The sequence below is a fragment of the Pseudomonas putida genome, assembly GCF_028682635.1.
In the GTDB taxonomy this organism is placed as follows: Bacteria; Pseudomonadota; Gammaproteobacteria; order Pseudomonadales; family Pseudomonadaceae; genus Aquipseudomonas; species Aquipseudomonas putida_AE.
Map to the genome: position 1 here is coordinate 1 of NZ_JANHLK010000039.1, position 42,295 is coordinate 42,295.

The window sequence follows — 42,295 nt, forward strand, 5'->3', positions numbered from 1 at the left end:
AGCTTCAGATCTCTCGTCAGCGGGAGGCGAATTCTACAGCGTTACACGCTGCTGTCAACACCTCTTTTTCAACTTCCTCTTGGCCTCGATGAACTGAAGCAACGTGCTGTCAAAACTACGTAACTCATTGTTTACCAAGGAGTTTTCCGTTTCGACTGCGCCGGAAGTGGGGGGAATTATAGGCTTCCAGAATCTGCCGTCAACCTCTATTTTCACAAAACTGTCATATAGCTAAAAAGCACCAGAAACAAAAAGGCCGACCCGTTGGGTCGGCCGTCTTTACCCTTCTACTTACAAACTAGGGAAAGCGAACTGCGAAGCTTCATGGCTCGCACGTTGCGGCCAGCGCTGGGTGATGGCTTTGCGGCGGGTGTAGAAACGCACACCATCCGGGCCGTAGGCATGCAGGTCGCCGAACAGCGAACGTTTCCAGCCACCAAAGCTGTGGTAGGCCACTGGCACCGGTAACGGTACGTTAACGCCGACCATGCCGACTTCGATCTCGTCGCAGAACAGGCGCGCCGCTTCCCCGTCACGGGTGAAGATGCAGGTGCCGTTGCCGTACTCGTGATCGTTGATCAGTTGCATCGCCTCTTCCAGGCTGTTCACACGGACGACGCACAGCACCGGCCCGAAGATCTCTTCTTTATAGATGCGCATTTCTGGCGTGACGTTGTCGAACAGGCAGCCACCCAGGAAGAAGCCTTCCTCATGACCGGCCACGGTCAGACCACGACCGTCCACGACCAGTGTCGCACCGGCTGCTACGCCGTCTTCCACGTAACCGCTGACCTTGTCCCGCGCTTGACCCGTGACCAGAGGCCCCATGTCCAGACCGCAGGAAGTGCCAGCACCGATTTTCAGCGCCTGGATTTGTGGAACCAGTTTGGCCACGAGAGCATCTGCAACCTGGTCGCCGACACACACGGCTACCGAGATTGCCATGCAGCGCTCGCCGCAGGAACCGTAAGCCGCGCCCATCAGTGCGCTGACCGCGTTGTCCAGATCGGCATCCGGCATCAGCACTGCGTGGTTCTTCGCACCACCCAGGGCCTGGACGCGTTTGCCGCGCTTGGTGCCTTCGCTATAGATGTACTCGGCAATCGGGGTCGAACCGACGAAGCTCAGTGCCTTGACTTCCGGCGCTTCGATCAGCGCGTCCACCGCAGCCTTGTCGCCGTGCACCACGCTCAATACGCCTTTCGGCAAACCAGCTTCCAGCAGCAACTGGGCAATCAGCAGCGTCGAGCTCGGATCACGCTCGGATGGCTTGAGGATGAAGCAGTTGCCGCAGACGATGGCCAGCGGGTACATCCACAGCGGCACCATGGCCGGGAAGTTGAACGGGGTGATACCGGCCACTACGCCCAGTGGCTGGAAGTCGGACCATGCATCGATGTTCGGGCCGACGTTGCGGCTGTATTCGCCCTTGAGGATTTCCGGCGCCGCGCAAGCGAACTCGACGTTCTCGATACCGCGCTTCAGTTCACCGGCGGCGTCTTCCAGGGTCTTGCCGTGTTCTTCGCTGATCAGTTGGGCGATACGTCCTTCGTTCTGCTCCAGCAGTTGCTTGAAGCGGAACATGACCTGGGCACGCTTGGCCGGTGGCGTATTGCGCCAGGCCGGGAATGCAGCCTTGGCCGCGTCGATAGCGCTCTGGATGGTTTCGCGAGTCGCCAGCGGCAACTTGTGGATAGCCTGGCCGGTAGACGGGTTGAACACATCAACCGCGCGACCGTTCTCGGTCACCAGTTCGCCATTGATCAAATGCGGAATAACGCTCATGGAAGCTCCTGAAAAGTTGTCCACAGGCGCGCCCGAATCGGCGCGCCCGTTGTTTGTAGGTATGTAAGGAGAAATCAGTCGATCTTGCCGAGCACTTCGCCGACCGCGTCGAATAGACGATCCAGGTCCTGCGGCTTGCTGTTGAACGTTGGGCCGAACTGCAGGGTGTCGCCGCCGAAGCGCACGTAGAACCCGGCTTTCCACAAGGCCATGCCCGCTTCGAACGGACGCACGATGGCGTCGCCGTCACGTGGCGCGATCTGGATCGCACCCGCCAGGCCATAGTTACGAATGTCGATGACGTTCTTGGTGCCCTTGAGGCCATGCAGCGCGTTTTCGAAATGCGGTGCGACTTCGGCGACGCTCTGTACCAGGTTTTCCTTCTGCAGCAGATCCAGTGCTGCCAGGCCGGCGGCGCACGCCACCGGGTGTGCGGAATAGGTGTAGCCGTGGGGGAATTCCACCGCGTATTCAGGCGTCGGCTGATTCATGAACGTCTGGTAGATCTCGGAGCTGGCAATGACCGCGCCCATCGGGATCGCACCGTTGGTGACTTGCTTGGCGATGCACATCAGGTCCGGGGTCACGCCAAAGGTGTCGGCACCGAACATGTTGCCGGTACGGCCGAAACCGGTGATCACTTCGTCGAACACCAGCAGGATGTTGTGCTGATCGCAGATCTCGCGCAGACGTTTCAGGTAACCCTGCGGCGGAACCAGTACGCCAGCGGAACCGGCCAGAGGCTCAACGAATACCGCCGCGATGTTCGAGGCATCGTGCAGCTCGATCAGCTTGAGCAGTTCGTCAGCCAGGGCGATACCGCCCTGCTCCGGCATGCCACGGGAGAACGCATTGCTTGCCAGCAAGGTGTGCGGCAGGTGATCGACGTCCATCATCGCCTGGCCGAACAACTTGCGGTTGCCGTTGACGCCACCCAGGCTGGTGCCGGCGATGTTCACGCCGTGGTAGCCACGGGCACGACCGATCATCTTGGTCTTGGTCGACTGGCCTTTCAGGCGCCAGTAGGCACGCACCATTTTCACGGCGGTGTCGGCGCACTCGGAACCCGAGTCGGTGAAAAACACGTGGTTCAGGTTGCCCGGGGTCAGGTCGGTGATTTTCTCTGCCAGCTGGAACGACAGCGGGTGACCGTACTGGAAGCCTGGCGAGTAATCGAGGGTGCCCAGTTGCTTGGCGACCGCTTCCTGGATTTCCTTGCGAGTGTGCCCTGCGCCGCAGGTCCACAGACCCGACAGCGAGTCATAGACCTTGCGACCCTTGTCGTCGATCAGCCAGCTGCCCTCGGCACCCACGATCAGGCGCGGATCGCGCTGAAAGTTACGGTTGGCGGTGTACGGCATCCAGTGAGCATCGAGCTTGAGCTGGCTGGCCAGGGATGTCGGGGCGTTTTCAGGCAAGTTCATGGGTAAAACCTCGCAAGGCAATAAGCGCGTAAGGATTGAAACCGCTGTTGCAGCTAAATTGCCACGGGGATAAAGTCGGTGAAATGCAACTTTTCTAACCTTCAGTCAGCCCCTCACTAAACTATCGAGTAAACGCATGTCCAGCCGTCGCCCCGATCCACTGGCGCAAGTCAGCGACTTTGATATTCGCCTGCTGCGGATCTTTCGCAGCGTGGTCGAAAGTGGCGGCTTCTCTGCGGCTGAAAGCGTTCTCGGTATCGGCCGCTCGGCCATCAGCCAGCAGATGAGCGATCTGGAGCAGCGCCTGGGTTTGCGCCTGTGCCAACGTGGCCGTGCCGGTTTTTCCCTGACCGAAGAAGGTCGTGAGGTTTATCAATCGGCGTTGCAGCTGCTAAATGCCCTGGAAAGTTTCCGCACCGAGGTCAACGGCCTGCACCAGCACTTGCGCGGCGAATTGACCATCGGCCTGACCGACAACCTGGTCACCCTGCCCCACATGCGCATCACCCACGCCCTGTCGCAATTGAAGGAACGCGGCCCGGACGTGCAGATCCAGATCCGCATGATCGCGCCCAACGAAGTGGAACAAGGCGTGCTCGACGGGCGCCTGCATGTCGGCGTAGTGCCGCAGGCCAGTGCGCTGTCGGGGCTGGAGTATCAGCCGCTGTATAGCGAACGCTCGCTGCTGTACTGCGCGGTTGGCCACCCACTGTTTTATGTCGATGACAAGCAACTGGACGACGGGCGTTTGAACAGCCAGGACGCCATCGCCCCGACCTTCCGTTTGCCAGCGGATATCCAGGCGCATTATCAGGCGCTCAATTGCACCGCCAGCGCATCGGACCGCGAGGGCATGGCGTTCCTGATCCTGACCGGGCGCTACATCGGCTACCTGCCGGACCATTACGCCAGCCTTTGGGTGCAGCAAGGCCGGTTGCGCGCATTGAAATCAAAAACCCGTTTCTATGATCTCAGCCTGGCTTCGGTGACCCGCAAGGGGCGTCGTCCGCACCTGGTTCTGGAAAGTTTTCTCGAAAGCCTGGCCGCAACACGCTGAACATCCGGTTGTGGTGTATTCGGTTTTACGCTATCAACGCACTGGATGCACCCACCCCCTTGTCCGGAAGTGCCTATGACCTTTGAAGTCCCAGCCCACAGCGGCAAACCCGCCAGCCGCATTCGTCAGAAGAACGAAGAGACCATCATCAAAGCAGCCGAAGACGAGTTCGCCCGTCACGGGTTCAAGGGCACCAGCATGAACACCATCGCCCTGAATGCCGGCTTGCCGAAGGCGAACCTGCATTACTACTTCACCAACAAACTCGGTTTGTACGTGGCGGTGCTGAGCAACATCATCGAGTTGTGGGACAGCACCTTCAATACCCTGACCGCGCAAGACGACCCGGCCGAAGCCCTGACCCGCTATATCCGCGCCAAAATGGAGTTTTCCCGGCGCCAGCCGCAAGCCTCCCGAATCTTCGCCATGGAGGTCATCAGTGGCGGCGAATGCCTGACCGAATATTTCAACCAGGACTATCGCACCTGGTTCCAGGGCCGTGCCGCGGTGTTCCAGGCGTGGATCGACGCTGGCAAAATGGACCCGGTCGACCCGGTGCACCTGATTTTCCTGTTGTGGGGCAGCACCCAGCATTACGCCGACTTCGCCACTCAGATCTGCCGGGTCAGCGGGCGCAGCAAGCTGACCAAGCAAGACATGGAAGACGCCGGCAACAACCTGATCCGTATCATTCTCAAAGGCTGCGGCCTGACACCCTCTCTCTAAGACCCCTATGCCTTTTACCCTCAGCGACTTCTGCGAATACCGCGAAGAGATTCGCAAAAGCCGCTTCATCACCTTCGCCGCGCCGATCGGCAGCCCCGCCGAAGCCCAAGCTTTCATAGCCCAGCACAGCGATCCGAACGCGACGCACAATTGCTGGGCGTGGAAGCTCGGCGATCAATACCGCAGCACTGACGATGGCGAACCCGGCGGCACGGCTGGGCGGCCGATCCTGGCGGCCATCGAGGCACAGGATTGTGATCAGGTCGTCGTACTGGTGATTCGCTGGTATGGCGGCATTCAACTGGGCACCGGTGGACTGGCCCGGGCTTACGGCGGCGGTGCCAATAAGTGCCTGCAAACGGCGCCGAAGATTGAGTTGATCAGTCGGGTGCCGGTGCGCTGTGCCTGTGCGTTTGGTGAGTTGGCGTTGGTCAAGCTGCGGGTTGCGGAACTTGGTGGGCTGGTGGTGCACGAGGATTTCACGGCCAATGGCGTTGAACTGCAATTGGCGGTGGGTGCCGGGCAGATCGACACATTGCAATCTCTACTCGCCGACTTGAGTCGTGGACGGATTGTGTTGCAGCACTAGCAAGATCAAAAGATCGCAGCCTGCGGCGGCTCCTACAGGGGATCGCGGACATCCTGTAGGAGCTGCCGCAGGCTGCGATCTTTTGGGGCACGCGCATTTTTTGCATATTCCATAGTTGCCCACATCTGCTGTGCACCCGACTGTGGATAACCTGAGCACATAACGCTGTAACCCTTCTGTCATGCGGCTTTGCGGGCTTTGCTCATTTTTCGTCCATTTCGCCCATAAAATTGTTAAATCCAATTAAAAACAATTAGTTAGAGTGGTTTAGCACTTTTAGAAGATAGCCGCCCCACGCTTATGCCCGTCCCTTGAGCTTGCGCACAAATACTGTGGAGCAATCTGTGGATAACCCGTTCATGGCTGGCGCGGCTGCATATCCGGCATGGCTTGCCGGCGAATGCTCATTTTTTGATCAAGAGACCACGCGCAAAACCGGAGCCGGCTCAACCGCCCTGCACTTTTGTGGTGCCCGGTTTGCGGTGCGTCCCGGCCTGCCAGCGCGCAAAGTGGCTTGGCGCACGCGGCCCAGGCAAATTTCCTGACCTGATGGCCAGAAAATTGCTTTATCCACAGGCATGCACTTCATCGAACCGAGCCTGTCATGCCCATCGCCGATCCAACGCCCCGCCTGCAACTGAGCAGAATCAGTAAACGCTACCCCGGCTGCCTGGCCAACGATGCCATCGACCTGACGATCGCCCCGGGTGAAATCCACGCCCTGCTCGGCGAAAACGGTGCAGGCAAAAGCACCCTGATGAAGATCATCTACGGCGTCGTGCAGGCCGACGCCGGCGAGATGTTCTGGCATGGCCAGCCCGTGACCCTGCGCAACCCGGCCCAGGCTCGCGACCTGGGGATCGGCATGGTGTTCCAGCACTTCTCGCTGTTTGAAACCTTGAGTGTGGCGCAGAACATCGCCCTGGCCATGGGCCCGGCGGCAGGCACGCCCAGCCAGCTTGAACGCGAAATCAGCGAAGTGTCGCAGCGCTACGGCATGGCGCTGGAGCCGCAGCGACTTGTCCACAGCCTGTCCATCGGCGAGCGGCAACGGGTGGAAATCATTCGCTGCCTGATGCAGGACATCCGCCTGCTGATTCTCGACGAACCGACCTCGGTGTTGACCCCGCAGGAGGCCGACGATTTATTCGTGACCTTGCGCCGACTGGCTGCCGAGGGCTGCAGCATTCTGTTCATCAGCCATAAACTCGCCGAAGTGCGTGCGCTGTGCCACAGCGCCACCGTGTTGCGCGGCGGACGAGTGGCCGGCCATTGCGTGCCGGCCGAATACTCGGATCGGCAACTGGCGCGCCTGATGGTGGGCGATGCGGCGGAGTTGATCACCGATTACCCGAAGGTGACGGGCACTGATGTGTTTTTGCACATGCAAGGCTTGTCCTGGCACAACCCGGACCCGTTCGGCTGTTCGCTCAAGGCCATCGACCTTGCGGTGCGCAGCGGCGAGATAGTCGGCATCGCCGGTGTCGCCGGCAATGGTCAGGATGAACTGCTGGCGTTGCTCAGCGGTGAAGAACGGCTGGGCCGCAACGACGCTGCAACCATCCGTTTCGGCGGCGAAGCGGTCGCGCATTTACGCCCCGATGCCCGCCGCCAGCGCGGACTGGCCTTCGTCCCGGCCGAACGCCTGGGGCATGGCGCCGTACCGGACCTGAGCCTGGCGGACAACGCCCTGCTTACTGCATTCCAGCACGGGCTGGTGAGCAAGGGGCTGATTCAGCGCGCCAAGGTCCTGGCACTGGCGCAAGACATCATTCGCCGCTTCGGGGTCAAGGCAGCCGGCCCCCAGGCACCGGCCCGCAGCCTGTCCGGCGGTAACCTGCAGAAATTCATCCTTGGCCGGGAAATACTTCAACAGCCGAAATTGCTGGTGGCCGCGCACCCGACCTGGGGCGTGGATGTCGGCGCGGCCGCGACCATTCACCGGGCGTTGATCGCCCTGCGCGATGCCGGCGCGGCGATCCTGGTGATTTCCGAAGACCTCGACGAATTGTTCCAGATCAGCGACCGCCTCGGTGCCTTGTGTGGCGGACAGTTATCGCCGCTCAAGGCCACCGTCGACACCCGCCTGAGCGATGTTGGTGGCTGGATGGCCGGCCAGTTCGACACCCCTCAACTACCCGCCTGCGCAATACGTTAACGGAGTCTCACATGCTGCTTTCTCTTGAACCCCGTGGCCAGCAATCGAGCCTGATGCTGTGGTGCTCGCCGTTGCTGGCGGCGGTCCTGACCCTGGGCTGTGGCTCGTTGCTGTTTATCGCTTTGGGCCACGATCCTTTGCTGACTTTGCATACGCTGTTGATCGCGCCCATCAGCGACCTGTATGGCATCTCCGAATGGCTGGTCAAAGCGTTACCGATTCTGCTCTGCGCGTTGGGCCTGGCCGTTGCGTACCAGGCGCGAATCTGGAACATCGGCGCCGAAGGCCAACTGCTGCTCGGCGCCCTGGCCGGCAGTGCGTTGGCGGTGAATATCATCGAGCTGCAAAGTCGCTGGGCACTGGTCCTGATCCTGCTCACCGGGACCCTGGCCGGCGCCGCATGGGCTGGGCTGACGGCCTGGTTGCGCACGCACTTCAACGCCAATGAAATCCTCACCAGCATCATGCTCAATTACATCGCCCTGAACCTGCTGCTGTTTTGCGTGCACGGCCCGCTGAAGGATCCGCAGGGGTTCAACTTTCCGCAGTCGGCGATGTTCGGTGACGCCAGCCGCTTGCCGCTGTTGATGGAGGACGGTCGGGTTCACGCCGGCGTGTATTTCGCCCTGCTCGCTTTGGTGGCGGTGTGGGTGCTGCTGCAGAAAAGTCTTGTCGGCTTCCAGATCAAGGTGCTTGGGCTGGACAAGCGCGCAGCCGGTTTTGTCGGCTTTCGCGAAAAACGCCTGGTCTGGCTGGCACTGTTGATCAGCGGCGGCCTCGCGGGCTTGGCCGGTGCCTGTGAAGTGAGCGGGCCGATCGGGCAATTGGTCCCGCAGGTTTCGCCCGGCTACGGCTATGCGGCGATCACCGTGGCGTTTCTCGGGCGCTTGAACCCCCTTGGCATTCTGTTTTCCAGCCTGTTGATGGCGCTGCTGTACATCGGTGGCGAGAACGCGCAAATGAGCTTGAACCTGCCGCAGGCGATCACCCAATTGTTCCAGGGGATGATGCTGTTTTTCCTGCTCGCCTGCGATGTGCTGATTCTCTACCGACCCCGTTTGAACCTGCACTGGGCTCGCCGTGCACCCGCCACCGCCGTACCAGCAGGAGCGCTGTGATGGATATCGATCTGCTGAGCAACATTTTCTACGCCATGGTTCGTTGCGGTACGCCGTTGCTGCTGGTGGCGCTGGGCGAACTGGTGTGCGAGAAAAGCGGCGTACTCAACCTGGGCCAGGAAGGCATGATGCTGTTTGGCGCGGTGATCGGTTTCATCATCGCGTTCAGCACCGGCAACCTCTGGCTTGGCGTCTTGCTGGCGATGCTCGCCGGGATGCTGTTGTCCTCGTTGTTTGCCCTGGTGGCGCTGGTCTTCAATGCCAACCAGGTGGCCACCGGGCTGGCCCTGACGATTTTCGGCGTAGGGCTGTCGACCTTTGTCGGCGCGGCGTGGGTGGGTAAACCGCTGGCGGGCTTCGAGCCGCTGGCGATCCCGTACTTGAGCGAGATCCCGTTGATCGGGCGGATGCTGTTCGCCCAGGACCTGCTGGTGTACCTGTCATTCGCGCTGTTTGCGCTGGTGGCCTGGGTGACGCTGAAAAGCCGCGTCGGGCTGATCATCCAGGCGGTCGGCGAAAACCCGGATGCCGCCAGTGCCATGGGCTTGCCGGTGTTGGCCGTGCGGACACTGGCAGTGTTATTCGGCGGCGCGATGGCCGGGTTGGCCGGCGCGTACCTGTCGCTGGCCTACACACCGATGTGGGCGGAAAACATGAGCGCCGGCCGCGGCTGGATTGCCCTGGCCCTGGTGGTGTTCGCCAGTTGGCGGGTATGGCGTTTGCTGCTCGGTGCGTACCTGTTCGGGCTCGCCAGCATCCTGCACCTGGTGGCGCAGGGGCTGGGGCTGGCGATTCCGTCGAGTTTGCTGGCGATGCTGCCGTATGTGGCGACCATCGTGGTGCTGGTGCTGCTGTCCCGGGACCGGATGCGCACCCGTTTGTATGCGCCGGTTTCGTTGGGGCAGCCGTGGCGGGCCGGGCATTAAGCGCTGACTGTTACGGCCTCTTCGCGAGCAAGCCCGCTCCCACAATTGACCGAGTGCACACCAATCCAATGTGGGAGCGGGCTTGCTCGCGAAGGGTCCCGCACAGGCAACACCTGAGCCACGCCCCACGCCAACTCAAAGATCAGGAAAACCACCAGCATCAGGCTCGACAACAGTCCATGCACCACGGCAAAACTCCAGGGTGTGGCGAACGCTGCCTTGACGACCAGGTCGTACCACGCGCTGCCGCGTACCAGCTGACGATACTGCGTTGAAGTCCACATCGACATTGCTCCATCAATTTCAGGGAGCAACAAGGCTAAAGCCTGGAGTATGCTCCAGGGTCAAGCCGGATCCGGAACCCACGTCCCTGAACTTTCAAGGAAGCCACACATGTCCAGAACTGCACTGATCATCGGCGCCTCCCGGGGCCTTGGCCTCGGCCTGGTGAAAACCCTGCTGGCCGACGGTTGGCAAGTCACCGCCACTGTGCGCAATCCGCAAAACGCCGAAGCCCTCAAGGCAGTGGGCAATGTGCGGATCGAAAAGCTCGACATGGACGATCAGCAAGCGGTGATCACGCTGAGTCAGCAACTGAAGGACGAAGTGTTCGACCTGCTGTTCGTCAACGCCGGCGTCAAAGGCCCTGAGGTGCAGACGCCCAACGGTGGCGCGACACTGGCCGAAGTCGGCCAACTGTTCTTCACCAACGCCGTGGCGCCGATCAACCTGGCCCAGCGTTTTACCGGGCAAATCCGTCCGGACAGCGGCGTGCTGGCCTTCATGAGCTCGGTACTGGGCAGCGTGACCATGCCCGACGCGCCGGAACTGGCACTGTACAAGGCCAGCAAGGCGGCACTCAATTCCATGACCAACAGCTTCGTCACTCAACTGGGCGAACAGAAACTCACCGTGCTGTCGCTGCATCCGGGCTGGGTGAAAACCGACATGGGCGGTGAAGGCGCTGACATCGATGTAGAGACCAGCACGCGGGGGCTAGTGGATCAGGTGAATGCGTATGTGGGCAAGGGCGGGCATCACTTCATCAATTACCGGGGTGAAACCATTCCCTGGTAATTACACCGCCCCAATGGGGTTTTGCGTTGTCTGGTCGGACCGGACTTGCCCGCGAAGCCCTTTTGATCGACACTTCGCACCTCGCCTCCCCGGCGACCCTGGATCAGCAGACAGGGCAACACTGAGCTGGCAACCCTGAACCCAACTTTCAGAGGAGCCGGCCAACATGCCTGCGACCCGTACCTGGTTAAAAAATCCCCTCGCCATTTTCACAGCCAACGGTCTCGATGCCCGTGGCGGCCTGGTGCTGCAAGACGGTTTGATCGTCGAAGTGCTTGGCCTCGGCCAGCAGCCTGCCACGCCTTGCAACGAAGTGTTCGACGCCCGCGAGCATGTGATTCTGCCGGGGCTGATCAACACCCATCACCACTTCTATCAAACCCTGACCCGCGCCTGGGCGCCAGTGGTCAACCAGCCGTTGTTTCCCTGGCTGAAAACCCTGTATCCGGTCTGGGCACGGCTGACGCCGGAAAAACTCGCCCTGGCCACCAAAGTCGCACTGGCCGAATTGCTGCTCTCCGGTTGCACCACGGCTGCCGATCACCATTACCTGTTCCCGCAAGGCCTGGAAAATGCGATCGACGTGCAAGTCGAAAGCGTGCGCGAACTGGGCATGCGCGCCATGCTGACGCGCGGCTCCATGAGCCTGGGTGAAAAGGACGGCGGCCTGCCGCCGCAGCAAACCGTACAGGAAGGCGAAGTCATCCTGGCCGACAGCCAGCGCCTGATCGCCGAGTACCACGAACGTGGTGACGGCGCGCAAATCCAGATCGCCCTGGCGCCCTGCTCACCCTTCTCCGTCACCCCGGAGATCATGTCCGCCAGCGCCGAACTGGCGAACAAACTCGACGTGCGCCTGCACACGCACCTGGCCGAAACCCTCGACGAAGAAGATTTCTGCCTGCAGCGTTTCGGCCTGCGCACCGTGGATTACCTGGACAGTGTCGGCTGGCTCGGCCCGCGTACCTGGCTGGCCCATGGCATCCACTTCAACCCGGACGAGATCGCTCGCCTCGGTGCGGCCGGCACCGGCATCTGCCATTGCCCGAGCTCTAACATGCGCCTGGCCTCCGGCATTTGCCCGACCATCGAGCTGACCGATGCCGGCGCATTGCTCGGTCTTGGCGTGGACGGTTCAGCGTCCAACGATGCGTCGAACATGATGCTCGAAACCCGTCAGGCGCTGTACATCCAGCGCCTGCGCTACGGTGCCGAGAAGATCACTCCAGAGCGCGTGCTGGGCTGGGCGACCAAGGGCTCGGCCAGTTTGCTCGGGCGGACCGATATCGGCGAGATCGCGGTGGGCAAGCAGGCGGACCTGGCGTTGTTCAAGCTTGATGAACTGCGTTTCTCCGGCAGTCACGATCCGGTGTCGGCGCTGTTGTTGTGCGGTGCCGATCGCGCGGATCGGGTGATGGTCGGCGGCAAATGGCGAGTGATCGACGGGCAGGTCGAAGGGCTGGATCTGAAAGGGTTGATCGCTGATCACACTCAAGCAGCTCGGCAGTTGATCGCAGGCGTCTAAGCCTATGGAGATCTAATGTGGGAGCGGGCTTGCTCGCGAAGACGATGTGTCAGTCGATATTTCATTGCCTGACACACCGCCTTCGCGAGCAGGCCCGCTCCCACATTGATCCAGTTTCCACAATGATTTTCGGTTGGATCACAAGCCCAGCAACGACAACATGATAAACGTCGCAAACAGCACAAAATGAGTCATCCCTTCGATGGCGTTGGTTTCGCCATCGTTGAGGTTGATCGCGCTGACGATCAGGGTGATGAAGATCATCACGGTCTGCACCGGGGTCATGGCCATCTGGAACGGCTGGCCGGTGTAGAGCGCCATCGCCTCCATCACCGGCACCGTCAGGATCACCGTCGACAGTGAGGCACCCAGGGCGATGTTAACCACCGACTGCATGCGGTTGGCCAGCGCCGCGCGCAATGCCGTCAGAATCTCTGGCGCGGCCGAAATGGCCGCCACCAGGATCGCCGTGATCACCGGTGGTGCGCCCGTTCCTTCCAGCCCCAGGTCGAGGGTCTTGGACATCACTTCGGCCAAGGCGCCGATCACCACCACACCGAATACCAGGATGCCGATGGACAACGTCAGGTTGATCGGTGCCGGCTCCTGCTCCAGGGGTTCTTTTTTGCGGCGTTTGTCCGGGTAGCTGTAGCTGAAAAAGTAACTGTGCGGCCCGACCTGCATGCGCAGGAACAAGGTATAGAGCACCACCATCGCGCCAATGGTGAACGCCGAATAGAGCTTCCAGTCGGCTTCGGGAATGAACTCCGGGACCACCATCGACACGCCCATGGCGGTCAGGATCATCACGCTGTAGCTGCGCGCCGAATCATCGTTGTAGGACTGTTCGCCGTGCTTGAGCCCGCCCATCAACGCCGCCAGGCCGAGGATACCGTTGATGTCGAGCATCACGGCTGAGTAGATGGTGTCGCGCACCAGGGTGGCCGAGGCTTCGTTGCTCATCATGATCGCCAGGATCACTACTTCCACCAGCACGGCGGCCAGGGTCAGGATCATCGTGCCGTAGGGGTCGCCGACCTTTTCCGCAAGCAGTTCGGCCTGATGGGCGACGCGCATGGAGGCGGCGACGATGAAGCCGATCAATACCAGACCGGCAACCAGTGCGACGGCCTGGCCGCTGTGCAGCAACCAATGTTCCAGCGGGAAAGCGACGACGGCGGCGATCAGGGCCAGCAGCAGAAAGGTTTCTTGCTTGAGAATCGTGAGCATGGCGGGCCTTTTGCCGTTGAGGTGCGATAGGTGACTGACTGCGGCGCGGCGCTAACGTTTCGTTTCACCTTAGCGCACCAGTGGATGGCAGCTGTGCCAGGCACTGCACTTTTATCGGTCTTCCCGACCTCTTCGCGGGCAAGCCCGCTCCCACAGGATTTACGCAACCCTTGTAGGAGCGGGCTTGCCCGCGAAGGCCTCCCCTCGGTCTAACGCCGATGTTGTCCTGTTGGTCAGCAATTTGCATTGGCCCTGACCACACACAACAAAATGGGGTTCGAATTCATGCAAATACGTCCGCTGCATAAACTGCTGTGCGCCGCCATCGGTCTGGGGATCAGCCTTACCGCCAGTGCCAGCGAGCCGCTGAAAGTCGGCTTCGTCTATATCGGCCCGATCGGCGACCACGGCTGGACGTATCAGCATGAACAGGGGCGCAAGGCGCTGGCGGAAAAACTCGGCGACCGGATCACCACCAACTATGTGGAAAACGTTGCCGAAGGCGCCGACGCCGAGCGAGTGATCCGCAACATGGCCAAGGACAAGTACGACCTGATCTTCACCACCTCGTTCGGCTACATGAACCCGACACTCAAGGTCGCCAAGCAGTTTCCCCAGGTGACCTTCGAACACGCCACCGGCTACAAGCAGGACAAGAACCTGGGCACCTACCTGGCGCGCACCTATGAAGGTCGCTACGTCGGCGGTTTCCTCGCGGCCAAGATGACCAAGAGCAAAAAGATCGGCTACGTCGCCTCGTTTCCGATCCCGGAAGTGATCCGCGACATCAACGCCATTCAACTGGCCCTGAACAAGTACAACCCCGGCACCGAGATCAAGGTGGTGTGGGTCAACTCCTGGTTCGATCCGGGCAAGGAAGCCGACGCCGCCAACGCGCTGATCGACCAGGGCGTCGACGTGGTGTTCCAGCACACCGACAGCCCGGCGCCGATCCAGGCCGCTGAACGTCGCGGCGTGTATGCCGTGGGCTACGCTTCGGACATGGCGCACTTCGGCCCCAAGGCGGTGCTGACCTCCATCGTCAATGACTGGGCGCCGCATTATCTGCAAGCGACCCAAAGCGTGATCGACCACAGCTGGAAAACCCAGGATTACTGGGGTGGCCTGAAGGAAGGCACCGTTGAACTGCCGATCAGCGACCTGGTGCCGGCGGCGGTGAAAACCGAAGCCGAACAGATCATCGCCGATATCAAGAGCGGCGCGCTGCAGCCGTTTACCGGGCCGATCAAGGACCAGGCCGGGGTCGAGAAAATACCCGCAGGGGTTAGCGCGACGAATACGGAGCTGGCGTCGATGAATTATTACGTGGAAGGCATGAAGGCCGAGATGCCGAAATAAATCCAGCGACCAACACAAAACCCCTGTAGGAGCGAGCTTGCTCGCGATGGTGTGTCAGTCGACTCGATGCAGCTGATACACCATCGCGAGCAGGCTCGCTCCCACAATGGATTTTCAGCGTATTCCAGGATTGTGTATGAACAGCCTTCCCATCATCGACATCAGCCCGCTCTACAGCGACGATCACAGCGCCTGGCCAGCCGTGGCACAACAAATCGACCTCGCCTGCCGCGAATGGGGATTCTTCTACATCAAGGGTCATCCAATCAGCGCGGCGCGCATCGATGCCGTGTTCGACAACGCCAAGCAATTTTTCGCCCTGCCCACCGCCGAAAAACTCAAGATCGACATCACCCAGTCCCGCCACCATCGCGGTTACGGCGCCATCGCCACCGAACAACTGGACCCGAGCAAACCCAGCGACCTGAAAGAAACCTTCGACATGGGCCTGCACCTGCCCCTCGACCATCCCGAAGTACTGGCGGAAAAACCGTTGCGCGGCCCCAACCGCCATCCATCGGTGCCGGGCTGGGAGGCGCTGATGGAGCAGCACTACGTCGACATGCAGGCGCTCGCGCAAACCCTGTTGCGGGCAATGACCATGGCGCTCGGCATCGAGCGCGACTTTTTCGACACACGCTTTGTCGAGCCGGTCAGCGTATTGCGGATGATTCACTACCCGCCGCGTCACACCGCCAGCTCCATCGATCAGCAAGGCGCCGGTGCCCACACCGATTACGGCTGCATCACCCTGCTCTACCAGGATTCTGCCGGTGGCTTGCAAGTCAGGAACGTAAAGGGCGAATGGATCGACGCCCCGCCGATCGAAGGGACGTTCGTGGTCAACCTCGGTGACATGATGGCGCGCTGGAGCAACGACCGTTACCTTTCGACGCCACACAGGGTGATCAGCCCGTTGGGCGTAGATCGGTATTCGATGCCATTCTTTGCCGAGCCGCACCCCGACACCCGCATCGAATGCCTGCCGGGGTGCCAGGATGAGCAGCAGGCAGCGAAATACCCGGCCACCACGTGCGCCCAATTCCTGCTCTCACGCTTCGCCGATACCTACGCTTATCGACGGGATCAGGAGGCGGTGGAATGAACCGCCTGGTCAGGTTTTACCAATTTTTGCAGCGAGCCTCTGTAGAATGGCGCCATTGCACCTGATGAGAAAAGAATTATGTACGACTGGCTGAACGCCCTGCCCAAGGCAGAACTGCACCTGCACCTGGAAGGTTCGCTGGAGCCCGAGCTGCTGTTTGCCCTGGCCGAACGCAACAAGATCGCCCTGCCATGGAGCGATGTCGAAACCCTGCGCAAGGCCTACGCTTTCAATAACCTGCAGGAGTTCCTCGACCTGTATTACCAGGGTGCCGACGTGCTGCGCACCTCCCAGGACTTCTACGACCTGACCTGGGCCTACCTGTTGCGCTGCAAGGCGCAGAACGTGATTCACACCGAACCGTTCTTCGATCCGCAGACCCATACCGACCGTGGCATTCCATTCGAAGTGGTGCTCAACGGCATCGCCGCCGCGTTGAAGGATGGCGAGCAGCAACTGGGCATCACCAGCGGCTTGATCCTGAGCTTCCTGCGCCACTTGAGCGAAGAGCAGGCGCAGAAAACCCTCGACCAGGCGCTGCCGTTCCGCGACGCGTTTGTCGCTGTGGGCCTGGACAGCTCCGAGATGGGCCACCCGCCGAGCAAATTCCAGCGGGTGTTCGATCGCGCCCGTGGCGAAGGTTTCCTGACCGTCGCCCACGCCGGTGAAGAAGGCCCGCCCGAGTACATCTGGGAAGCCCTCGACCTGCTGAAAATCCAGCGCATCGACCATGGCGTGCGCGCCATCGAAGACGAGCGCCTGATGCAGCGCATCATCGACGAGCAGATTCCGCTGACCGTGTGCCCGCTGTCCAACACCAAGCTCTGCGTGTTCGATCACATGTCCCAGCACAATATTCTCGACATGCTCGAGCGTGGCGTGAAAGTGACCGTGAACTCGGATGACCCGGCGTACTTCGGCGGTTACGTCACCGAAAACTTCCATGCCCTGTATACCGATCTGGGCATGACCCAGGACCAGGCCAAACGCCTGGCGCAGAACAGCCTAGATGCTCGTTTGGTAAAACCCTGAGGTTTACCGGACTCTTCTGTAGGAGCAAGCTTGCTCGCGATAGCGGTTTGGCACTCAACATTGATGTCGACTGACACTCCGTCATCGCGAGCAAGCTTGCTCCTACAGGGCCATTTCAAGCTCGGTCTGTTTGGCGAACCGGTGAATTTCTCGCTGCCCGGCGGCGGTGAGCTGCAGGGCACGGGAATCCATGGGCAAGTTCAGCCAACCCGACTGCATGAACAACTGCAGCAACGCCGCACCCAGGGCGCCGCCCAGGTGCGGGCGTCTTTCGCTCCAGTCGGGACACGCACACGCGACCTTGCCGTTGCGATGGGCCAGCGCCTGAATGAAGACGCCGCGTGCCTCCAACTGCGTCGCGCCCTTGAGCGTGACCGTGACCCGCTGATCGAACTGTTCGATCCAGCCCGCGTCCAGCAGGCGCTGGTAAAGATCGGCGGCCAGGGTGCCACCCAAATGGTCGTCACAAAGCCGTGCGCGCAACAACGGCGAAGCGCTCGGCCGAGGTTTGGCCAGGGGCGCGGCGCGCTTGAAAATATCCGGGATATCCTGGGGTGCGCTGGCCAGCGTGGCGCTGGCCAGCGCTTCGATCGCGGCACCGACTTCAGGAGCCGTCAGGCGGAAGAAGCGCTTTCGCCCACGGGCTTCTACTTTCAACAGACCTCCGGCGGACAACCGCCCCAGGTGCGCACTGGCGGAGGACGGTGACAGGCCGGCCATCAATGCCAGTTCTTCGGTATGTCGCGCCGAGCCGTCCATCAAGGCCCACATCATTGCGCTGCGCTTGGGGTCAGCCAGCAATGTGGCTATCTGGCTGATGCAAGGTGCATGTTCCATGTATTCACTCCCTGTTGAATCGTTTCGTCCTGCTGCCCAGAGATATCTTGACCAGTAAGGTGCCGTCGGCCAAACGTGGAAACTGCCATAAACCGGTTTCGCCATGGCGATCGACGTGCGTGTACGAGGCGAACGTTAGTATAGGCCGGTTGACCGCCAGATCCTGCCCCCTGCAAACCGCAGATGCTGATAGTTCCTGAGGGAAATTTCGCTTTTTACCTGCGACTAATGATCAATGTCTGATAACCCTGGAAAATGACTACTCAAGCGCGCGCATCGGCTGGCAAGCATTTCCCGCAAGAGGTTCACCGGCTTACTCAATTGTGCGCGATGGGCGCACAACAGATTCAGCGGTGCGCGCTCACAGAGCAGCTCCGGCAGCAGCACTTTCAAGCGCCCCGCGAGCACATCGGCGGCCACATCGAGCCAGGATTTGTACGCGATCCCGGCCCCTGCCAGCGCCCACAGACGCACGACATCGGCATCGTCACTGAAACGATCGCCACTGACGGTCAGGCCGACCTCGCGCTTGCCGTCATGAAAGGTCCAGTGATCGTGAACGCGGCTGCCCAGCATGAACAGCAGGCAATTGTGCTGGGCCAGTTGTTCCAGCTGGCGCGGTTCGCCACGCCGGGCGAGATATTCGGGCGCGGCACACAACACGCGCCGATTGTGGGGGGCGATGGGCAGCGCCACCAGGCTGGAGTCCTCCGGTTCGCCGTAGCGCAGGGCGATGTCCACCGGCTGGCGGAACAGGTCGGCGATGCGATCGCCCAGCAGCAGGCGCACGGTCAGCTTCGGGTGCTCGCGCTGGAACTCGTCCAGCCAGGGCAGCAACAGGTTGCGACCGAAGTCCGACGGTGCCGACAGCTGCAGGACTCCGCTGACCTGATCCTGGCCACTGGCCAACAATCGCCGGCCTTCGTCGAGGGCACTCAAGGCCGCCCGGGCGTACTCGAGAAAACCTTCACCTTCGGCGGTCAGGCGCAGGCTGCGGGTCGAACGCGCCAGCAGTCGGGCGCCCAACTGCTGTTCGATGCGTTTCAACGCCGCGCTTGCCACCGCCGCCGACATGTCCATGCCCCGCGCGGCCGCGGACAGACTGCCCAGGTCCGCGGCCCGGACAAATAACTGCAAATCATCGAATCGCAGCATGCGCAGCCTTTTATTATCAAAAAAATATTGAAAGAGACTGCTGTTTTAGCGGGTTTTATCTTGCGAAGAAATAGCCAATCATCCGCCCATCGAATCCACAGTTATCTGGGAGCCTTCCATGAAAGCCGTTGCCTACTACGCCTCGCTGCCGATCAGCGATGAAAACGCCCTGCAAGACATCGAACTGCCGGAGCCGGTCGCTGGCCCCCGTGACCTGCTGGTGGAAGTCAAAGCCATCTCGGTCAACCCGGTCGATACCAAGGTCCGTCAGAACGTCCAGCCAGAAGTCGGTGCGGCCAAAGTGCTGGGTTGGGACGTGGCCGGTGTGGTCAAGTCCGTTGGCAGTGAAGTGACCTTGTTCAAGACCGGCGACAAGGTGTTCTACGCCGGCTCCATTGCCCGCGCCGGGGGTAACAGCGAGCTGCACGTGGTGGATGAGCGAATCGTCGGCCATATGCCGAAGTCGCTCGGTTTCGCCGAAGCCGCTGCCCTGCCGTTGACCGCCATTACCGCGTGGGAGTTGCTCTTCGAGCGCCTGCAAGTGCGCGAAGGCAAGACCGATGAAAGCCAGAGCCTGCTGATCGTCGGCGCCGCCGGTGGCGTTGGCTCGATCCTCACGCAACTGGCCAAACAGCTCACGGGCCTGAAGGTCATCGGCACGGCTTCGCGCCCGCAAACCCAAAGCTGGGTCACGGCCCTGGGCGCCGACCAGGTGATCGACCACAGCCAGCCACTGAGTGAAGCGCTCAAGCACGCCGGCATTGATCAGGTGACCCATGTCGCCAGCCTGACCCAGACCGATCATCACCTCGATCAACTGGTCGAGGCGTTGGCACCGCAAGGCAAGCTGGCGCTGATCGACGACCCGAAAACCCTCGACGTGACCAAGCTCAAGCGCAAGAGCCTGTCGCTGCACTGGGAGTTCATGTACACCCGCTCACTGTTCGAGACCGCGGACATGATCGAGCAGCACAAACTGCTCAACCGGGTGGCCCATCTGATCGATGCCGGGACGTTGAAAACCACGGTTGGCGAACACTTTGGCACCATCAATGCGGCTAATCTGCGGCGTGCACATGCGCTGTTGGAAAGCGGGAAATCCAAGGGCAAGATCGTGCTGGAAGGGTTCTAGGCATCCTCAGGAATTGGCCCTCGGACGGCGATTTTTTTTGTTACAAACCGTCAGTCCGAGAGTTGATCCTTGTCATAGAAGCCATCGTAATCGGGTCTACAATCGAAACCTCTGCGAGGAAATCTTTTACCCATCCTTTTTACGCAACGTCTTTTACAAGAGGAGTTCAGCTATGAAGATCCTGATAAAAGAATTGGCAAAATCCCAGTGGCAGGTCCGCCTGGACCAACATACCGTGATGTTCCGCAGCGAAGCGGAAGCGCGGGCGTTCACCAATACCCTTGAAGCGCGATTGCACGCTCCCCATCAGATCCCCGACCGCCAGCAGCGTGCCGCTGGCTGAGTCCGTCCTCAGACCTGGGCTTGCACCAGCGCCCGGGCATTTTGCAGACGCCGGGTGAGCATCGCCGCGCTCACCACCAGAATCCCGCACAGGCTGATGACCATGGCCATCGGCATGGCGCTGCCGTCGTGCAAAACACCCACCAGCGCCGCGGCGCCCGCCGCGACACTGAATTGCAGGCATCCGAGCATTGCCGAAGCGCTACCGGCGCGGGCGCCCTGGCCGTTCATCGCGCAGGCCGAGGCATTGGGTAGGATGCAACCCAAACTGGCGATGCAGGCGAACAACGGAATCAGCAACGGCCACAGCTGCGCGGTGTGCAGCGCGCTGACGGCGAGCAATGCCAGGCCGGCACCGAGGTAGATCCACACGGTGCGCGTCAGCAGGAACGCCGGACCACGCTTGGCTAACAGTCGCGCATTAATCTGGGCCACCAGAATGAACCCCGCTGCGTTGACACCGAAGTACCAACCAAAGTGTTCGGCCGGGACGCCATAGAGCTTGATGAAGATGAACGGCGACCCGGCGATGTACGAAAACATGCCGGCGATGGCGATACCGCCCGTCATGGCATGGCCGAGGTATACCGGGTCTTTCAGCAACCGCCCATACTGGCGAAACGCCCCGCTCAGGGGTTGGCGTGGCAAATGGGCGGGCATGCTTTCCGGCAAACCCAGTGCCACAGCCAGACCTGCCAAGGCGCTGAAACCGGTCAGCGCGAGGAAGATCGACTGCCAGCCCGTGGTGTTGACCAGCAAGCCGCCGAGCATCGGGGCAAGGATCGGCGCCAGGCCCATCACCAGCATCAGCTGCGAAAAGACTTTCGCCGAACCCACCGCATCACATTTGTCGCTGACCACCGCCCGCGAGATCACCATGCCCGCGCAACCGCCCAGGGCCTGCACGAAGCGTGCGCCGATCAGCCATTCCAGGTTCGGTGCATAGGCGCACGCCAACGAAGCGGCGGTAAACAAGCCGACGCCGATCAACAAGGGAATGCGTCGCCCGAAACGATCCGCCACCGGACCGTAGGCCAGTTGGCCAATGGACAAGCCAAGGAAATAAGCGGCCAACGTCAGTTGGACGTGTTGTTCGTCGGTACCGAAGGCGAGCGCCATCGCCGGGAACGCCGGCAGATAGAAATCGATCGCCAGCGGACCGAAAGCGCTCAAGGCGCCAAGAATCAGGATTGTACGAAAATTCATCAGGCATCCATGGAACAGAAGTCGGCAGCCCGACAGTCTAGCCGCGCATGGACGCCTTGAACATTAAGTTAGCTCGCTAACTATTAAAAAGTCAGGCCAATTTCACGCTGTAGCCTTCTTCACTGATGAGCGCGATCACTTGATCGGCGCTCAATGCGCTCTCGACCCCGACTTCCCTGGCCGCCAGATCGACCCGCACACTCGCCGCCGGATCCCGGGCCTGCACCGCCTGGGTGATCGCCTTGACGCAGTGACCGCAGGACATGCCTTCAACGTTGAACACTTGCATGGATGACTCCTTTAATGTGCCATTCGAAAGAGGTGACCTGCAGTCTTGAGCTTGCCACCATGGCAAGGTCAAGTTCTGCAGTGACCTGCCGGGCTGGCAATCGGCTTCGCGCTCGGCCAAGCTGCGGGTATTTACGATTTGATCCCAGGAGATTCAGCCATGCGCTGGTCAGCTTTCAGCCTGTTTGGCCTGCTCGGCCTTTTCACCGCCACCACCTCGGCCCATGCCGCCGGGGAGGATTATGGTGTGCTGGTCATTTCCCGCGAGCGCCTGGAAGTCGCAACCAGCTGCGAGATCGGCGTGTACATCCAGGACCAGTTGGCGGCGCGGCTATTCCAGGAGCAAAGCACCTCGTTCAACCTGCCGCCGGGCAATGTCTCCCTGCGCCTCAAGCTGCTGCCCGGCCAGGCGCCGGGGTGCAACCCGGGGATGCTGGCGCCGGGTTCGCAGGATATTCAGTTGCGGGCCGGAGATGTATTGAAGTACCGGATTGCGATGACCCAGGATGGGATGTATCTAAAGCGTGCAGGTCTTGGATATTGAGTTGCCTGTAAAAGATCGCAGCCTGCGGCAGCTCCTACAGGTGTACTGCGATCTTTTGCTTTAAAAATGGCGCTTGACCTTGCCAGCATGGCAAGGTTGATCCTGTAGGCATCTTCTACAGGGAGCGTGACCGATGTCCGAATCCACCACTTTCGATCTGCCGATTGCCGGCATGACCTGCGCCAGCTGCGCCGGGCGTGTCGAGCGCGCCTTGAGCAAAGTCATCGGCGCCAGTGCCGTCAGCGTCAACCTGGCCACCGAGCAGGCCCGGGTCCAGGCACCGGCCGACAGCCTGCCGGCCTTGATGGACGCAGTGGAAAAAGCCGGTTACAGCGTACCTCGGCAGCGGCTGGAATTGAGCATCGACGGCATGACCTGCGCCTCCTGCGTCGGCCGGGTCGAGCGGGCATTGAACAAAGTGCCGGGGGTCAAGAGCGTCAGCGTCAACCTGGCCAATGAACGCGCCCATCTGGAACTGCTCGGGCAAGTCGACCCGCAAACCTTGATCGCGGCCGTGAGCAAGGCGGGTTATGCCGCCAGCGTCTGGCAGGACGATCAGCCGCACGTCGATACTCAGCAAACCCGCCTGCAGCGCGAGCGCTGGGCGTTGATCGCAGCGATTGCCCTCGCCTTGCCACTGGTATTGCCGATGTTGCTGCAACCGTTCGGCGTGCACTGGATGCTCCCGGCCTGGGCGCAATTCGCCTTGGCAACGCCCGTGCAGTTCATCTTCGGCGCGCGCTTTTATGTGGCCGCCTGGAAAGCCGTGCGTGCCGGGGCAGGCAACATGGACTTGCTTGTTGCCTTGGGCACCAGCGCGGGCTATGGCTTGAGCCTCTACGAATGGGCCACCGCCGCCGGGCGCATGCCGCACCTGTACTTCGAAGCCTCGGCCGTGGTGATTGCCCTGGTGCTGTTGGGTAAATACCTGGAAAGCCGCGCCAAACGCCAGACCGCCAGCGCCATTCGCGCCCTGGAAGCGCTGCGCCCGGAGCGGGCAGTCCAGGTGATCGACGGTCGTGAGCAAGAGGTGGCGATCAGCGCCCTGCGTCTCGATGACCTGGTCATGATCAAGCCCGGGGAACGTTTCCCGGTGGACGGCGAAGTGGTCGAAGGCCAGAGCCATGCCGACGAAGCCTTGATCAGCGGCGAAAGCCTGCCGGTGCCCAAACAACCTGGTGACAAGGTCACGGGCGGCGCGATCAATGGTGAAGGCCGGTTGCTGGTGCGCACCCAGGCCCTTGGCGCGGAAACCGTGCTGGCGCGGATCATTCGCCTGGTGGAGGACGCCCAGGCGGCGAAAGCGCCGATCCAGAAACTGGTGGATAGAGTCAGCCAGGTGTTCGTCCCGGTGGTCTTGCTGCTGGCCTTGGCGACCCTGATCGGCTGGTGGATGTATGGCGCCCCGCTGGAGACCGCGGTGATCAATGCCGTGGCGGTGCTGGTGATCGCCTGCCCTTGTGCCCTGGGCCTGGCCACGCCAACGGCGATCATGGCCGGCACCGGGGTCGCGGCGCGCTACGGCATTCTGATCAAGGATGCCCAGGCGCTGGAGCGTGCCCATGAAGTCAGCGCCGTGGTGTTCGACAAGACCGGCACGCTGACTTCGGGCACCCCACGTATCGCCCACCTCAGCGCCCTCGATGGCGACGAAGGCAGCCTGCTGCAATGGGCCGGCGCCCTGCAACGCGGCAGCGAGCATCCGCTGGCCAAGGCGGTGCTGGATGCGTGCGCCGAGCGAGGCCTGGCCGTGGCCGACGTGACTGACAGCCAATCCCTGACCGGCCGAGGCATTGCCGGCACGCTCGGGGATCGTCGCCTGGCGCTGGGTAATCGGCGCCTGCTGGAGGAAAGCGGCCTGGACGCCGGCACTCTGGCAGGTTCCGCAAGCGCGTGGGAAACCGAAGGCCGGACCTTGTCCTGGCTGATCGAGCAAAGTCCCGAGCCGAGAGTGTTGGGCCTGTTCGCTTTCGGCGATACGCTCAAGCCTGGCGCGCTGCAAGCGGTACAACAACTGCGCGCGCGCAATATCAGCAGTCATCTGCTGACCGGTGACAACAGAGGCAGTGCCAACGTGGTCGCCAAGGCGCTGGGCATCCAGGATGTGTACGCAGAGGTCCTGCCGGCGGACAAAGCCGCCACTGTCGCTGCGTTGAAGAAAACCGGCGTGGTCGCAATGGTCGGCGACGGCATCAACGATGCGCCAGCGCTGGCCGCGGCCGATATCGGTATCGCCATGGGCGGCGGCACCGATGTGGCCATGCATGCGGCCGGCATTACCTTGATGCATGGCGATCCTCGGCGAGTTCCGGCGGCACTGGAGATCAGCCGCAAGACCTACGCGAAGATCCGGCAGAACCTGTTCTGGGCCTTCGTCTATAACCTGATCGGCATTCCATTGGCCGCCTTCGGGTTCCTTAATCCGGTGCTGGCCGGAGCAGCCATGGCGTTGTCGAGCGTCAGCGTGGTAAGCAATGCGCTACTGTTGAAAACCTGGAAACCCGAGGACCTGGAGGACAACCGATGAACATCGGCCAAGCAGCCCGTCACAGCGGCCTGAGCGCAAAGATGATCCGCTACTACGAGTCCATCGGCCTGCTCAAGGCGGCTCATCGCACCGACAGCGGCTACCGGGTGTACGGCGATGACGACCTGCACACGCTGGCGTTCATCAAACGCTCACGGGACCTTGGGTTTTCGCTGGAGGAAGTCGGCAAGCTGTTGACCCTCTGGCAGGACCGCCAGCGCGCCAGTGCCGATGTGAAGGCGTTGGCGCGCCAGCATATCGATGAACTGAACCAGAAGATTCGGGAGCTGGGGCAGTTGCGCGATACGTTGCAGGATCTGGTGGAGCATTGTCAGGGGGATGATCGGCCGGATTGTCCGATTCTCAAGAGTCTTGAGTCGGGGTGTTGTGCTAACGCGGATCCCGTCTGACAATGATTTTGACTGTGCTAACGCCTTCGCGAGCAAGCCCGCTCCCACATTGGACCGTCGCCGAACACAAATTCTGTGTCCAGTGCAGATCGAATGTGGGAGCGGGCTTGCTCGCGAAGGCGGTGCGTCGGGCGCCATAAACATTGAGTCCCTTCACCCAGAAAAAACCCGGCCGAAGCCGGGTTTTTCTTTAGTCGATCACTGCATCCACGGTGGAGGCGGTTCTTCGGCTGGCTTGGGGGGAGCATCGTCAGCCGCACGCGCGGCTTGCTTGCGCTCTTCATCCAGGCGCGCGGCCTCGATTTCGCGCATGATGCCGCCCACATCCGCCAGCTCTTCCGGCTCGTCGAACTCGCCGGTCAGGACGCTGGCCGGGTGCAAAGTGCCCGCCTCGTACAAAGCCCACATTTCCTTGGCGTACCGGGTCTTTTTCAACTCCGGTGCAAACCGTCCGAAATAGGACGCCATGTTGCCCACGTCCCGCTCCAGCATGCTGAACGCGTGGTTGTTGCCGGCCGCGTCAACTGCTTGCGGCAAGTCGATGATCACCGGGCCGGTCGGGGTCAACAGCACGTTGAACTCGGACAGGTCACCGTGCACCAGACCGGTACACAGCATCAGCACGATCTGCGAGATCAGGAACGCGTGATATTCACGCGCCTGGTCCGGTTCCAGAACCACGTCGTTCAGACGCGGCGCGGCATCACCGTACTCGTCGGCTACCAACTCCATGAGCAGCACGCCTTCGAGGAAATCGAACGGCTTGGGCACCCGTACACCGGCATTGGCCAGGCGGAACAGCGCCGCCACTTCGGCGTTCTGCCAAGCGTCTTCGGTTTCCTTGCGACCAAACTTGGAACCCTTGGCCATGGCCCGGGCCTGTCGGCTGTTGCGCACCTTGCGGCCTTCCTGATACTCGGCCGCCTGCCGGAAACTGCGTTTATTCGCCTCCTTGTAGACCTTCGCGCAACGTAACTGGTTGCCGCAGCGCACCACATAAACAGCTGCTTCTTTACCACTCATGAGTGGGCGCAGCACTTCGTCGACCAGACCGTCCTCGATCAGGGGTTCAATGCGTTTTGGAGTCTTCATCAGCTTTTATTGTGGGTCCTTTATTACCAAACACGCGAAAGTCATTCGTTATACGGCAATCCACCGATTCGGGGGAGGGGGTGCCGACCTATGAACCATGCAGATGCACACAATGTGCCGATTTACTCGCAAAAACCTGCAGTTCATCACCGGTCTTCTGGATCATAGTCGAGCCTGAAGCGCTTGTTGTCCGGGGCTGCATGGGCATTTGTGACAGAAACCGACACCCCGGCACTACCGTTCGCGGGATTTTTCCGGACAACCCTCAATTTCCGCAGACAACAGCCGAAGTCCTTAGTGACAAAGTGATTTGTCCGACAATCGTTTCCCTGACAACAACGATACCGCACTCACGGACCCGGGTTGATCGACAACGTTTACGGCTGCCAATAAACCGCGAGTCATCTGCACTGCGTGGGCCTACAAGAAAATCTGGAGCGCGGATGAACATCAAACAGAAACTGACCTGGGCGTTTGCAATCATCGCCTGCTTGCCGGTGGTACTGGTCGCCACCCTCGTCGTGCTGAACCTGCGCAGTGATGCCAGGGAAGGATTCGTCGACAGCAGTGGTCGCGAAATCCGTCAGGTCAGCAATGCCATGCAACTGTTCTTCGACGGCATCAGCCAGAACGTCGAGTACCTGGCCAAACAACCGCTGATCACCAACTCCGACGACAGCCTCAAGACCTACATGAACGCCAACGCCGCCAGCATTCCACAGGGCGAGATGGACAAAAAAGTCTTTGGCTTCCTGCAGGATCTGGGCAACGCCCATCCATCCTACGCCTACGCCATCCTCGGCACCGCCGCCGGTGGCTATGTGTCGTGGCCGGACGACGCCAAGCTGGCCAACTACGACCCGCGCCAGCGTCCGTGGTACAAGGCGGCCCAGGCGAAACCGGGCAAGCCGTTGCGTACCGAGGCCTATTACTGGGCCGAAAACGATACGTCCTACGTCAGCACCGTGCGCACCATCGACAACAAGCTGGGCACCAACGGTGGTGTGGTCAGCATCGACGTGTCGCTCAAGCAGCTCACCGAACTGGTCAAACAGATCAAGCTCGGCGAAAGCGGCTACCTGATGCTGCTGGAAAACACCGGTACCGTGCTGGTCGATCCGAAGCAACCGGAACACAACTTCAAGGCCTTGAACAGCCTCGGCGAGGGTTATGCGCAACTGGCCAAGGCTGGCAAGGGCCTGGTTGAAGTCGAGCTCAACGGCGAACGCTACATGGCCAACGTCTGGCCGTCCGAGCAGCTGGGCTGGACCTTCATCGGCCTGATCAAGCAGAGCGACGTGATGAGCACCGCGACCCAGCTGACCTGGTTGATCGCCATCATCGCTGCGGTACTGGCCGTTGTCTTCGCCATCGTCGGCGCCAGTTTCGCCAGCGTTATCGTGCGGCCGATCCGCAGTGTGGCCGACGGCCTGGAAGGCATTGCCCAGGGTGAAGGCGACCTGACCAAGAATCTGCAAATCCGTGGCAGCGACGAAACCGCGCAACTGGCCAACTGGTTCAACCAGTTCCTGACCGCGATTCGCAACCTGATACAAAGCATTGGTGGCGCCGCGACCAAGATCCTGGCCACCTCCAGGAGCTCGACCCAGGTTTCCAGCGACATGGCTGAAGCCGCTGGACGCCAGCGCGAAGCGGTGGACATGGTGTCCACGGCATTTCACGAAATGGTCGCTACCGCCAACGAAGTGGCACGCTCCTGCAGCCAGGCGGCCGAGTCCGCCGACAGTGGCCAGCGCCAGGCCCGTGAAGGTCAGCAACAAATTGACGCGGCCGTGAGCAGCGTCGATCGCCTGAGCCAGGAAATCGAGCAGTCGGCCCAGTCGATGCAACAGCTGGAACGCGACAGCAATGATATCCAGTCGATCCTCGGGACCATTCGTTCGATCGCCGAGCAAACCAATCTGCTGGCGCTGAACGCGGCCATTGAAGCGGCGCGGGCCGGTGAGCAGGGCCGTGGTTTTGCCGTGGTGGCCGATGAAGTACGGGCGCTGGCCAAGCGCACGGCCGACTCCACGGCGGAAATCGACGGACTGCTGGGCAACCTGGCCAAGCGCACCAGCCAGGTGACCCAGCAGATGCACGCGAGCCTGGAGGTGTCCCAGCAATCGGTGACGCGCATCGGTGAAGCGCGCAACAGTTTCGGGCAGATCCGCGAGTCGGTGGACGTCATCCGCGACATGAACACCCAGATTGCCACGGCGGCGGAACAACAGCATCAGGTGGCCGAAGACATCAACCGGCACATCAGCCAGATCCATGGCGACGCGCAATTGGTGGCTGAACTGGCGAACTCGGCGCGCCTGGATTCCCAGAGCCTGGCCGGGTTGTCGAATGAGCTGGATGGGTTGGTGCGCCGGTTCCGTACCTGACCGGTGACCGCTGCGCGGTCAATCGCGAGCAAGCTCGCTCCCACAGGGATTTTCACTGTCCTTGTGGGAGCGAGCTTGCTCGCGATGGGGCCATCACTGCCGAAACAACTCCCCCGGGGTAAACCCGAACAAACTCTTGAACGCCGCAATAAACGCCGACGTCGAGTCATACCCACAGGCCAGCGCGGCATTGGTCACGCTGTCGCCCTCCTCCAGCAGACTCAGCGACGACAGCAAGCGCATACGCTGGCGCCAGCCGCGAAAACTCAACCCGGTTTCACGCTGAAACAAACGCATCAGGGTTTTCTCCGACGCGCCCAGGCGTTCGGCCCATTGGTGCAGGGTCACATTGCTCTCGGGATTTTCGATCAGCTCATTGCACAACCCCAGCAACCGTTCATGGCGGGGCAATGGCAGGGAAAACCCGACTTCCGGCAAAGTCGCCAACTGATCGAGCAGCACACTCACCAACCGCGCCTGCGGGCTGTCACCCTGGGGATATTCCACTGGCAGCAGGCAAAAACTCTTGATCAGCTCCCGGGCCAGCGGCGTCACTTCCAGCACCCGGCAACGCCCGTCCGCCCACTGGCAATCCTCGCGACGCACATACAGGCTGCGCATCTCGGCGCGCATCGAGGTCACGACCTGGTGATCCAGATCGGCCGGAATCCAGATGCCCCATTGCGGCGGCGCGAAGAAACTGCCCTCGGCGGTGTGCACGCCGAGCACGCCACTGATGGCATAGGAAAACTGCACCCAGTCGTGGCGATGGGACGGCGTCCACGACCCGGCATTGAGGCTTTCCACCCGGGCATACAGCGGACGCGGCAACCTTATGAGGGGCGGAATGCTGCGTTCGAGGGAAACCTGTCCGTTAGTCGGCATAACCTGGCCTTGTGTTGCGAGACGGCTGATGGGCCGACGTTAGGCCATGTCACGCATCCATTCAATACCGGACGCCCCTATCGCTCGATGATGGCGGTTACCCCCTGACCGCCTGCGGCGCAAATTGAGATAAGGCCACGCCCCTTCCCCGCCGCATCAAGCAACTTGGCCATATTGGCGAGGATGCGCCCACCCGTGGCCGCAAACGGGTGCCCGGCCGCCAGTGAGCTGCCTTTGACATTGAGCTTGCTGCGGTCGATGGAGCCCAGCGGTGCATCGAGGCCCAGGCGGCTTTGGCAGTACTCGGGGTCTTCCCAGGCCTTCAAGGTGCAGAGCACCTGGGCGGCGAAGGCTTCGTGGATCTCGTAGTAATCGAAGTCCTGCAGGGTCAGGCCATTGCGCGCCAGCAGGCGTGGCACGGCATACACCGGTGCCATCAACAGGCCCTCGGCGCCATGGACGAAATCCACCGCGGCGGTTTCGCCGTCACGCAAGTAGGCGAGAATCGGTAGACCGCGCTCCTTCGCCCATGCCTCACTGCCCAGCAGCACCAAGGATGCGCCATCGGTCAGCGGCGTGGAATTGCCGGGGGTCAGGGTGCCTTTTGCGCTTTTGTCGAAAACGGTCTTGAGCGAGGCGAGCTTTTCCAGGGTCAGGTCCGGGCGCAAATTGTTGTCGCGGGTGAGGCCGAGAAACGGCGTCATCAAATCGTTCTGCCACCCTTCGGCGTAGGACGCATCCAGGTTCTGATGGCTCAGCAGCGTCAGCTGATCCTGCTCTTCACGGGGAATGTTCCAGGCCTGCGCCATCAACTCGCAATGCTCGCCCATGGACATACCGGTGCGCGGCTCGCCATTGCGCGGGAACTCGGGAATCAGGTGCCGGGGGCGCAGCTGCAGGAAGGGTTTGAGTTTTTCCGCGGTGGTGCTGGCGCGATAGGCCTGCAGCAAAATCTTGCGCAACCCTTCGTTGACACTGATTGGCGCGTCCGAGGTGGTGTCGACGCCACCGGCAATGCCGCAGTCGATCTGGCCGAGGGCAATTTTGTTCGCCACCAGCAGCGCCGCTTCCAGCCCTGTACCGCAAGCCTGCTGGATGTCGTAGGCGGGGGTAGCGGGCGACAGCCGCGAACCGAGCACGCACTCGCGTGTCAGGGCCATGTCCCGTGGCAACTTGAGCACCGCCCCCGTCACCACTTCGCCAAGGCGCAGTCCATGCAGGTTGTAGCGTTCGATCAGGCCTTCGAGTGCAGCCGTGAGCATGGCCTGGTTACTGGCGGTGGAATAGGGTCCGTTGGAGCGAGCGAAGGGTATCCGATTACCGCCGATGATCGCGACGCGACGCAGCTGAGTCATGAAAAGCTTCCTATTCTGTGAAGGCCATTACCCGCAAGCGTAGGCCGAATCTGGCAAATCGAACGACTGATTGCCATTCATGGTCCACACTTTGAACCTCATCTGCTGGAGCGCGTTCCATGTCCGACCGCTATATCGACTTCGCCAATTCGTCCATCGGCCATCGTCTGGTCGGGGCCATGGGCCTGCCTTCGCCGGTACGCCTGGAACGCTGGCAAGCGGGCCGATTGCGCCCTGTGGAAGGCGCCTTGCTGATTGGCGGCGGACCGCTGGCGGAGAAGGTCAACACCTTCGCCAACCGCCTGACGGACGCGATCTACACCTACGGCACCGAGCCCTCGATGGCGACCGCGTGGATTCCCGGACACGGTCCGAAACTCAAGGCCGTGGTGTTCGATGCCAGTGATCTGGTGCAGGTCGGCCAGCTCAAGCAACTACGCGAGTTCTTCCAGCCCCTGATAAAAAATCTCGACCACAGTGCCCACCTGGTGATCCTGGGACGTGACCCGCAGTCGTTGAGCGACCCATTCGCCGCCAGTACCCAGCGCGCCCTCGAAGGCTTCAGCCGCTCGCTGGCGAAGGAACTGCGCAGCGGTGGCACCTTGCAGCTGATCCATGTTGGCGAAGGCGCCGAGGATCAACTGGAGGGACCGCTGCGGTTTTTCCTCTCGCCGAAAAGCGCCTTCGTGTCCGGGCAAGTCATCAACCTGACTGCCTGCGACACCCAGGTAATGGACTGGACTCGCCCGCTGGCCGGGCGCAAGGCACTGGTCACCGGTGCGGCGCGCGGTATCGGCGCCGCCATCGCCGAAACCCTGGCCCGTGACGGTGCGGAGGTCATCCTGCTCGACGTCCCCCCGGCCAGGAGCGACCTCGACGCCCTCGCCGCACGCCTCGGCGGGCGTGGCATCACCCTCGACATCTGTGCCGAGAACGCCGCCACGGAACTGGTCGAACAACTGCCCGACGGCATCGACATCGTGGTGCACAACGCCGGCATCACCCGGGACAAGACCCTGGCCAACATGACCCCGGAATTCTGGGACGCGGTACTCTCCGTCAACCTCAACGCTCCGCAAGTGCTGACCAAGGCCCTGCTCGACAGCGGCACCCTGCGCGACAATGGCCGGGTGATCCTGCTGGCGTCGATCAGCGGCATCGCCGGCAATCGCGGGCAAACCAACTATGCGGCGAGCAAGGCTGGCCTGATTGGCCTGGCGCAAGCCTGGGCGCCGCTATTGCATGAGCGGGGCATCAGCATCAATGCCGTGGCGCCGGGTTTTATCGAAACCCAGATGACCGCGCACATTCCATTCGGCCTGCGCGAAGCCGGACGGCGCATGAGCTCGTTGGGCCAGGGCGGTCTGCCGCAGGACGTCGCCGAAGCGGTGGCCTGGCTCGCGCAACCGGGCACCGGCGCGTTCACCGGCCAGGCACTGCGTGTCTGCGGGCAAAGCGTTCTGGGGGCCTAGGCATGATCATCGACTGGCACACACTCAATCGCGAACCCAGCCTGTCGGGGCTCTATGTGCAGGCGGCAACGCGGCGCAAGATCACCGGCACCACCCTGCCCCATTCGGGTCTGCGCTGCTGGCTCGATGTCGACCCGCAGCGCCTGGCGGCCTATCGCAAAGTCTGCGGCTTCGCCGACAACGGCCTGCTGCCACCTACCTATCCGCATATCCTCGCATTCGCCTTGCAGATGCAATTGCTCACCGCCCGGGACTTTCCGTTCCCGCTGCTGGGGCTGATTCACCTGAGCAACCGCATCCGCGTGCTGCGCCCCATGGGCGGCGTCCATCGAGTGCGGGCCAGCGTGTGCGTGGAGAACCTGCAACCCCATGCGAAGGGGGCGACCTTCGATCTGGTGACGACGCTGGATGATCAACTGGGACCGCTCTGGGAGGCGCAAAGCCAGATGCTGTGCCGAGGGGTGAAGCTTGAGGGCGAGCCCGTCGAAGAGGAGTTGGCCCCGACGCTGCCCCTGACGCAAGTCGCCCAATGGAACGTGCCCACAGACATCGGCCGGCGATACGCCAAGGTATCCGGCGACTACAACCCGATTCACTTGAGTGCGCTGAGCGCCAAAATGTTTGGCTTTCCAACGGCGATTGCCCATGGCCTATGGAACAAGGCCCGAACCCTGGCCGCGCTTGCAGAGTATCTGCCGGCGGCGAACATCGAGATTGCGGCGCAATTCAAGAAGCCGGTGCGCCTGCCCAGCGAGGTGACATTGCTGGCCAGCGCTGCGGGCTCCAGTGGGGATTTGCAATTGATAGGGGCTGGTGATCTGGAGCACATGATTGGCCATTGGCAGCCCATCGCCTGACGCGAATCGTATGACATACACCTTTTAGGAGCCGGCTTGCCGGCGAAGGCGCTCTTGAACCTTGCGTCAGTCTTTCGGGTGCCTTCGCCGGCAAGCCGGGCTCCTACAAGGCCCTCACCTGCTTCAACGATTGGCCAACTCCCCCAACGGCTGCGGGAACAGGTTATTCAGGGTCTCCAGCAAGCGCACGTGATAGATCGGCTTGCGAAACAGGTCCAGCACCTGCAAACGCAACATGTCGCTGACACTTTCCATGTCCGCATGCCCGGACATCACGATCACCGGCAAATGCTGGCGCGCCGTGTGCTCGCGCAAGCGCTTGATCAACGACATGCCGCTCTCCTCCGGCATGCGCAGGTCGGTAATGACCAGAGCGATATCCGGATGGCGTGTCAGATGCTGCAGCGCCAGCTTGACCGACGTCGCGGTGAAACAATTGAACCCCTCGCCCTCCAGCAACTCCGCCAACTCAAGCAACGCATCCTCCTCGTCATCGACCAGAAGCAGTTGTTGGCGCGGCAGGGCGGGGGCGTTCATGGGCAACACCTGGAATAGACTAAGCGCTGACATTAGAACCCACTCGTTGCATTGGCAAATTGCCGGTGCGAACTCAGATAGTCACTCACAAGGCGTTTTTGATGCTGGTGAACATCGTGGTCAAGTCAGTCCCGATGCCGCCGCTGAGCCCGGCAATCACCACCGCGACCATGGCGGCTACGATGGCGTACTCGATACCCGAAGCTCCCTCGGTATCCTTGGCCAGCCCTTTGTAAAAATCGATTTCGGATTTGACCTTCTGAACCAGCTTGGCGAAAGACATGAAGTTCTCCTAGATGACCCCGGGTGTTGCACGGACGCAACATGATTCCCCTGTGCCAGCATCAGCATTGTCGGCATTTCCCCGCCAAACAACTGTAAGAACGCATTAACACCAAAGTATTAACCGTTTCGTTGACGTCAAAAAACCCTGTATTTGCTCTGAACCATTAACTTTCGTTGGATTTTTGCCCCTTGGGTAATGGCGTTTTGCTCTAGCTGCGCTACCTTCAAATAGCCAAATAGTTCCATGTTCATAGCTGCCTGATTGCGAAGTTGTCTCGTTGCGCAAACGAGTTCTTTGAGCAGCAGGAAAGATGCACCAGGAAAGGAAGCGCCGTCATGAACAGTCGTGTCATCCTAGGCCTGGCCGGCCTGTCCCTGGCGGGCGCAGTTATCGCCGGTTATTGGGGCTTTACCTTGACCCGTCAGCCGGCCGCCGCCCCTGTTGCGCAAACCGAGATTTCACCTGCGACCACCGCCACTCCAGCAGCTGTTCCCCAGCCAGAAGAAGACACCTGTCAACCGATCGTGGTGTTGTTGCATGACATCCCACCGTTCGTGCAGATCACCGCCGCCGACATTGCCTTGGAAAAACTACGCACCGTTCCGGCCGGCAGCCTGACTCGTCTCGATCAAGCCATTGGCCGTACGCCCTGGCGCGCCCTGCCCGCCGGCAGCTGGCTCAATGACGAGAGTTTTGAAGCCGGCGGCAAGCTGGCGCGGATGATCCGTCCCGACGAGCGCGCACTCGCTGTTGCCGTGGATGAAGTGATCAATGCCGGGGGGCAATTGACACCGGGGGACTATGTCGACGTGCTGCTGTTCCTGCGCATGGATAACCTCAACCTTCAGCCCTCGGCCCAGCTCGCCATCCCGGCCTTGCGCGTATTGGGGGTGGGCGAGCAATTGGGCCTGACCAACGACGGCCATCCGTCCAGCCCGGCCCAGGGCAACGATGAAAAACTCCGCCAGGAGCAACAACGCGGCAGCGCCCGCACCGTGCTGCTCGCCGTCCCCGAACAACTGTTGAGCCGCTTGATGCTCGCCACCCAAGCCGGCGTGTTGCGCCTGGCCGTGCGCAGCGCCGAGGAAAAACGCCTGGCGCGCTACTGGGCCGGGGAACGGGATTCTGCGACCAATCTCGCCAACGCCAATCGCGACCTGATCCAGTTCAACCAACTGGCCATGACCGCACCGCCCAAACCTGCAATCGCCAGTAGCGCAGGCGCACCGCGCCGCTCCGGTGTGGAAGTCATCCGCGGCAACGAAACGCAAAAGACCCCCTGAATCGTGCAAGGAACCGCTTTAATGCACAGACGTATTATGCCGTTGTTCAACGGCTTGATCTGCGCCACCTTGCTCAGCGGCATGCCGATAACGGCAGCACTGGCAGCTACCGGCAGTTGCGCAGCGCTGGGCCCGCTGCCAGCGGTACTGGAAGTGGGCGAAGGCCTGCAACAGGAAGTGCAATCGCCGGTGGCGATCACCCGGATCGCGGTGGGCGACCCGAAGATCGCCGACGTGCGAGTCAATGGCAACCAGGCGTTCCTGCTCACCGGCATGGGCGCCGGCGCCACCAGCCTGATGGTCTGGACCGCCTGTGCCAGTGCACCGCGGCAAAGCATGGTATTCGTTCAGGGCCGCGCGACGGCGGCCATGACCAGTGCCAGGCAGTCACCGTCCGATGATGGGTTGCTGCCATCGCAAGTGCAGACCGACATCCGCTTCGTCGAAGTCAGTCGCACCAAGCTCAAGGAAGCCAGTACCTCGATCTACGGCAAAAACTCGAATTTCCTGTTCGGCTCCCCCGGTACCGTCCCCAACACGGCGGTGACGCCGCGGGTGTTTCCGTTGCGCAACCTGGATCCGCGGATTGCCGTGCCGAGCATTCCGTTGGCCAACGACATGTTCAACATCGTCGCCGGCGGCGGCAACTTCCTGGCCATCATCAACGCCATGGAAAGCAGTGGCTTTGCCTACACCCTGGCACGCCCGAGCCTGGTGGCGATCAGCGGCCAAAGCGCAAGCTTCCTCGCGGGCGGTGAAATCCCGATCCCCATCCCCAGCGCCAACAGCAACAGCTACTCCATCGAATACAAGGAATTCGGCATCCGCCTGACGCTCACGCCGACGGTGGTCAGCAACGACCAGATCGCCCTCAAGGTTGCTCCCGAGGTCAGCGAACTGGATTACAACAACGCCGTGACCATCGGCGGCACCACCGTGCCGGCGTTCACCATTCGCCGCACCGATACCAGCATCTCCCTGGCCGATGGCGAAAGCTTCGTCATCAGCGGCCTGATCAGCACGCAAAACACCTCGCAGGTGGACAAGTTTCCGGGGCTGGGCGATATCCCGATTCTCGGCGCGTTCTTTCGCAGCTCTTCGATCAATCGCGAAGAACGCGAGTTGCTGATGATCGTCACGCCACACCTGGTGCAGCCGCTGGCGGCCAATGCGCAACTGCCGTCGCTGCCCGGGGAAAAACTGCGCAATTACGACCCCAACTGGTATCGCATGTACTTCCTCGAAAACGGCGACTTCGATAAACGCAGCGGGCTATCGCAATGAGCCAGAACCTGAGTCAGACCTTCCTGGCGATCACGCGCAACAGCACGGACCTGGAATGGCTGCAAGGCGCTCTCGCCCCCTTGGGCCAGGTGGTCAGTGCCGGTGGCGGCAGCCTCGACGAACTGTTGGCGCTGGTAGACGTGACCCTGGCCAGCCTGGTGTTCGTGGGTCTGGACCGTGAACACGTGGTGGCCCAGTGCGCCCTGATCGAAGGCGCCCTGGAAGCCAAGCCGCGGTTGGCGATCGTTGCGCTGGGCGACGGCATGGACAACCAGTTGGTGCTCAACGCCATGCGCGCCGGGGCCCGGGATTTCGTGGCGTATGGCTCGCGCTCCAGTGAAGTCGCCGGGCTGGTGCGGCGCCAGAGTAAACGCCTGCCGCCTGTAGTGCCGAACACTCACCTGGGCGGCCTGACCGTGCTGTACGGCGTGCAGAGCAACGCCGACGGCGCGCTGCTGGCCAACCACATGGCGCAAGTGGTGCAAAAAAGCGGTCAGCAAACGCTGCTGCTCGACCTCGGCCTGCCGCGCGGTGACAGCCTGGCCCTGCTCGGCCTGGAGAGTTCGTTTCATTTCGGTGATGCGCTGCGCAACTTGCGCCGCCTCGACGCAACCCTGATCGACAGCGCCTTCACCCGTTGCGAAGCCGGCCTGCGGATCCTCGCCTACGCCACCCACGACGAACCGCTGGAACACACCAGCGCCGCCGAGTTGTACATGCTGCTCAGCGCCCTGCGCCAACACTTCCAGCACATCGTGGTGAATGTCACCGGCCAGCCCGACAGCGAAGCCCTTCGCACCTTTGTCAGCCATTGCGACAAGCTGCTGTGGTACACCGACCAGAACGTGCTCGACTGCCGCCGCAACCTGGCGGTACTGAACCTGTGGCGCGAAAAAGGCATGAAGCTCGACCACGCCAAACTGCTGGTGGATCGCTACCTGCGCAGCGTCGCGCCGGACTCCGAGGCCTTGGGCAAAAGCTTCGGCATGGAGGTCATCGCCACGCTCGCCTACAGCCCCGAAGTGCGCTTGAACGCCAAGAACCAGGGCGTGACCCTGTTCGAACTGGCCCCGCGGGAAGTGCTCACCCAAAGCCTGCGCAACCTCGGCGAACGCCTGGCCAAGCGCTCCGAAAGCCTGGCCAAACCCAAGTCCTGGTTCAGCCGTTTGAGAGGTACGCCATGAGCGGCGAAAAACTGTTCGGCGCGACACACCGCGGGGTGGCCGGCAATACCGACCACGAAGGCCTGAAACTGGTGCTGCACCGCTACATCATCGATGCCATCGAGGAGTCCGGGAAAAACCTGCTCGAAGGCTCGCGCCAGGTGCTGGCGCAGTTCGTCATCGACAAGGTGGCCGAATACATCGCGCGCCTGCACTTGGCGATTTCGCGCTACGAGATGGAGCGCCTGGCCGAGGAGATCGTCGACGAGCTCACAGGTTTCGGGCCGCTGGAAGTGCTGCTGCGGGATTCGGCAGTGACCGAAATCCTGGTCAACGGCCCGCACCGCGTGTTCATCGAGCGCGATGGCGTCCTGCACCTGAGCGACCTGCGATTCATCGATGCGCACCATGTCGAGCGCGTCATCCAGCGCATCCTCGCGCCCCTGGGCCGGCGGCTTGATGAGTCCTCGCCGATGGTCGACGCGCGCCTGCCGGACGGCAGCCGGGTCAACGCGATCATTCCCCCGATCGCGCTCGACGGCCCCTGCCTGTCGATTCGGAAATTCCGCCAGGACATGCTCAACAGCACCGACCTGATGGCCATGCAGACCATCGACCAGGCGATCTACGAATTTCTTCAGGACGCCGTGGGCAAGCGCTGCAATATCCTCATCAGCGGCGGCACCGGCACCGGCAAGACCACGCTGCTGAACATCCTCAGCCAGCTGATCGATCCCCACCAACGCCTGGTGACCATCGAAGACGTCGCCGAACTGCAACTGGGCCACCCCCACGTGGTGCGCCTGGAAACCCGGCCGCCGAATGCCGAAGGCCATGGCGAGGTGAAAGCCAGCGACCTGATTCGCAACGCCCTGCGGATGCGCCCGGACCGGATCATCCTCGGCGAAATCCGTGGCGTCGAAGTGGTCGACGTACTGACCGCCATGAACACCGGTCACGACGGTTCCATGAGCACCGTGCACGCCAACAACGCGCAGGATGCCTTGTTGCGCCTGGAAACCCTGGTCGGCCTGACCGGCCGCAGCATTGCCGAAAGGACTTTGCGCCAGATGATCTGCGCGGCGCTGGACGTGGTGATCCAGTTGACGCGCATGCCCGATGGCCGCCGCTGCGTCAGTGAAGTGGTCGAGGTGATCGGCATCCGCGAAGACGTGTATGTCACCAATACGCTGTTTCGCCTCGATCGCCGCAGCGGCTTCGGTTTCATGCGCGAAGCCCTCAACCCCGCCGGTGACAAACTGCGCCGCGAATCGGCGCTCTCTCCCTCGGTATATTGAAGGTCACGGCATGCTCAAACCGCTGCTGCTCATCCTCGTTTGCCTGGCGTTGCTGGGGCTGTCGGTGCGCTTGCTCAGCCGCGGTTTGCGCGAACCCGGTACTCGCCGCGTGCTGGAGCGCCTGAGCCAAGGGCAACCGGAGCGGGTGGTGCAGAAAACATCCTGGACGGGGCTGGATCGGGCCTTTTTGCGCGCCGGCCTCGGGCGCCCTACCGAACGTCTGGGTGTGTGGCTGACGCTGTGGGGCTTGAGTGTCCTGCTCGGTTTCATCGCTGGCGGCTGGCTGGGTTTGTTCGCCCTGTTACTGGTGCCGCCCCTGCTGCTGCGCCTGTATGTCGACTGGCGTTACCAGCGCCGGCTCAAGCGCATGATCGAACAATTGCCAGCGCTGCTCGATCACAGCGTGCGCAGCCTGAAATCCGGGCGCACCCTGGCCGACGCGGTGCTGGGCGCCATCGATGCCGCCGAAGACCCGCTGAAAAATGCCCTGGGGCGCGTGCAGCGCCAGGTGCACATGGGGGTCAGCCTGCCGGACGCCGCCTCGGACTTCGCCGAACTCTACGACAAGGACGAACTGCGCCTGTTTGCCCTGGGATTGAAGGTCAACCACCGCTACGGTGGCAACGCCAGTGAACTGCTGGAGAACCTGATCAAGATCATCCGCGAACGTGAACAGGCGGCTCGCCAGTTGAGCGCCATGACCGGCGAAACCCGGGTCACGGCGGTGGTCCTGGCGCTGATGCCGGTGGCACTCGCCGGCTACATCCTGGTGTCCAATCCGAAGTACCTGATGGGCATGTGGAACGACAGCTCGGGGCAAACGATGCTGGTGGGCGCGCTTGCCCTCCAGGTGTTCGGCTGCGTGGCGCTGTGGCGGATGTTGCGTAGCCTATGAACCTGTCCATGCTGCTGAGCTCGCTGCTGTTCCTGCTGGCATCGGGATTGTTTGTCGGCGTCATTGTGCAGATGCGTCGGCGTGCCCGCCAGGTGGTGCAGCGCCTGGACGGCAAAGCGCCGAGCAAAAACCGCTTCAACCAATGGCTGCACGCGCTGGGCAGCAGCCGTGTCGGCCAGCAGTCGGTCAAGCTCGACAACGAAACCCAAACGCTGCTCAATTGCCTGGGCTGGCGTACCGCGCGGCAACGGGCTTTGTTCGCCGCCTTCCAGGTGGGTGTCCCGGTACTGGCGCTGGCGTTGAGTGCGCTGGTGCAGGGCCTGTTCTTCCCCGAGGTCACTCGCCCGTGGCTGGTCCCGGCGTTCGCCCTGGGCATCGGTTACCTGCTGCCCAAGCGCCTGCTGGCCGCCGCCGCGCACCATCGGCAAAAGAAACTGGCGGTCGAGATTTCCACCTTCATTCCGTTGCTGCGCATCCTGTTCGAATCGGGCATGGCCGTGGAGCAATCGCTGCGCGTGTTGAGCAATGAAGGCAAGCTGCTTATGCCCACGCTGACCCACGAACTGCGCCTGGTGCTGGCACGCGTCGACTCAGGGCTGGAGCTGGGCGATGAACTGAACAAGGCCACCCGCTTGCTGGCGGTCGATGAATTCACTGACACCTGCGTGATCCTGCAACAGCTGATCCATCAGGGCGGTGGCGCGATGAAATCCCTGCTGGCGCTCAAACTGTTGCTCGATGACAAGCGTCTGTCACGCCTGCAGGAATACATCTCCAAGATGTCCGCGAAAATGTCCGTCGTGATGATGTTGTTCCTCTTCCCGGCGTTGTTGATCGTACTGGCCGGCCCGGGCTTCACCGCCCTCGCCCGGGCTTTTGCTTCCTAGGGGAATCGTGATGAAAGCATTGATTGCCGGTTTGAGTCTGCTGATGCTGGGGGGTTGCGCGAGCAACGGACCGGCACCTTGGAGTGCCATGACCGGCACCGCCAGTTGCGCCAAATTAAACGCCGAACAACAGCTGTCACTGAACCTGGCCGATGACATGGCAAACGACGGTAAGCTGCACGCCAGCCTCGCCAACCTGCAGAGCCTGCCGGACAATCTCGCCGATGTGCGCCTGCGCAAGGCCAAGGTGTATCGACTGCTGGATCGCAGTGAAGCCGAGCCGCTGTACCGCAGCCTGCTCGGCGGCTGCATGGCCGCAGAAGCCGAACACGGCCTGGGCCAACTCGCCGCCGCCCGGGGCGACCATGGCCTGGCCCAGGCGCACCTGCAACGGGCCGCACGCCTGGCGCCCACCGACGAAAAAATCCGCAACGACCTGGGCGTGGTGTACCTCAATCAATTGCGCATCGAAGACGCCAAATTCGAATTCCTCACGGCCATCGAGCTCAAGCAGAGCGACCAATTGGCCGCCGTGAACCTGGTGACCCTGTTGATCTACCAGGACGATTGGAACCGCGCCGCCGAACTGGTCAGCCGCCTTGGCCTGAAACCGGCACAAGTCACCCAGGCCCAGGCCCGCGCGGAGAAACTCAAGTCCCCCGGCAGGTCCGGTCCGACCGTCGCCGCCGTTCAGTAAGGAGCCCCCCGATGAAATCGACCACCCTTTACTGCCTCGGCGTGCTGGCCCTGCCCCTTGCCGCCCACGCCATCGACGCCGGCCCCGCCTCGCCACAACAACAGGAAACCGAAGGCTGGCTGCAACTGCAAAGCAGCAACGCAGCCGCCTCCACAAAACCGCAAACCGCCAGCGCCACCGAGCGCGAACTGGCGATGCAGCGCTGGCTGAAAAGTTACCAGCATGAGATCCCGCAGTTCTTTGACCAGGATGTGGGAGGAAAAGTGAGTAGCGGCTCGCAGGAATAGGCGCCGCCATCGCCCCTGTAGGAGCTGGCTTGCCAGCGATCGGCCCTCAAGCCAAGCGCCGACCTCACCGACGCC

Annotated in this window: 40 protein-coding genes and 1 pseudogene; 28 read left to right on the top strand and 13 right to left on the bottom strand. The window is 61.7% G+C overall.

Features of this window, described 5'->3' with window-relative positions; all coding sequences use genetic code 11:
* Nucleotides 1-291 precede the first annotated feature (291 nt).
* Complete coding sequence (locus NPS56_RS28535) at nt 292-1,785, bottom strand: CoA-acylating methylmalonate-semialdehyde dehydrogenase (protein ID WP_274077745.1); 1,494 nt, start codon at nt 1,783-1,785, stop codon at nt 292-294.
* Between the two features lie 74 nt (nt 1,786-1,859).
* On the bottom strand, nt 1,860-3,209 hold the full coding sequence (locus NPS56_RS28540) for an aspartate aminotransferase family protein (protein ID WP_274077746.1): 1,350 nt from the start codon (nt 3,207-3,209) through the stop codon (nt 1,860-1,862).
* A 136-nt stretch (nt 3,210-3,345) separates the two neighbouring features.
* Between NPS56_RS28540 and NPS56_RS28545 the strand changes: the two genes are divergently transcribed.
* The 6 genes from NPS56_RS28545 to NPS56_RS28570 all read left to right on the top strand — a co-directional run bounded on the left by NPS56_RS28545 (nt 3,346) and on the right by NPS56_RS28570 (nt 9,783).
* Entirely contained in the window at nt 3,346-4,266 is a 921-nt protein-coding gene (locus NPS56_RS28545) for a LysR family transcriptional regulator (protein ID WP_274077747.1), read from the top strand.
* 75 nt (nt 4,267-4,341) lie between these two features.
* Complete coding sequence (locus NPS56_RS28550; RefSeq protein WP_020796325.1) at nt 4,342-4,992, top strand: TetR/AcrR family transcriptional regulator; 651 nt, start codon at nt 4,342-4,344, stop codon at nt 4,990-4,992.
* Between the two features lie 7 nt (nt 4,993-4,999).
* The gene (locus NPS56_RS28555) at nt 5,000-5,581 is read left to right on the top strand and encodes an IMPACT family protein (protein ID WP_274077748.1); all 582 of its coding nucleotides are present in this window, start codon (nt 5,000-5,002) and stop codon (nt 5,579-5,581) included.
* Nucleotides 5,582-6,185: 604 nt separating this feature from the next.
* Nucleotides 6,186-7,739, top strand: a complete 1,554-nt coding sequence (locus tag NPS56_RS28560; RefSeq protein ID WP_274077749.1) for an ABC transporter ATP-binding protein — start codon at nt 6,186-6,188, stop codon at nt 7,737-7,739.
* Between the two features lie 11 nt (nt 7,740-7,750).
* Nucleotides 7,751-8,857 (top strand): ABC transporter permease, encoded by a 1,107-nt coding sequence (locus NPS56_RS28565; protein ID WP_274077750.1) that lies wholly within the window; start codon nt 7,751-7,753, stop codon nt 8,855-8,857.
* A complete protein-coding gene (locus NPS56_RS28570) occupies nt 8,857-9,783 on the top strand; it encodes an ABC transporter permease (RefSeq protein ID WP_274077751.1) in 927 nt (308 codons plus the stop codon). The genes NPS56_RS28565 and NPS56_RS28570 overlap by 1 nt, the downstream gene beginning before the upstream one ends.
* Here the strand turns inward: NPS56_RS28570 and NPS56_RS28575 are convergent.
* Complete coding sequence (locus NPS56_RS28575; RefSeq protein ID WP_274077752.1) at nt 9,780-10,067, bottom strand: hypothetical protein; 288 nt, start codon at nt 10,065-10,067, stop codon at nt 9,780-9,782. The genes NPS56_RS28570 and NPS56_RS28575 overlap by 4 nt on opposite strands.
* 109 nt (nt 10,068-10,176) lie before the next feature.
* On the opposite strand from NPS56_RS28575, the gene NPS56_RS28580 reads away from it, so the two are divergent.
* Together NPS56_RS28580 and NPS56_RS28585 are read left to right on the top strand one after the other, a co-directional pair.
* Nucleotides 10,177-10,860 (top strand): SDR family oxidoreductase, encoded by a 684-nt coding sequence (locus NPS56_RS28580; protein WP_274077753.1) that lies wholly within the window; start codon nt 10,177-10,179, stop codon nt 10,858-10,860.
* A gap of 166 nt (nt 10,861-11,026) precedes the next feature.
* Nucleotides 11,027-12,385: an 8-oxoguanine deaminase gene (locus tag NPS56_RS28585; RefSeq protein WP_274077754.1), complete on the top strand. Its 1,359-nt coding sequence runs from the start codon at nt 11,027-11,029 to the stop codon at nt 12,383-12,385.
* A gap of 138 nt (nt 12,386-12,523) precedes the next feature.
* Here the strand turns inward: NPS56_RS28585 and NPS56_RS28590 are convergent, their stop codons facing one another.
* Nucleotides 12,524-13,615: a calcium:proton antiporter gene (locus NPS56_RS28590; RefSeq protein WP_274077755.1), complete on the bottom strand. Its 1,092-nt coding sequence runs from the start codon at nt 13,613-13,615 to the stop codon at nt 12,524-12,526.
* Nucleotides 13,616-13,900: 285 nt separating this feature from the next.
* On the opposite strand from NPS56_RS28590, the gene NPS56_RS28595 reads away from it, so the two are divergent.
* The 3 genes from NPS56_RS28595 (at nt 13,901) to NPS56_RS28605 (ending at nt 17,111) form a co-directional block, all read left to right on the top strand.
* Complete coding sequence (locus NPS56_RS28595) at nt 13,901-14,974, top strand: BMP family ABC transporter substrate-binding protein (protein ID WP_274077756.1); 1,074 nt, start codon at nt 13,901-13,903, stop codon at nt 14,972-14,974.
* 136 nt (nt 14,975-15,110) lie between these two features.
* Nucleotides 15,111-16,079 carry a 2-oxoglutarate and iron-dependent oxygenase domain-containing protein gene (locus NPS56_RS28600; protein ID WP_274077757.1) on the top strand — a complete coding sequence of 323 codons (969 nt, stop codon included), beginning with the start codon at nt 15,111-15,113 and terminating at the stop codon, nt 16,077-16,079.
* A 78-nt stretch (nt 16,080-16,157) separates the two neighbouring features.
* Nucleotides 16,158-17,111, top strand: coding sequence for an adenosine deaminase (locus tag NPS56_RS28605; RefSeq protein WP_020796340.1), 954 nt, complete (start codon nt 16,158-16,160; stop codon nt 17,109-17,111).
* A 102-nt stretch (nt 17,112-17,213) separates the two neighbouring features.
* On the opposite strand, the gene NPS56_RS28610 is transcribed toward NPS56_RS28605, so the two are convergent.
* Both NPS56_RS28610 and NPS56_RS28615 read right to left on the bottom strand, forming a co-directional pair.
* On the bottom strand, nt 17,214-17,948 hold the full coding sequence (locus tag NPS56_RS28610) for an ArsR/SmtB family transcription factor (RefSeq protein ID WP_274077758.1): 735 nt from the start codon (nt 17,946-17,948) through the stop codon (nt 17,214-17,216).
* Nucleotides 17,949-18,173: 225 nt separating this feature from the next.
* Nucleotides 18,174-19,103 carry a LysR family transcriptional regulator gene (locus NPS56_RS28615; protein ID WP_274077759.1) on the bottom strand — a complete coding sequence of 310 codons (930 nt, stop codon included), beginning with the start codon at nt 19,101-19,103 and terminating at the stop codon, nt 18,174-18,176.
* A gap of 118 nt (nt 19,104-19,221) precedes the next feature.
* Here NPS56_RS28615 and NPS56_RS28620 point away from each other — a divergent pair, with 118 nt between their 5' ends.
* Nucleotides 19,222-20,235 (top strand): zinc-binding alcohol dehydrogenase family protein, encoded by a 1,014-nt coding sequence (locus NPS56_RS28620; protein WP_274077760.1) that lies wholly within the window; start codon nt 19,222-19,224, stop codon nt 20,233-20,235.
* 172 nt (nt 20,236-20,407) lie between these two features.
* The gene (locus tag NPS56_RS28625; protein ID WP_274077761.1) at nt 20,408-20,578 is read left to right on the top strand and encodes a hypothetical protein; all 171 of its coding nucleotides are present in this window, start codon (nt 20,408-20,410) and stop codon (nt 20,576-20,578) included.
* An 8-nt stretch (nt 20,579-20,586) separates the two neighbouring features.
* On the opposite strand, the gene NPS56_RS28630 is transcribed toward NPS56_RS28625, so the two are convergent.
* On the bottom strand, nt 20,587-21,783 hold the full coding sequence (locus NPS56_RS28630; protein ID WP_274077762.1) for a multidrug effflux MFS transporter: 1,197 nt from the start codon (nt 21,781-21,783) through the stop codon (nt 20,587-20,589).
* Between the two features lie 91 nt (nt 21,784-21,874).
* Nucleotides 21,875-22,072: a heavy-metal-associated domain-containing protein gene (locus tag NPS56_RS28635; protein ID WP_274077763.1), complete on the bottom strand. Its 198-nt coding sequence runs from the start codon at nt 22,070-22,072 to the stop codon at nt 21,875-21,877.
* 159 nt (nt 22,073-22,231) lie between these two features.
* Here NPS56_RS28635 and NPS56_RS28640 point away from each other — a divergent pair, with 159 nt between their 5' ends.
* The 3 genes from NPS56_RS28640 to cueR all read left to right on the top strand — a co-directional run bounded on the left by NPS56_RS28640 (nt 22,232) and on the right by cueR (nt 25,552).
* Nucleotides 22,232-22,615 (top strand): hypothetical protein, encoded by a 384-nt coding sequence (locus tag NPS56_RS28640; protein WP_274077764.1) that lies wholly within the window; start codon nt 22,232-22,234, stop codon nt 22,613-22,615.
* A gap of 133 nt (nt 22,616-22,748) precedes the next feature.
* The gene (locus tag NPS56_RS28645; protein ID WP_274077765.1) at nt 22,749-25,142 is read left to right on the top strand and encodes a heavy metal translocating P-type ATPase; all 2,394 of its coding nucleotides are present in this window, start codon (nt 22,749-22,751) and stop codon (nt 25,140-25,142) included.
* Entirely contained in the window at nt 25,139-25,552 is a 414-nt protein-coding gene (cueR, locus tag NPS56_RS28650; protein WP_274077766.1) for a Cu(I)-responsive transcriptional regulator, read from the top strand. Before NPS56_RS28645 ends, cueR begins: the two co-directional genes overlap by 4 nt.
* Nucleotides 25,553-25,750: 198 nt before the next feature.
* Here cueR and NPS56_RS28655 read toward each other — a convergent pair whose 3' ends face one another.
* Entirely contained in the window at nt 25,751-26,644 is an 894-nt protein-coding gene (locus NPS56_RS28655) for a PA4780 family RIO1-like protein kinase (protein WP_274077767.1), read from the bottom strand.
* A gap of 443 nt (nt 26,645-27,087) precedes the next feature.
* Between NPS56_RS28655 and NPS56_RS31455 the strand changes: the two are divergent.
* Together NPS56_RS31455 and NPS56_RS31460 are read left to right on the top strand one after the other, a co-directional pair.
* A pseudogene (locus NPS56_RS31455) lies at nt 27,088-28,176 on the top strand (cache domain-containing protein); the annotation flags it as partial.
* 129 nt (nt 28,177-28,305) lie between these two features.
* Nucleotides 28,306-29,034, top strand: a complete 729-nt coding sequence (locus NPS56_RS31460; protein ID WP_370628334.1) for a methyl-accepting chemotaxis protein — start codon at nt 28,306-28,308, stop codon at nt 29,032-29,034.
* A 93-nt stretch (nt 29,035-29,127) separates the two neighbouring features.
* Here the strand turns inward: NPS56_RS31460 and NPS56_RS28665 are convergent, their stop codons facing one another.
* Nucleotides 29,128-29,919, bottom strand: a complete 792-nt coding sequence (locus tag NPS56_RS28665; RefSeq protein WP_274077769.1) for an AraC family transcriptional regulator — start codon at nt 29,917-29,919, stop codon at nt 29,128-29,130.
* 77 nt (nt 29,920-29,996) lie between these two features.
* Nucleotides 29,997-31,274, bottom strand: coding sequence for an acetyl-CoA C-acetyltransferase (locus NPS56_RS28670; RefSeq protein ID WP_274077770.1), 1,278 nt, complete (start codon nt 31,272-31,274; stop codon nt 29,997-29,999).
* 119 nt (nt 31,275-31,393) lie between these two features.
* Here NPS56_RS28670 and NPS56_RS28675 point away from each other — a divergent pair, with 119 nt between their 5' ends.
* Together NPS56_RS28675 and NPS56_RS28680 are read left to right on the top strand one after the other, a co-directional pair.
* Nucleotides 31,394-32,746: a 3-oxoacyl-ACP reductase gene (locus NPS56_RS28675; RefSeq protein ID WP_274077771.1), complete on the top strand. Its 1,353-nt coding sequence runs from the start codon at nt 31,394-31,396 to the stop codon at nt 32,744-32,746.
* 2 nt (nt 32,747-32,748) lie between these two features.
* Nucleotides 32,749-33,603 (top strand): MaoC family dehydratase, encoded by an 855-nt coding sequence (locus tag NPS56_RS28680; protein ID WP_274077772.1) that lies wholly within the window; start codon nt 32,749-32,751, stop codon nt 33,601-33,603.
* 123 nt (nt 33,604-33,726) lie between these two features.
* Here NPS56_RS28680 and NPS56_RS28685 read toward each other — a convergent pair whose 3' ends face one another.
* Nucleotides 33,727-34,140: a response regulator gene (locus NPS56_RS28685; RefSeq protein WP_274077773.1), complete on the bottom strand. Its 414-nt coding sequence runs from the start codon at nt 34,138-34,140 to the stop codon at nt 33,727-33,729.
* An 85-nt stretch (nt 34,141-34,225) separates the two neighbouring features.
* On the bottom strand, nt 34,226-34,423 hold the full coding sequence (locus NPS56_RS28690; RefSeq protein ID WP_274077774.1) for a Flp family type IVb pilin: 198 nt from the start codon (nt 34,421-34,423) through the stop codon (nt 34,226-34,228).
* Between the two features lie 338 nt (nt 34,424-34,761).
* Between NPS56_RS28690 and cpaB the strand changes: the two genes are divergently transcribed.
* Genes cpaB through NPS56_RS28730 form a run of 8 tightly spaced genes read left to right on the top strand, consistent with a single transcriptional unit; the run spans nt 34,762 to nt 42,220 of the window.
* Complete coding sequence (gene cpaB, locus NPS56_RS28695) at nt 34,762-35,709, top strand: Flp pilus assembly protein CpaB (protein WP_274077775.1); 948 nt, start codon at nt 34,762-34,764, stop codon at nt 35,707-35,709.
* 21 nt (nt 35,710-35,730) lie between these two features.
* Nucleotides 35,731-36,993, top strand: a complete 1,263-nt coding sequence (locus NPS56_RS28700) for a type II and III secretion system protein family protein (RefSeq protein WP_274077776.1) — start codon at nt 35,731-35,733, stop codon at nt 36,991-36,993.
* On the top strand, nt 36,990-38,177 hold the full coding sequence (locus NPS56_RS28705) for an AAA family ATPase (RefSeq protein ID WP_274077777.1): 1,188 nt from the start codon (nt 36,990-36,992) through the stop codon (nt 38,175-38,177). Before NPS56_RS28700 ends, NPS56_RS28705 begins: the two co-directional genes overlap by 4 nt.
* Nucleotides 38,174-39,454, top strand: coding sequence for a CpaF family protein (locus tag NPS56_RS28710; RefSeq protein WP_274077778.1), 1,281 nt, complete (start codon nt 38,174-38,176; stop codon nt 39,452-39,454). The genes NPS56_RS28705 and NPS56_RS28710 overlap by 4 nt, the downstream gene beginning before the upstream one ends.
* Before the next feature lie 10 nt (nt 39,455-39,464).
* A complete protein-coding gene (locus tag NPS56_RS28715) occupies nt 39,465-40,349 on the top strand; it encodes a type II secretion system F family protein (protein ID WP_274077779.1) in 885 nt (294 codons plus the stop codon).
* 8 nt (nt 40,350-40,357) lie between these two features.
* Nucleotides 40,358-41,236: a type II secretion system F family protein gene (locus NPS56_RS28720; RefSeq protein ID WP_425313651.1), complete on the top strand. Its 879-nt coding sequence runs from the start codon at nt 40,358-40,360 to the stop codon at nt 41,234-41,236.
* A 10-nt stretch (nt 41,237-41,246) separates the two neighbouring features.
* A complete protein-coding gene (locus NPS56_RS28725; protein WP_274077781.1) occupies nt 41,247-41,933 on the top strand; it encodes a tetratricopeptide repeat protein in 687 nt (228 codons plus the stop codon).
* Between the two features lie 11 nt (nt 41,934-41,944).
* The gene (locus tag NPS56_RS28730) at nt 41,945-42,220 is read left to right on the top strand and encodes a DUF3613 domain-containing protein (protein ID WP_274077782.1); all 276 of its coding nucleotides are present in this window, start codon (nt 41,945-41,947) and stop codon (nt 42,218-42,220) included.
* Nucleotides 42,221-42,295: the final 75 nt, after the last annotated feature.

Coding starts and splice junctions, on each gene's coding strand:
- NPS56_RS28665 (WP_274077769.1), bottom strand. CDS start 29,919: ATGCCGACTAACGGACAGGTTTCCCTCGAACGCAGCATTCCGCCCCTC.
- NPS56_RS28655 (WP_274077767.1), bottom strand. CDS start 26,644: ATGAAGACTCCAAAACGCATTGAACCCCTGATCGAGGACGGTCTGGTC.
- NPS56_RS28570 (WP_274077751.1), top strand. CDS start 8,857: ATGGATATCGATCTGCTGAGCAACATTTTCTACGCCATGGTTCGTTGC.
- NPS56_RS28535 (WP_274077745.1), bottom strand. CDS start 1,785: ATGAGCGTTATTCCGCATTTGATCAATGGCGAACTGGTGACCGAGAAC.
- NPS56_RS28670 (WP_274077770.1), bottom strand. CDS start 31,274: ATGACTCAGCTGCGTCGCGTCGCGATCATCGGCGGTAATCGGATACCC.
- NPS56_RS28580 (WP_274077753.1), top strand. CDS start 10,177: ATGTCCAGAACTGCACTGATCATCGGCGCCTCCCGGGGCCTTGGCCTC.
- NPS56_RS28675 (WP_274077771.1), top strand. CDS start 31,394: ATGTCCGACCGCTATATCGACTTCGCCAATTCGTCCATCGGCCATCGT.
- NPS56_RS28540 (WP_274077746.1), bottom strand. CDS start 3,209: ATGAACTTGCCTGAAAACGCCCCGACATCCCTGGCCAGCCAGCTCAAG.
- NPS56_RS28625 (WP_274077761.1), top strand. CDS start 20,408: ATGAAGATCCTGATAAAAGAATTGGCAAAATCCCAGTGGCAGGTCCGC.
- NPS56_RS28595 (WP_274077756.1), top strand. CDS start 13,901: ATGCAAATACGTCCGCTGCATAAACTGCTGTGCGCCGCCATCGGTCTG.
- cueR (WP_274077766.1), top strand. CDS start 25,139: ATGAACATCGGCCAAGCAGCCCGTCACAGCGGCCTGAGCGCAAAGATG.
- NPS56_RS28680 (WP_274077772.1), top strand. CDS start 32,749: ATGATCATCGACTGGCACACACTCAATCGCGAACCCAGCCTGTCGGGG.
- NPS56_RS31460 (WP_370628334.1), top strand. CDS start 28,306: ATGGTGTCCACGGCATTTCACGAAATGGTCGCTACCGCCAACGAAGTG.
- NPS56_RS28545 (WP_274077747.1), top strand. CDS start 3,346: ATGTCCAGCCGTCGCCCCGATCCACTGGCGCAAGTCAGCGACTTTGAT.
- NPS56_RS28710 (WP_274077778.1), top strand. CDS start 38,174: ATGAGCGGCGAAAAACTGTTCGGCGCGACACACCGCGGGGTGGCCGGC.
- NPS56_RS28705 (WP_274077777.1), top strand. CDS start 36,990: ATGAGCCAGAACCTGAGTCAGACCTTCCTGGCGATCACGCGCAACAGC.
- NPS56_RS28715 (WP_274077779.1), top strand. CDS start 39,465: ATGCTCAAACCGCTGCTGCTCATCCTCGTTTGCCTGGCGTTGCTGGGG.
- NPS56_RS28560 (WP_274077749.1), top strand. CDS start 6,186: ATGCCCATCGCCGATCCAACGCCCCGCCTGCAACTGAGCAGAATCAGT.
- NPS56_RS28720 (WP_425313651.1), top strand. CDS start 40,358: ATGCTGCTGAGCTCGCTGCTGTTCCTGCTGGCATCGGGATTGTTTGTC.
- NPS56_RS28605 (WP_020796340.1), top strand. CDS start 16,158: ATGTACGACTGGCTGAACGCCCTGCCCAAGGCAGAACTGCACCTGCAC.
- NPS56_RS28690 (WP_274077774.1), bottom strand. CDS start 34,423: ATGTCTTTCGCCAAGCTGGTTCAGAAGGTCAAATCCGAAATCGATTTT.
- NPS56_RS28620 (WP_274077760.1), top strand. CDS start 19,222: ATGAAAGCCGTTGCCTACTACGCCTCGCTGCCGATCAGCGATGAAAAC.
- NPS56_RS28640 (WP_274077764.1), top strand. CDS start 22,232: ATGCGCTGGTCAGCTTTCAGCCTGTTTGGCCTGCTCGGCCTTTTCACC.
- NPS56_RS28730 (WP_274077782.1), top strand. CDS start 41,945: ATGAAATCGACCACCCTTTACTGCCTCGGCGTGCTGGCCCTGCCCCTT.
- NPS56_RS28635 (WP_274077763.1), bottom strand. CDS start 22,072: ATGCAAGTGTTCAACGTTGAAGGCATGTCCTGCGGTCACTGCGTCAAG.
- NPS56_RS28555 (WP_274077748.1), top strand. CDS start 5,000: ATGCCTTTTACCCTCAGCGACTTCTGCGAATACCGCGAAGAGATTCGC.
- NPS56_RS28590 (WP_274077755.1), bottom strand. CDS start 13,615: ATGCTCACGATTCTCAAGCAAGAAACCTTTCTGCTGCTGGCCCTGATC.
- NPS56_RS28645 (WP_274077765.1), top strand. CDS start 22,749: ATGTCCGAATCCACCACTTTCGATCTGCCGATTGCCGGCATGACCTGC.
- cpaB (WP_274077775.1), top strand. CDS start 34,762: ATGAACAGTCGTGTCATCCTAGGCCTGGCCGGCCTGTCCCTGGCGGGC.
- NPS56_RS28550 (WP_020796325.1), top strand. CDS start 4,342: ATGACCTTTGAAGTCCCAGCCCACAGCGGCAAACCCGCCAGCCGCATT.
- NPS56_RS28585 (WP_274077754.1), top strand. CDS start 11,027: ATGCCTGCGACCCGTACCTGGTTAAAAAATCCCCTCGCCATTTTCACA.
- NPS56_RS28685 (WP_274077773.1), bottom strand. CDS start 34,140: ATGAACGCCCCCGCCCTGCCGCGCCAACAACTGCTTCTGGTCGATGAC.
- NPS56_RS28630 (WP_274077762.1), bottom strand. CDS start 21,783: ATGAATTTTCGTACAATCCTGATTCTTGGCGCCTTGAGCGCTTTCGGT.
- NPS56_RS28575 (WP_274077752.1), bottom strand. CDS start 10,067: ATGTGGACTTCAACGCAGTATCGTCAGCTGGTACGCGGCAGCGCGTGG.
- NPS56_RS28610 (WP_274077758.1), bottom strand. CDS start 17,948: ATGGAACATGCACCTTGCATCAGCCAGATAGCCACATTGCTGGCTGAC.
- NPS56_RS28615 (WP_274077759.1), bottom strand. CDS start 19,103: ATGCTGCGATTCGATGATTTGCAGTTATTTGTCCGGGCCGCGGACCTG.
- NPS56_RS28565 (WP_274077750.1), top strand. CDS start 7,751: ATGCTGCTTTCTCTTGAACCCCGTGGCCAGCAATCGAGCCTGATGCTG.
- NPS56_RS28700 (WP_274077776.1), top strand. CDS start 35,731: ATGCACAGACGTATTATGCCGTTGTTCAACGGCTTGATCTGCGCCACC.
- NPS56_RS28725 (WP_274077781.1), top strand. CDS start 41,247: ATGAAAGCATTGATTGCCGGTTTGAGTCTGCTGATGCTGGGGGGTTGC.
- NPS56_RS28600 (WP_274077757.1), top strand. CDS start 15,111: ATGAACAGCCTTCCCATCATCGACATCAGCCCGCTCTACAGCGACGAT.